This window comes from Chloroflexota bacterium, from assembly GCA_020161265.1.
Taxonomy (GTDB): Bacteria; Chloroflexota; Chloroflexia; order Chloroflexales; family Herpetosiphonaceae; genus Herpetosiphon.
The window spans coordinates 230,685-288,355 of record JAIUOC010000005.1 but is presented as its reverse complement, the minus strand read 5'-3'; the positions used below and the strand labels follow the sequence as shown (position 1 = coordinate 288,355).

Genomic DNA, 57,671 nt, shown 5'->3' with positions numbered 1-57,671 from the left:
CAGCATCATCGCTGCTCTTAACTTCATAGCCAGTTGGGGCTAGCGAGATGGCGGCATTCAGGCTTGTACCACCAGCATTGCCCACCACTAAGGTGCGATCTTGGCTGCCACTGGCCACATTGAAAGTCAATGGGCTGGGCGAGGTCGTCAAGACTGCCAACTGCGCCAAACTCAAATCTTGAGTTGTGAACGTATTACTGCTAACAGTCAGGTTGTAGCTAGCCGGAGTCAAGCCAACACCACTGGCCTTGAGTGTATAGCTACCAACTGGCAATTCCAAACGATAGCTGCCATCAGTGCCGCTGGTCGTCGTGCTGGTAAAGGTGCCAGTTGTGGCGACAATCGTCGCATTGGCAATTGGCTGATTGTTATCGCTTGCGCGGACAAAGCCAACCAAGCCTTGCGGTGCAACATCGAGCCATTGAGCGCTGACCGGACCCCAGTTGCCCGCAGCATCGCGCCCACGGAAATAGACTAAGTGGCGACCAGCATTCAAGTTTTGCGGAATGGTTGCATTGACCGCTTCTTGAGTGCTGTTGAAGCTGCCATCAGTTGCGCTCAGGCTAATTGCAGTTGCCCCAGCTCGCCATGGTGGCGTATCAACATAGGCTTCGGCAGCAGCAATTGTTTGGTTACCATTGGTTACATCATTAATCGTTGCCATCAATTTGTAACCATTGCTCATCGATTGAGCGGTTACATTCAACGCATCTGGGCCACGTTGTAACAAATATGGTGTCCGCGCAACTTTCGAGGCATACAAGAAGGCTGGCAAGTTGCGACCCCAGAAATTACCAGGTGCTTGGCCATCCAGACAGGTAAATGCTGGGAAGAAGCCGCTACATGTGCCCGATTCTGGCCCAATTTCAAAGGTATAGGCCGCTACCCCTAACTCACCATAAGCCCAATCATCGGTTGTACCACTAGTTGGATACAGCTCGTCGGATTTTTGCGGTGTGTAGCCGTTGTAGCTGGCGAATTTCGTGCCCAAACCACGCAAATCGGCATCGTTTGGCGCAAGTTGGGCTGAGTGACCATATGGCCACAAAACCAAATCGCTATATGAGTGAATTGAGATATAGACCCCGGTTGTGGTATCTGGCGCAGGATCAGTATCACTTGGCCCACGTTGATCAGCAAATACGCCACGAATCCATTGTTGTAAAGTGGCAACTTCTGGCTCTGAAGCAGCTGAAACGCCAGGCCATGTTGCACCACAACGATCACCATTCGGGCTATCGACTTCGCCCCAGTGGAACGATGAGTTGCGGTTGAGGTCGATCCCAATATTCACGCCGCTACAGCCTGAGGTATCAACCGTGTTGCGATTTTTGCGTTGCGATAAGCTTTGCTCGGCAATCTTGCGCCCATCGGGGTTGACAAAAGGCACAATCACAATTGTGTGCTCATCAAGCAACCAATGCACATCGGGGTCGGTTTCATAGCGCGAAAGCAAATACTCGGTATAGCGCAAAGTCAATTCAGCGGTTGACATTTCACGAGCGTGAATCGCCGACATTAAGAAGAAGGTTGGTTTTGGCCCAGGAATCAACGAATTGGTCAGCGTGATCCCGCGCAAATCGTAGCCTGCTGGCCCACCAGCGGTCACTTTATCCCATGAAGTCCCATACGTGAATAAATCCGTTAGGTTGGGATAGGTCGCATGCCATTGATCAAGTAAGGCGTAGCCTTCTTCAACCGTGCGAAATCCACCTTGGACTGGCATGATTGAAGGTTCTTGCAACAAACGAGTTTGCTCTTGATCAATTTCAGCGACAAAGCCTTCTTGTTGCAATTTGGCCAATTCGCTTGGCGTAATTAATGCAAACAAATCGTGCTTATCACGCATTTCCAACAAATCAAGGCCACGTGCACTAAGTGCCAGCGAATCAGTGCGATCTTTGGCCTCAATCCGCGCCACAATCCGTTGTTCTTCGACCACAGGCTGGGCTTGGGTACGTTGGGGCAGCGAAATCACCACCAAGCTACTCCACAAGCCAATTAACGCGAGGATTGTCCCAATTAACGACCAACGATGCCTCAGACGGTCCATACAAGCGACCTCCACACAGTGTGAGCCTAGCGCCGTGCCAGAATCTCCTTCGATTTTTACGCTAGGGAAGTTTTGGGGAATACCGACTCTTCATTGAGGCTCTATTTTATCATTATTAAGTATTCGTAATGCAGCTTTGGCGATATGCGATTAAATTGAAAGGATGAATTATGAGGGATGCACGTCAGAACATAGAGCAAAGAATATAGGAATTGGGGATCGGTTGTTGGGGGGCAGGGAAAGTATGAATGATGAATTATGAGGGATGAATGCAGAAGAAACAGAATCAAGCAAATTTGGGCCAATCTGTGGCAAAAACGGCCCTTCTCGATCTTCGCGTTCTTTGTGGTTTCAGCCTTCGTTCCCTTCGTGTCATTAGTGGATCAAAACCGATCCCCGATTGCCAAATACCGCTACAATAACCCAAGCACTCTGCTAGTGTAAGGACATTATTATGAAGAAGCTTTTGAGTGGCATGCTTTTAGCTGGGGTGATTGTGGGCTGTGGTGGCCAAGCAACTCCAACTGCTGTTCCGGCAACAGCGACCAACCAAACAACCCCAACTAGCCAAGCCTTGAATCCAACCGCCACTGCTGCAACTGTGGTTGATAACCCAATTACACCAACCCCATTGCCAACCAAACCAACAGCCCCAATCTTTACTGCTGACGATGAGCGTTGGGCTGGCCGTTCGATCTACTTTATTATGATCGATCGCTTTGCCAATGGCGACCCAAGCAACGACAACGCCGATGGTTTTGCAGCCGATCGTAGCGACCCACGGCGTTGGCATGGCGGCGATTTTCGCGGCATTATCGAGCGGCTCGATTACATCAAAGGCATGGGCTTTGGTGGCATTTGGATCACGCCAGTCAGTAAGCAAAATTCAACCAATGCCTACCATGGCTACTGGCAATACGACCCCTACCAAATTGACCCGCATTTTGGCACGCTGGAAGAATTGCGCGAATTGGTCAGCGAAGCTCACAAACGCGATATGTTGGTGATGCTCGATGTTGTGCCCAATCATATGGGCGATTTCTTGCCTGGCTCGAAAGCTGCTCCGCCATTCGATGACCCAGCCTGGTATCACAACAAGGGCAACATTCAAAATTATGGCAATCAACAAGAGGTTGAAGATGGCGATTTGCTAGGGCTTGATGATTTAGATCAGGATAATCCTGCTACCCGTGCTGAATTACTCAAATGGATTGCTTGGCTCAAAACCGAAACTGGGCTTGATGGCTTGCGAGTTGATACGGCCAAACATTTGCCCAAAGATTTTCTACGCGAATTTGATCAAGCGGCCAATACGTTTTCGCTGGCCGAGGTATTTAGCAGCGATGCTGGCTATGTTGCGCCCTACACCGAATTTAACGATGCAATTTTGGATTACCCCTTGCATAGCGCCTTCAAAGAAAGTTTAGTCGGTGGTCGCACCCTGTTGGTAATTCAGCGGGTGCTCGAAAATGCCGATCAACAGTATCGCAATGTCCATGTCAACGGCACATTTCTCGATAACCACGATAACGAGCGCTTTTTATGCTTGGCAACCGGCGGCCCCAACGCCGATAAAACTACGCAATTGCGGCATGCTTTGGCGGTGCTTTATAGCTTGCGTGGCATTCCGATTGTCTATTATGGCACCGAGCAAGAGCTAAAAGGCTGCAAAGATCCCTTCAACCGCGAAGATGCCTTTGAATTGAATGCGACGGATGTACCAGTTTATCAATGGATCAGTCAACTCAATCAGATTCGCCAAGCCCATCCAGCCTTGCAACGGGGCATGCTCGAAAGCCGCACAACTGCTGGCGATGCATGGGCCTTCCAACGCACGGCTGGCAACGATACGGTCGTGGTTTGTATCAATAACACGTGGAAACCACTCGATTTGGCAGTAACTGGTTTGACTGAAATTGCTGATGGTGAGGTTTTGACTGATGCGCTTGGTGGCGGTCAAATGAGCGTCAAAAGTGGCGAAATGAATTGTGCTTTGCAACCAAAGCAAGTGCTGATATACACCCGCTAATGCTGACAGCAAGCCCAGCGCCAAGCCTGAAGCTAGTTTGGCGCTGGAGTTTGTTGGCTACAGCGCCTCTATTTCGCCGCGCAAACGACCAAGGGCTTGCTCGACGCTGGCTAGTTCGTTGCGAGCGTGTTGCAGTTGCTCGTTTTGAAATTTGACGAAGCGGGTATAAGGCGCAACGGTTTCAGTCACGCGCTCGATCGATTGATCGATTTCAGCATAGACTTGTTTGCTCAACGAGCGCACAATTTTATCGCGCAGTTCGCTAACTTTTTTGTGAAACTCGCGCTTGGCCTGGGCACGTTTGGCCGGAATCAAATAGGCTCCGCCTGCGACTGCCAACACGCTCAAGCTGATGCCGGTAAAATCGAGTAACGCTCCGTGCGCCAAAATCACAAATAATGCGCCAAAGCCGACCGCGCCAACGCCAGTCAAGGCGGTTGTGGCAATTGTGCCTTGCAAATCCATGGCTAATTGTTTAGCTTCGGCATCGCGATTATAGCTTTGCACAATTTGGCTGGTGCTACGGCCAACCGAATCGATCAACGATTGACGGTTGTAGTTGAAATTTTGACCAACATTGCCAACCATCTCATCTTTATGGCGCGAAATTTGGCGACGATCGATATAAGCATTAACATCTTGCCACAGTTTGAGATTACGCTCGATCAACCAATCGATAATTTGCTGGGTGATGCGATCAGTTTCAGCATCGAGATCACCCACCACTTGATCGCGAAAACGTTGTTCAAGCAAATCTTTTTTGATTAAGTCACGTGCTCGGCCCAAACGAATTTGTTCATCGAAAAAGCTATGGCCACGCTGCTCAAATTCGTGAATCAAATTTTCGAGCTGGGCAATCCGCGGCGTGAAATCACGTTGCATATCAGCTTTGTAAACCTGAATTTGGCCCTCGATATTGTTGATCGCCTTGATATCTTCGCTTAGGGTATGCAAGCGCTCGTCGGAAGCAGTGCGATAGGTTGTGGCCAGTTTTTGACCAACGCCCAAGGGATTGAGCAATTTGAGCCGTACCCGTTCACCTTCATCAAGTGTGCGCAGCAAATATTCTTCCATGGCATTGAAGCCACTTTCGGCCCAGAGCTTGGGGTCGTCGTTTTCGCGGGCACGTAAGGCCGAGCGAGCCGAAACCGCAAAAATCATGGGGGTGCTGCCCAGCAAAGTTGTGGCATTACTCCGCACAAATTCAAGCACTTCACCCCGGCCTTTTTCATCGAGAATATCGATTTTATTGATCACCAAGATGATTTTTTTGCCCCATTCGCGAATATGCTCAAGGAAGGTGCGCTCGCTCTCGGTAAAAGGTCGATCGGCTGACGTGATAAATAAGACCAGATCCGAGCGGGGCACAAAGCGTTTGGTCAATTCCTCGTGGCGGCGAATAATTGCATTCGTGCCAGGCGTATCGACGATATTCAAATCGCCAAGCAAGGGCGCGGGATGGGTGCGCAACAACAGAAAATCTTCGAGCAATTGCGAATCTGGTTGCTCGCCAAAACGCAAAATATTAATGCGATCGGTGGTTGGCGTAACCCCTTCAGGCAACACACGATCGCCGAGCAAGGCATTGATAAAGCTCGATTTACCAGCGTTGAACTCGCCAGCAACCACAATTAAAAAGAGTTCGGCCAGTTGTTCAGTGGCTTCGCGCAAACGAGCAGCATCAGTGGCAGTCACATCAGCGCCAAATTGCTCCAACGCATGATGCAAACGATCAAATAAGCTTTGCTCGGCAGCGCGTAGCTCAGCTTCACGTTCACCAAGAATGGATTGAGCGCCAACATGGGCCATGGATTAGTCCTTATCTCTATGAGTAGGGTGCTACTCAATCTGACTGTGATTGCTCACCTAAAGTTGCAATCTATTGTTGATTAATCACAACTCGTGCCATAAACGTGCCCTCACCCCCAACCCTTCTCCCGCAGCGGCGAGCGAGGGGCATTTGGTTTCGTGGTTCCCCCTCGCTCGCTTGCGGGAGAGGGGGCTAGGGAGTGAGGGCATGAAAATCGAGTGATTAATTAATCTAAACTCAATTTATAGCCAAAGCCGCGCACAGTCAGCACAAAGCGTGGCGCAGATGGATCGATCTCGATGCGCTGGCGCAAACGATAGATCAAGGCATCAATGGCATTGTAATCGTAGACCTCATAATCCCACACGCCAATCGCAATTTGCTCTTTGCTCACGACCTCGCCACGGCGATTGTAGAGCAACTCTAGCAGCTGAAATTCCTTGGCAGTGAGTTGTGGGTCAAGCCGTTTACCCCGCACATAAACTTCCTTGGCTGCACTATCGACGTGCAATTCAGCTTGATCTTGGGTAGCGATCCGATGCATGACCACGGGTGGCGGTGTGCCCTTCATGGTTGCTTCGGGATCGCGAAAAATGATCACTGTATCGGCGACCCAAACTTCGTCGTTATTGCGTAAGGGTGCGAGGCCATTGACCTTAACCCCATTTAAATAGGTTCCGTTGGTGCTATCGAGATCGCGAATATAACAGCCGGCTTCATCGCGTTCCAAGCGGGCGTGACGGCGCGATGCTAAACGATGATCGATGACAATATCGTTGGCCACATCACGCCCGATGGTGAGAATGGTTTGTTCCCATGGCATAAGTCGCGGTGGCACATCTTGGTTCTTAATTGTTAGCGATGGCACAGGCTGATCGCTCATAAAAAATTCCTCCTCAAACACACGATGCATGGAGAGGCGTGGTATGGTATGCTAGAGTCTTAGTCAGAGACAAAGCAAAAGGGCTATGCTAGAATGTGACGCGATTCTAACATAGGGCTTCTGAATGCGCTAGAGGCGCAAGGAGCGGGCGTTTGACTTCTTGGAATGGTCGCCAATTTGGCAAGTATATTTTGCACAACGAAGTTGGGCGCGGTGGTATGGCCCGCGTTTTTCGTGCGACTGATACCACTTTGCAACGAACGGTTGCACTTAAAATTCTTGCACCTCAGCTGGCGAGTGACCCTGAATCGAGCCAGCGCTTTGAGCGCGAAGCGATTACCGCTGGCAATTTGCATCATCCTAATATTGTAACCATTTTTGATGTTGGTGAGGCCGAAGGCTTGCCCTACATCGCCATGGAATATATTGCTGGGCGTTCGCTCCAAGCAGCCATCGATGAACAAGGTGCGCTTGGGTTGGGCTATGCCGTGGCGTTGTTAATGCCCGTGGCTGAGGCCTTAGATTATGCCCATTCGCAGCAAGCAGTGCATCGTGATGTCAAACCCCACAATATCTTGCTCAATGCCGATGGTCGGGTGTTATTGACCGATTTCGGCATTGCTCAAGCACCAGTTGTTAATGATAAGCGTCTAACCCGCGCCGGGATGTTTATGGGCACGCCAGAATATATTGCCCCTGAACAAGCCTCAGCTCAGTTGGTTGATGGCCGCTCCGATTTATATGCTTTAGGAATTGTGGCTTTTGAAGTGATCACTGGCCAAGTTCCCTTTACTGGAACGGTTCCAGAGTTGCTGGTTGCTCACACCTACACGCCGCCGCCAGCGATCACCAGCCTTGTACCTGGCTTACCAGCGGCTTTCGATAAGGTCTTTGAGCGAGCATTGGCCAAGCAACCAAGCGACCGCCCGCCATCGGCAGTTGCCTTTATCGATGCCCTACGCACGCTCTCCGGTCGAGCTGGCATTACGATTCCTAGCAAAGACGATTTGCGCGGCTTGGCGGTTCCGGCTGGTTCTTCAGCTGGCAAAGCTACTGTGGCGATAAATGCGCTGCCATCCTTGCAACGCCAACATGATCCGAACGCTCAAACCGATGTTGGCTCGATTCAGCCGCAAGCCCGACCTGCCACACCTGTGCCGCAACCTGTGCCCCGCCCAAGCAATCCGAATCCAACGGCACGAGTTGCGCCGAGTGCTCAATCGCGGCCTCAAGCTGCTCCGGCTCAGCCCCGCCCGCGCCCAACGCCGCCAAGCAGTAGTAATGCTGCACGGCCTCGCATGCGCACTCGTCCGGTGATGCGCACGGCCACAACCAGCGATCCTTTAAAAATTATTTACCCTGTCGCGATCATTATAACCCTAGCTGTGTTGGGGATTGTATTCTGGCAACGGATTGGTCAGGGCAATCGCGGTTTGATTTCATTGCCAACTGCCACCCAAACCAGCAGCTTATCAGGGCCATTTGTGCCCGAATCGACGCGGATTCCCACGGCGATTCCGAGCAATACGCCTGAACCAACTCCAACCGATGCGCCAACCGAGCCGCCCAGCGCCACGCCTGAGCCAAGCGCAACTGTGCCATCGAATACACCGACGCGCACAATCCAACCAACGCGCACCGTGCCGCCGACCCGCACCACCCAACCAACGACGGTTGTGCCATCGAATACACCAGTTGAGCCAACGCCAATTCAAGCAACGCCAACTGATGTGCCACCGCCAACCCCAACCAATGGCCCAACCGCTGCGCCAACCCAAGATCTGCCAACCGTGACGAATCCTGGGGTTGAGCCAACTGTGGTTTATCCGTTGCCACGGCCTGCGCCGTCGCCGATCTCCTGAGGTTGGCTGGTGAGTTTGCGTAATTTGCCAGCGGTGCATGGGCTGATTGGCCTGCTAGCCGAGCGTTTTCCCGAATTGCCTGCCCAATGGTTAGTTGAGGCTGCCCGAACGAGCCTTGAGCAGGCTCGCCACGCGATTCGCAACCATGCTGCTGAATGTTCAATTGAGCAGATTTTGGCCCATGCTGAGCGCTTAATCCTCCAGCGCCAACAACCTCCACTGCGTCAAGTGATTAATGCTACCGGCGTGATTTTACACACCAATCTTGGGCGTGCGCCGCTCAGTGCTGCTGCCCATCAGGCCATGATTACGGCCAGTGCTGGCTATAGCAACCTCGAATACGATTTGGCGCAGGGCGAGCGTGGTTCACGCAATAGTTTGTTGGAGCCACAACTGCAACGCTTGACCGGAGCCGAAGCGGCGTTGGTGGTCAATAATGCGGCGGCGGCGATGCTGCTCTGTTTGAGTTGTTTCGCCCAAGGCCGCGAAGTAATTGTGAGTCGCGGCCATGCAGTTGAAATTGGCGGCGGCTTTCGAATTCCTGATATTTTGCGTCAAAGTGGTTGCACTTTAGTCGATGTTGGCACGACCAACCGCAGCTATTTGCCCGATTATACGGCAGCGATCACCAACCAAACCGCAGCGTTATTGCATGTCCATGCCTCGAATTTTCAGGTGCTGGGATTTACCCACGAGCCAAGTGTGGCCGAATTAGCACAAGCCGCCCATGAGCATCAAAAACTTTTGATTTGCGATCTTGGCAGCGGCGCGTTGTTGGATACCCAGAGCTTTGGCTTGGCAGCTGAGCCAACGGTTGCCATGATGGTTCAAGCCAAGGCTGATTTAGTAGTGTTCAGCGGCGATAAATTGCTTGGTGGCCCGCAAGCAGGGCTGATTGTCGGCAAACGCCAGCTGATCGATCAACTGCGCAAACATCCATTATTGCGGGCGCTACGGGTTGATAAATTGACGATTGCCGCCTTGAGTGCCACGCTTATGGCCTATGAAACCGAGCGAGCGAGCAGCGAAATTCCAATCTGGCGCATGGTGGCTAGTTCGCTTGATGAATTAGAACAACGCGCAATCCCGCTGCTGGCGCAATACCCCGCTGCCCAACTTGTGGCAACTCATGCTACCATTGGCGGTGGTTCGCTGCCTGGCTCAAGCTTGCCAAGCCGAGGGCTAGCCCTTGACGGCGCGGCTGAAGCTTTGAGCAAACAACTTCGTGCCAACGACCCACCCATTGTTGGCCGAATTCAAGCGCAGCGCCTAATCCTTGATCTGCGGACTGTGCTACCTGAGCAGGATGCAGTGCTTATGGCGGCGTTAGCAGCCCTCGATCCAGCCTAACCTGTCATAGAGAGGGACGCAACCTATGACTTCGAATCAAGTGGCGGCACTGCTTGAAACAGCGGTGGCGGCGTTATATGCTGGCGACCGTCGCAGCGCCCGGGTTTATTTAACCCAAGCTTTAGCCCTAGAACCCTATAACGAAATCGCTTTGCTTTGGCTGAGTGGCGCGGTTGAGTTGCCCGAACAGCAAATTGCCTGCTTGGAGCGGGTGCTAGCGATCAATCCCTATAACCATGCAGCGATTCGCGGTTTGGCCAGTTTGCGCGGCCCACTTGAGCCGATTGTCGCTGAGCCTGAGCCATTGCCGCCGTGGAGCCCGCCTGAGCCATTGAGTTTGAGCCAATTGGCTGAATTGCCAGTCTGTTGTTATGCCTGCGATGCCCAATTGTATGCTAGTGCGACCTTTTGTTGGCGCTGCCATGTCCATGTGCGCTGCTGTGCCAATTGTATTTTTAATCGCTATGTTGAATGTAAAACCGAGCAAGCAATTCAATCGGAGCAACTGCCCAACTGTTGCCCATGGTGGCGACCAATTTAAAAGGCTAGCTTTTGACTTCTCTGGCCCCTAATGCTAGCATGGCGGCTATCTGAATTGATTGTATATAGCAGCAATGAGGCAGAATGCGATTATCAACCAAAGGTGAATATGGCGTGCGAGCGTTATTTGATTTGGCTCAGCACTATGGCGAAGGTTTGGTGCAAAGCCACGAAATTGCCGAGCGTCAAGCTATCTCAGAAAATTATCTCAATCAATTGTTAATCGCATTACGCAAAGCTGGCCTGATTACCAGCGTGCGTGGCCCTCAAGGTGGTCATCAGTTGGCTCGCCCGCCCCAAGCAATTAGCTTGCTTGATGCCATTTTGGTGTTGGAAGGGCCATTGTTGCCAACACCCGAAGGCGCAAGCCTCGATACCTTCGATGCTGGTTTGTTGGGCGAAGTTTGGGGCGAATTACGTGCCGTGATCGAAGGCCATCTCAGCGAAATGACCATCGCCGATCTCTGTCAACGTAAACACCAGCAACTCGATTCGCCGATGTATTATATTTAGGTATCAGGGGCTAGGAATCAGGGGTCAGGAGTTGGCTTGATTTATGGTTGATCTTTTATTTTACATTCCTCGGACTAGTCCCTAGCATCTGACCCCTGACCCCCTCTTCTTATAGTTTTTATGGAGCGTTCATGGCTTCGCCAACATTTGAACAAGTGCAAGCATGGGCTGCGGCTGGCTACACCCAATGTGCAGTCTATCGTGAGTTAGTCGCCGATTTGGAAACGCCAGTGTCGGCGTACTTGAAGGTTGCTCAGGGCCACTATAGTTTCTTGCTTGAAAGTGTTGAGGGTGGCGAGCAAATTGGTCGCTATTCATTTATTGGCTGCGAACCACATTTGATTATTCGCGGTCTCGGCCAGCAAAGTATTATTGAAACTGCCAATGGCGAACGTACCAGCTTTGATGATCTGACGACGCTTGATCAATTAGAACGCTTGGTGGTTGGCACGCAACGCGCTAACCCTGCGCCTCAACCTGATTTGCCACGCTTTACGGGCGGGGCGGTCGGCTTTTTGGGCTATGAAACTGTGCGTACTTTTGAACGTTTGCCTGCGCCAACCCTGCGCCCCTTGCAAATTCCCGATGGCGTGTGGATGGTGGTCAAAACGGTTTTGGCTTTCGACCATGTGCGCCATACGATCAAAATTATGAGCACACTGGTGTTCGATTCGGCGGTGGATTTGGCGACTCAATTTGCCGAAGCCAACAAAGCCATCGAAGCCATGACCAAGAAACTTGTGCGGCCATTAGCGCCCGAAGTCTATAGCTCAAGCGCTGCCTCGCCCAGTTTGCCCGAACTCAACGAGCAATTGCAATCAAATCAATCATTTAGTGAATTTAGCGCCGCGATTGAAAAAGCCCGCGAATATATTCGGGCTGGCGATATTTTCCAAGTGGTCTTATCGCAGCGTTTTCAGCGTGAAACCGATGCCGAGCCATTTGCCGTCTATCGAGCACTGCGCACGGTCAATCCATCGCCCTATATGTTCTTTTTGAATGTGCCTGACGCGGCAATTATTGGGGCATCACCCGAAATGTTGGTGCGGGTTGAAGATGGCATTATCGAGACCCACCCAATTGCTGGCACACGCCGCCGTGGACGTGATGCCGATGACGAAGCACGCATGCAGGCTGAATTATTGGCCGACGAAAAAGAACGGGCTGAGCATTTGATGCTGGTTGATCTTGGACGCAACGATGTGGGGCGGGTTTCGCTGCCTGGCACCGTCCACGTGCCCAAATTTATGCAAATTGAAAAATATTCGCATGTGATGCACTTAGTTTCGGTGGTCAAAGGTACTTTGGATACTTCGCGCTACTCGCCATTGCATGCCTTACGCGCCTGCTTCCCTGCTGGCACGCTGACCGGTGCGCCCAAAGTGCGGGCCATGGAAATTATCGCTGAATTAGAGCCAACCCAACGCGGGCCATATGGTGGTTGCGTTGGCTATGTCTCGTTTGGCGGGTTGTCGCTTGACACAGCGATTACTATTCGCACAATGGTTATCAAAGATGGAGTGGCCTATATGCAAGCGGGCGCGGGGATTGTCGCCGATAGCGATGTTAAATTGGAAGATCTCGAAACCCGCAACAAAGCTGGTTCGCTGATTCGAGCCTTGCACGTCGCCGAGATGTTGGAGTTGTAAATGAGGGATTAGGGACTAGGAACTAGGGGTCAGCATGTATCCATTGTTTGGTTTGAATGATAAGTTAGCTAGGTATGAATTGCTATAAACTCAATAATCTAGCTACGTTCCTGATCCCTAGAGCCTGACCCCTGACCCCTCGCAAATTATGGACGCATACCTTGATATTGAAACAACCTGGCAGCGCACGATTAGCGTGATTGGGATTTACTTGCCCCGGCGTGGTACAGTTCAACTGGTTGGCGCTGGGGTTAGTGATGTTAACTTGTACGCGGCCTTGGCAGGAGTCGAAACGATCTATACCTTTAATGGAGCAAGTTTTGATCTGCCAATTATTTACAAAGCCTTGGGCGCAGATTTAAAGCGCGAGTTTGGGCATTGCGATCTCTTGCGCGAATGTCGGCGGCAAAATCTGCGCGGTGGCTTGAAAGTTGTTGAACAAAAGATCGGAATTGCGCGTTCTACCCATGGGATTGATGGTCGTGATGCCTTGCGTTTGTGGCAAGCCTACGAAAACTATAACGATCAAAACGCTTTAGATTTATTATTACGTTACAATCGCGACGATATTATTCATTTGCCACGTTTGCGTTGTTACTTACATAAACTAGCTGAGCCTGATTTGCACCCGCATGTTACGATTTGGCATGCGTCTGAGCAATCGTTGCTGTCGCCATTGAGCGACGAGGAGTATTAGTGGGGCGATGAGCGAACAACCACGAATTCTCAATAATCGCTATCAATTAGAGCGAAAACTAGGCCAAGGCGGCATGGCAACGGTCTATCTTGGGCGCGATTTGCGACTCAATCGACCAGTTGCAATTAAAGTGTTACATGGTCAATATGCCAGTGATGAACAATTTTTGCGCCGCTTTAAGCACGAAGCCGATGCCGCCGCCCAATTAGGGCATCCCAATATTGTGCGGGTATATGATATCGGGGCTGAGGGCGATCTGCACTATATTGTAATGGAATATGTCCAAGGTACCGATCTCAAAGAAATTATTTCGTTGCAAGCACCCTTGCCAGTGCCCCGCACCTTGGCGATTGTGCGTCAAGTGGCTGAGGCCTTGCAAGCAGCCCACGATAGCGGCTTGGTGCACCGCGATGTCAAGCCGCAAAATGTCTTGATTGATGCTAATGATTATGCGCGGCTCAGCGATTTTGGCATCGCCAAAAGCAAGCAATCTTCGGCATTAACCGACCCAGGTACAACCTTTGGGACTGCCGATTACCTTGCGCCAGAACAGGCTCAAGGTTTGGGCGCAACCCCACTTTCCGATGTCTATGCCTTAGGCGTACTGACCTATGAGATGCTGACCGGACGTTTGCCGTTTAGTGGCGATTCGCCTTTAGCCGTCGCCTTGCAGCATATCCAAGCAGCGCCGCCACCTTTGCGCAGCTATAATCCGTCGATTCCACCACAGCTTGAGGCGATTGTGCTCCAAGCGATGTCAAAAGATCCGGCTCAGCGCCCACAATCGGCGCGGGCATTTGCCGAGTTATTGCGGCTCTATCGTGAGCGCGGCAACCAAGCGACCATGGCTGTGCCTTCGTCGAATGCCGGGCGTTTGCCGCAAACCCCAGAGCCTGCCGAGGTGCGTCCGCCCCGTCAACAACCAGCGCCGCAAGCGCGCCCGCGCCAAAATTATGCTCCGCCCTTGGCAGCCCAACAGCCCGTGCCAATGAACCAACCCCAAGCACGTCAATCGTCTGGTTGCGGCTTATGGGTGATTGCCACCTTCTTATTGGTTGGGATTGGCGGTTTGGTTTATGTGTTGATGTTTACTGATGTGATGCAATCGATCAGCCAGGCTTTTGGTGGAAACAAGCCGACCCAAGTTACGCCAACTGGTGAGCCAACTCCAGCCCCAGAGATGGTTGAAGTCCCCGATTTGGTTGGCAGAACCGAAAGCGAAGCGCTTGATCTGCTCAAATCGCTTGAGCTTGGCGAACAACGTAAAGAGCCACGCAACGATCTTGCGCCAGCCGCAACCGTGATCGGCCAAGATGTTGCTGCAGGAACGAAGGTTGCCAAAGGCACGGTCATTCCATTTACCTTGAGTTTGGGGCCAGCCCAAGTTGAAATTCCCGATGTAACCCGCCAACAATTCGATGCGGCCTCGGATGCGTTGATTCGCGCTGGGTTTAAAGTTCGGCGCACTGACACGCCCGATCAAACCATTCCGGCAGGCTTTGTTTTGCGCCAAAATCCGCCAGCGGGCTTGAAATTGGCCCAAGGCAGCGAGATTGAATTGGTCGTGAGCGTCGGCGATCTGGTGATTTTCCCTGATCTGATTGGCCGCCAGCGGGCTGAGGCTGAGGCGATTTTGGCAACGCGCAGCGATTTACGCCTCGATATTGTTGATGAGCAAGGACCAGATTTGATTCCTAACTTTGATAGTATCGCGGCGAATACGGTGGTGAGTGCGACCGCCAATGGTCAGCCAATCGATAATGGAGCCTTGATTCCTCGTGGTAGCGTGATTGTGCTTGGGGTGCGTCGCCCATAAGACCAATGGTATCGGTTGAACTGATCACAAGATTGATCAACAGGAGGATTCCAATGAGCCTTGATCGCCAAGCGGCATTTGAACGCCTCGCCAACAATGAACGTTTGACCGACAATTTGACTGATGTGACGGCTAAAGCGCTGTTGCGTTGGGCTGAGCAACAACTTCAGGCTGGGGTGGCCGAGGCCGATGTACTCCAAGCGGCGCGTCAAGCCAATCGTGATGATATTGTTGAGGTAAGCGAGGTGCTGGCAGCAGCCAATTCAGCGCTGAATCAAGCGCATCAAGCGATTGTTACTGAAACACCGCAAACCGCCGAGCCAGCTGCCCAAGTTGGTCAGGCGGCAGCCAATGCCCTAAGCCAATTAATTCCAAGTGTGGTCGCACAAATGAGCAAGCTTGGCCAGAATGTGCTTGATGGGGCAGGTCAAGCCGCCAAACAAAGTGTGATCGCTGCCAAACTCGACCGTATGGGCCAAATGTTGGGCGCAAATGCTCGACCTCGCTCACACCGCATCAAGCGTCGTCGTGGTTGGCGAGGATAAGAACATAGAGCATAGAGCATAGAGCATATATGGGGTTAGAGGTTATAAGATTATTCGTGCAATTCGTGGCTAAAAAAATCTAATCCCTAGCCCCTGACCCCCTACCCACATATCGAAAGGCTGGAATATGGCGCGTAGCACATCAACCACGAAGCTCAAGCCTTGGCAAATTGTCGTGATTCTGGTGATTGCTGGGTTGGTTTATGCCTATCAGGCGGGCTATTTTAATCGTTGGCTTGGCCGTACTAGCCTTGAACCAACCAGCGTGGCTGGGCCAACGACACCCACGAACGCGCCAACAATGGCTGATCCCAATAATGTGATCGCGGCGCTTGATCCAGCTAAAGCCTATGTCGCCGAAGGGGCGTGGTATCAGGTATTTTTTACCCGCCCAAACTACCCTGAAAAAGCAGCTGGACGTAAAGGTGGGGTTGATGCGGCGATGATCGCCGATATTGATGCTGCCAAAAGCACGATTTATATTGCATCGTTCGATTTTGATTTAGAATTGATGACCGATGCCTTGATTCGCGCCAAAAAGCGTAAAGTCAAAGTTCAGCTCGTGGTTGATGATGAAAATTTGGCTTCGCCAGAAGTTGCCGAAACGACTGGACGCTTGGAAGCAGCTAAAATCCCAATTACGTGGGATGAACGCTCAGCGTTTATGCACAACAAAATCGTGGTCATTGACGATACAATTGTTTGGACTGGCTCGATGAATTTGGTTGTAAACGACGTTTATCGTAACAACAATAATATGATTCGTTCAACTGTGCCAGAGCTGGTCGCTAATTATCGTCAGCGTTTTCTCGATTTATATGCTGGCAAAATGGGTAGTAAAGCACCCAAAAATACGCCCAACCCAGTCATTAAATTGGCTGGTGGGGTGCAGATTGAAACTTATTTTTCGCCAGTCGATAAGCCGCGTTCCAAAATTGTCAATTATATTAAAAAAGCCAAACAATCGGTCAACGTGCTCGCATTTTCATTTACCGACGATGATACCGCCCAAGCCTTAATCGATCGCCATGAAGCTGGCTTAGAAGTTCAAGTTGTGATGGAAGCTCGCAACGCCGATGGCACTGGCTCGGAGTTTGGTATTTTAGAAGATGCTGGAATTCCGATTTTACGTGATGCTAATTGTTATATTTTGCATAATAAAACAATGGTAATCGACGAAAAGATTGTGATTACTGGCTCGTATAATTTTACTGCGGCAGCTGAAAATAATAACGATGAAAATTTATTGATTATTACTGATCCCGATTTGGCTCGCCATTATTTGGCTGAATTTGATCGGCTGTATGCCCAAGCCAAAAATCCTGCTGGTTGTGGCCGTTAGCGAGTATTCATGCGGATTTTACAAGTTATTCAGCGCTATTACCCGTATATCGGCGGTTCGGAGCAGGTTTGCCAAGTAATTGCTGAACGGTTGGCAGCCGAAGGGCATACGGTCGATGTTTGGACAAGCAATGCATGGGATCTTGACCATTTTTGGGCGAGCGGTCGGCGCACCATCGATCAGCCAACTGAGCAACACAATGGCGTAGCGATTCGGCGCTTTCCGGTCGTGCGTGCACCAGGCCCAGCCTTGGTCTACCCAATTTTGCGTCGGGCAATGCTCGAATTTGGGCGTTTGCCAGCCACCAGCAGCTTGTTGATGGCGCTCAGTCAAATTACGCCGCGCATGCCAACCTTCAATCGTGCCCTAAGCCAAGAAGTTGGTCAATTTGACCTGATCCATGCAGCCAACATTACCTTAGATTTTATGCTGATTCCGGCGCTAAAATATGCCAAGCAGGCTAAAATTCCGTTTGTACTTTCGCCATACGTCCATTTAGGCGTGCCTGGCGATCGCTCGTTAGTGCGCTATTACACGATGCCGCATCATATTAAGTTAATGCAGCAAGCTGATCGGGTAATCGTGCAAACGCCGCTTGAGGCCGATTATCTGGCTGATTGTGGAATTTCGCGATCAAGCCTGCGTTGCATTGGGGTGGGAGTTGAGCCGCATGAATTGGCGGGCGGCAATGCCGAGCGTTTTCGCCAAGAAACCGGCATTCAACAACCATTTGTGCTGTATATCGGCACCTTGGCCAAAGAAAAAGGTGCATTCGACCTGATTCGTGCGATGGAGCAGCTTTGGGCGAACGGGCGCAGCGAGCATCTGGTGATGGTTGGCACGCCGATGGCCCATTTTGAGCAGCTTTGGGAAACGCTTGATCCTGTCAGCAAACAGCGGATTCATGTGTTTGCGCGAGCGCCGCAAGCACGCAAACGCGATGCTTTGGCCGCTGCTACGCTGTTCGCCATGCCCTCACGCACCGATTCATTTGGAATTGTCTATCTTGAGGCTTGGTTGTATCGTTTGCCTGTGATTGGGGCCAGAGCTGGCGGCGTTCCAGCGGTGATTCGTGAGAACGAAACAGGCTTGTTGGTTGATTATGGCAATGTTGCCCAACTTACAGCAGCCTTGACCAAATTGCTGACCAACCCTGAATTAGCCCAACGACTTGGCCAGCAGGGCTACACCCAAACCTTGGCCGAGCTAACCTGGGAGCACAAATATGCCCAAATTCGGGCGGTGTACGCGGAACTTGTTGAGGCTAGGGGTCAGGGGTCAGAGATCAGGGGCTAGGAAGTCAGACTATTTAACGCAGAGGCGCAAAGTTATGAGGGTGGGGTTAGAGATCAGGGGCAGACTTTACTCTAGCGGAATTAGGAATAACATGCACGAATGCGGGAATGAGAATCCTTCGTGTGCTTCGCGCCCTTCGTGGTTTCAATCCTGATCCCTGACCCCTGACCCCTCGTTTAGAAAGGCTAGTGCATGGAACATACAACGGCAACGTTTACAGGTGGCAACAACACGACGATTTTTTATCAAACATGGCGGCCATCTGCACCCAAAGCCACGGTAGTGGTGGTGCATGGCTATGCCGAGCACAGCGGGCGATACCAGCATGTGGCCGAGGCTTTGGTGACGGCCAACTATAGCGTTTGGGCGCTTGATCATCGTGGCCATGGGCAATCGCAAGGCAATCGCGCAACGGTCAAACATTTTGATGAATTTGTCAACGATTTAGCCAGTTTTGTGCGATTGGTGCGCGATAAAGAGCCAAATGGCCCGTTATTTATGCTTGGCCATAGCATGGGTGGCTTGATCAGCACGCTCTACACCTTGGACTATGGACATAATTTGCATGGCTTGGTTTTGACTGGGCCAGCCTTCAAAGTTGATGCCACAACTCCTAAAGTCGTGGTAAAAGTTGGGGCATTTATTAGCAAATTTCTGCCAAACCTACCAGTTGCCCCATTCGATCCCCAGTGGAATAGCCGTGATCCCAAGGTGGTCGAGGCCTTCAAAGCTGATCCATTGAATTATAAAGGTGGCATTAAAGCCCAAATGGGCAATTCCATGATCAATGCAACACGAGTGATCGACCAACGTGCCAACGAAATTAGCTTGCCAGTGCTACTCTTGCAAGGCTTGGCCGATCGCTTGGTTAGCCCCGCTGGGGCGATGCACGCCTTTGGATTGTTCAAATCGCAAGATAAAACCCTGCATAGCTACCCTGGCTTGTATCATGAAGTGCTGAACGAGCCAGAACAAACCACATTAATCCCCTTAGTTATCGAATGGCTTGATGCCCATATGGCCTAAATTTGCCCATATTTCAAGCCATGCCAAAGCAATTTTGCGCTGTTACGCACCAAGCGCTCGGGATCGATTGTGCCTTGCGGTGTGATTTGATCTTGGAGCGCTAGGGTTGCCAAACCGTGAACAGCCGCCCACGCCGTAAATGCCAGTTGGCGTGGTTCACCTGAGCCAATCAGACCCGCCACTTGACCGCGCTCAATTGTGCCAACTAACACCCCAAAACTGGCTTGGGCAGCAGCATGAGTGGCGGGGTATTGCAAACGATCAACCCCCGAAACTCCAAACATCAAACGAAATAAGGTGGCATTGTTGATCGCAAATGTAACATAGGCGATGCCACATTGAAAAAACTGCTCAGTTGGATCTTCGCTGTACTGGGCCACTTCTTCGGCAACGAATATTTGTAATTGCTCAAATCCAGCGCAGGCTAAGGCCGCCACCAAGGCCTCTTTATTGGGAAAATGGCGGTAGGCTGCTGCATGGCTGACACCAGCCTCGCGACTGATCGCCCGTAAACTCAGTGATTCGATCCCTTGGCTGGTCAGCTGCTGCTTGGCAAGCGTCAAAAGGGCTTGGCGCAAATCGCCGTGATGATACCGTTCTTCCATCATGTAGCTACCTCAATGTTGACAGTGGTAACATTGCTCATTACAATAATTACCATGCGTTTGGCGATTTGCAAATTGGCAATTTCTAAGGGGAACATATGGCAACTCAATCAATTAAACTTCCATGGCAAGCACGGCTGCTGCGCAATGGCATCGGCGGCTTGAGCTATCTTGCGCCGCAACTTGCTGGGCGCATGGTGCTTCAGCTTTTTTTACAACCACGGCGGGCAACCAGCCCCAAACCCTCAAAATTTCTCCAATCGGCCCAACGTTTGAATGTTGAGCATGCAGGGCGGCGTTTGCAAGCCTATCGTTGGGGCGCTGGCTCGCGCAAAGTATTGTTGGTGCATGGCTGGGAACACGATGCTCGTCGCTGGCATGCGCTGGCTCCACGCTTAGCAAGTTTGAGCTACGAAGTAACGGCGATCGATGGACCAGCCCATGGCGCTTCCGAAGGCAAAACCACCAGCATCCCCGATTTTAGCGCAGCTTTGGCAGCAACGGTACAGCAACTTGGCCCGTTCGAGGTGATTATTGCGCACTCGTTTGGGGCGGCTTGCAGCGCTTGGATGCTCGGCACGCTTGGGGTCAGCTTGCCGCAGCGAGTTGTATTAATGGGTGCACCCACCAGCGGCGAATATATGACTGGGGCGTTTGCTGATGGTTTTGGTTTATCGCAACGGCTCAAGCGTTTATTTGAGCAAGCCTTGCAGCGACAATTTGGCCAACCAGCCAGCCATTATGCCATGAAATCAATGCCGACCCAGCACCTACCACCTGCCTTGATTGTCCACGATCGCAATGATTTGCGGGTTGATTTTCGCTATGGTCAAGAATTGCAGCAACACTGGCCCAACTCTGAACTATTGGCCACTAACAAATTGGGCCATAGTGGCATCCTCCATTCGCCAGAAGTACTAGATAAGATCGTGACCTTTGTGGGAGGCGCAGGGTAGCCCACATGGGGGACACTAAAGTAATTACAAAAAAATAAATCGAGGAGGCACGTAATGGGGACTGATGTGTATGTGGAACGGGATGAAACGACGATTAACCAGCAACAAACCATCATCAACTTGCGTGCCCAGATCGCGATCTACGAACAGATTTTAGATAGTATCCCCGATTTGATTTTATACAAAGGCCCAAGTTCGCATATTCGCTACGCCAATCGCGCTTTTCGCGAATACTATGGCATGGATAGCCAGCAGCTGCAAGATTTGATCGACGCAGATTTTAACCAACCGAGCTATACCGAGCAATATATTCGCGATGATGCTCAAGTGTTTCAAACTGGTCAAGCCTTGGTGATCAATTCAGAGCCAGTCACGCGCTATACCGGCGAAGTGCATCTATTTGCCACCACCAAACACCCAATTCGCAATCACGATGGTTCGATCATCGGTACAGTTGGCATTTCCCGCGATCTGAGCAACGAAGTAGCGGCCTCGGCAGCCCTAACCGATAACGAGGCTCGCCTGCAACGGATCATCGAAAATGTACCTGGGATGGTCTATCAATTTTTGCTTGAGCCAGATCATACGATGCGTTTTCCATTTGTCAGCACTGGCAGCCGCGATATTTATGGCCTAGAACCAGAAGCAATTATGCAAAATGCCAGCATTGTGACCGAGGCCGTCAATCCAGCCGACCGACTGCGTTTTCAAGAGGCAATTATGGCTTCGGCGCAAACGCTTGAACCATGGCGCTGGGAAGGGCGAGTTTATATCAATGGCCAAGAAAATTGGCTGCAAGGTGCTTCGCGGCCTACCAAATTGGCCAATGGGGCAATTTTATGGGATGGTTTGCTGTTAAATATTACCCAACAAAAGCAAGCTGAAGCCTTGTTGGGTCGTTTCGATACCATTCTAAGTTCGACCCCGGACTTGGTAGCGATTGCTGATTTGTCAGGCCAGATGCAATATTTGAATCCAGCGGCGCGGCGCGTGTTGCAACTTGAGCCAACCGATCAGGTCAGTCAATTAACCTGGCACGATTTACACCCCGACCAAGCCGAGCAAACATGGCTAGCCAAAACCTTACACCATGCCCAAATTCATGGCTCGTGGATGGGCGAGCATCAACTGAAAACGGCTCAAGGCCAAAAGCTACCAGTGATGTATCAAATGTTATGTCATTATGATATCGACCACCAGCCCAGTTTCTTCTCGATGATTGCCCATGATATTAGCGACCAAAAACAGGCTGAGGCTGAACGCCAACGCTTGCATGAAGAAGTTATTCGCACCCAACAACAAGCCTTGATCGAGCTTTCAACCCCGCTGATTCCAATTGCCGACACGGTGGTGCTCTTGCCGTTAGTTGGCAGCGTCGATACCGCACGGGCACAGCAATTTATGGAAACCTTGCTCGAAGGCGTGCATACCAACAAAGCTCAAATTGCAATTGTCGATGTGACGGGCGTTCCGGTAATGGATACTCAAGTGGCAGGCCTGTTGATTCGCGCTGCAACTAGCGTGCAGCTACTAGGAGCACGCGTAATCATCACAGGCATTCGGCCAGAATTGGCGCAAACCTTGGTTACGTTGGGGGTTGATTTCCGCTCGATCATGACGCATAGTAGCCTGCAACAAGGAATTACCTATGCGATCAATGCGACCCATGGGCAGCAAATGAATGTTAGGTATCGCGGAAATTGATCGATAGGCGGCAAAGGGAGCGATCATGACCATCCTGCATTCGCTGGGCGATATTTCGTTGGCTTGGATGACCGAACACTTACAGCCTTGGTTAGGTTCAGGCATGATCAAGCATATGCAGCTGATCGAAGACCATACGCCCAATTCGCAGCTTGGTCATATTCAATTACAATTGTTTCGCACGCCGATCAAAGCGCCACGTCAATTGCTGCTTAAAATCAATCATGAACAGCATGGCGCTCATGAAGTGGCAATTTATCAGTATGCGCAGGCCAACGATCTTAATCATTTGCCGTTTGTGCCGTGTTTTGGTGCTAGCTACGATCCAGTTTCAGGTGTTTCTAACCTTTTATTGGCCGATTTAAGCGAAACCTACGAACCAGCAATTGATAGCCAATTATTAATTACTGGCGACCATGTTCCCAATGAGCAGCGTCGTTTTATGTGCATCGATGGTTTAGCGCAGTTGCATAGTTCGTGGTGGCAAGCGCCCGTAATTGGTACGGCTAATTCGCCGTTTGCAGTAGATGGGCGGTATAACGATTCAGCAGCGCATGCCCAGCATGTGCAACGTCGCCAAGCTGAATGGCAGCAATTTCTGGCTCAGCATGGCACAATTCTCACTGATGCAATTCATGATCGTTTGGCTTCAACCCTAGCAGCCTTACCGACGCTTTGGCAACGCTGGCTTGAGCCACGCAGCAGTAGCCATCGCCAATTAACCCTCGTGCATGGCGCTTGCACTTTCAATCAATTTTTCTGCCCCAAAAATCCCCAAGAAGATCATGCCTATCTGCTAGATTTCGGCGCTGCTTCGGCTAATTTGCCAACCTACGATTTGGTCACTATGCTGGCAACGTTTTGGAATCCAACCCAACGCGCATTCTACGAGGAGCAACTGTTGCGGCGCTATTTGGCAGGCTTAATCGGCGCAGGCATCGATTGCTCGTGGCAACAGCTTTGCAGCGATTATCGTTTGATGTTGGCTTACATGCTGTTTGAACCGATCGAGCATGCAATCAATGGCGCGGATCAGGTCTATTGGTGGCCCAAACTTCAATGCCTCGCCGCTGCCAACGATGAATGGCAATCCGAACAGTTATGGCGTTAAAGAGCATAGAACATAGGGGTTGGGAATTGGGGGTCGGTTTTTGACGCAGAGTTGAAGCTAGGGGTCAGGATTCAGGGGTCAGACGTTAATCCGATAGCATAAGGACCGAGGATTATACGTAGCTAAAAACCTACACTTCATGCGCTTCACTGTTACAAAACCTGATCCCTAAACTCTGGCCCCTGACCCCTTCGTGACCTTCGTGCGCTTCGTGGATCAACATAGAGATCGATAACAACCATAGTTATTACCGATCCCCAACAACCAACCCCCTGATCCCCAGTTAATCTAGCTTTGGCAAATCAAATGTGCCATCGGGATTAACCGGAAACTCCACAATTTTATACACGGCATCAAGGTTGAGCGGCCCATAGATATGCGGAAATTGTACACCCGACGCTATAAGATCTTCATATACTAATTCGGATTGAAGCAGCGCAGGATCGATACACAACAACTGCAAGCCAGCTTGGCCACGATAAAACGAATTGGCGGGAGTTAACACTTGCTCAGGAGTTGAACAATGGATAAAGCCTTCGTCGGCCAACGAGGCTGGGCGATATTCACCAGCAGCTAGGGCTTGATGCCACTCGGTGGGGGAAATAATGTGCAATAACATGGACATTCCTTTGGCAAACAATGAATCAATGCGGCGCATACAGGCTTTGTATGCGCCGCATTGATTGTACTCGGATTAGCCGATTTTGCTAATGCCGAGGCTTAGTTTGCCTTGTTCCAATTCCATGCTGCTGGTGTGATGGTCGGCACTAGCATCACCAACGCTCAATACCTCACACAAGGTTTCGGCTTTGATGTACTCGGCGTATTCAGCCACAACTGCCGCTAAATCAACCTCGGTTCCCAAGGTTGCGTTGATGCGGTCGGTGATCGCCAGATCGGCGGCCTTACGTGCATCGTTGAGGTTGCGCACGATTTCGCGGGCGATGCCTTCGCGCAGCAATTCATCAGTCAGCGTCGTAACTAAGGCTACCAACAAGCCCTCGCCTTCGGCCACAGCGTAGCCTTCGGGCGATGAAGCTTCCATCAATACATCGTCGGCGGCCAAGGTTAATGTTTCGCCTTCGACTACAACCTCGAAGCTGGCCCCGGTTTCAACTTTATGCGCTGCATCGGCGGCTTGCTCGCTGCTAAGATTCGCCAACACTTCGCGCAATGCTGGAACCAGTTTGCCAAACTTTTTGCCAACCGAGCGCAAATTAGGCTTGAAGCGATAGCTGACCAAGCCATCGCCCACACCGAGCCAGCGCACCGACTTGATATTGAGTTCGTCACTCAGTTCAGCACTCAGTTCGTCAAGTTGCTCACCGCGAGGCAAGCGCACCAAAACTTCGCTGAGTGGTTGACGCACGCGCATTCCAGCGTTCTTGCGAGCGGCGCGGCCCAAGCTCACAGCCTTGAGCAATAAGTCGGTCTTGCGAATCAATTCTTCATCGATTAGCGCCAAATTGGCTTCAGGGTACAGCGCCATATGCACGCTTTCGGCGGCAGTTTGGTCGTAGCTGCGCACCAAATTTTGATACAGCGATTCGGCCACAAATGGCGTGAATGGAGCCATCAGTTTGGAAATCGTGACCAAACAGGTGTACAAGGTTGAATAGGCAGCTTGCTTATCGCCGTTCATGTCGCTGCCCCAGAAACGCCGCCGATTACGCCGCACATACCAGTTTGAAAGCTCGTCAACGAATTGTTCGAGCCGCTTGGCTGGCGTATTCATATCGTAATTGCTCAGATCGTTGCGCACATCGCGCACCAAGGCGTTGAGCCGTGCCAGCGCCCAGCGATCGATCGCTGCCAAATCGCCTTGTGCCAATTCAGGTGTCCAACCATCAACATTGGCGTAAGTTGTGAAAAAGCTATAGGTATTCCACAAGGTCAACAAGAACTGACGCAACGATTCGCTGACCAAATCGGCTGAGAAACGGCGTGGATTGTAGGGCTGACCAGCAGCAAACATATACCAGCGCACCGCATCAGCGCCATACTTCTCGACCATTTCCCATGGCGAAACGATGTTGCCCTTGGATTTGGACATTTTCTCGCCTTTGCCATCCAACAAGTGACCCAAACAGATCACATTCTTGTAGGCTGGGCGATCGAAGAGCAAGGTTGAAACTGCATGCAAGGTGTAGAACCAACCACGAGTTTGGTCGATTGCTTCCGAGATAAAATCGGCTTGGCCGGCAACTTCAAACAGTTCTTGATTTTCAAATGGGTAATGCCACTGTGCCACTGGCATCGCACCTGAATCAAACCAACAATCAGCCACATCGGGAATGCGCTGCATCGTGCCAGCTTCGCACTCAGGACACAACCAGCTAGGTGCATCCACAAATGGGCGGTGCATATCAAGATTGGCAGTATCTTGGCCCCAACGTTCGCCAAGCTCCGCCAACGAACCAAGTACATCGATATGCTGACAGTTATCGCAGGTCCAAACTGGCAGCGGCGTGCCCCAATAACGCTCACGGCTGATCGCCCAGTCGATGTTATTTTCGAGCCAATTGCCAAAACGCCCAGCTTGGATATGCTCAGGCACCCAATTGATCTTTTTATTATTGGCGATCAACTGTTGCTTCAAGGCGGTTGTGCGGATATACCACGATTGCTTGGCATAGAACAGCAACGGCGTTTTACAGCGCCAACAGAATGGATAGGTGTGCAGCACTCGCCCTGATTTGAACAACAAGCCTTGTTCTTTCAAATAGCGCGTGATTTTCGGATCAGCTTCTTTGAAAAACATGCCTGCAAAGCCAAAGCTTTCAAAGCTGCCCAGCACTTTGCCCGCTAAATCGACCGAGAACAAGGTTGGCAAGCCATACTTGCGGCCAATTTCCAAGTCGCCATAGGCTGGCGCGATGTGCACGATCCCGGTACCGTCTTCCAACGAGACGAACTCATCGGCAACGACGCGATGAGCACTGCTTAAATCGATCGCTGCCCCATTATCGCCAACCCCAGGAAACAGCGGCGTATAGCGCAAGCCACGCAAATCAGCACCAACAAAGCTAGCAAGTGTGGTGGCAGATTCGCCCAACACCGCCCCAACCAAAGCTTCAGCCAAGATATAGCGCTGGCCTTCGTGCTCGGCCAGCACATACGTCGCCTCAGGATTGACCGCCAAACCAGCGTTGGCTGGCAGAGTCCAAGGTGTGGTTGTCCAAGCCAAGAAGGCGGCATCGGCAACTTGAGCATCTAAAGCATGGTCGCTCGGTGTATGCCGAAAGCGTACCCACACCGACGGATCGTCGGTGTTATCTTGGTAGCCTTGAGCGACCTCGTGGTCTGAGAGCGATGTGCCACAGCGTGGGCAGTGCATCGTCACTTTATAATCACGATACAGCAATTCACGCTCGTGCAATTGCTTGAAGATCCACCACAATGATTCAATATATTTGTTATCGTAGGTGATGTAGGGATCTTCGAGATCGATCCAGAAGGCGATCCGCTGGGTCAGCTTTTCCCATTCTTGGATGTAATCCCAGACTGATTGACGGCAGGCAGCGTTAAATTCGGTGATGCCATATTTTTCAATGTCAGGTTTGCCCGCGAAGCCTAATTTCTTTTCAACTTCCAGTTCAACTGGCAAGCCGTGGGTATCCCAGCCACCGCGAGCGCCGATGACCTTTTTACCAAGCATGCGGTTGAAACGCACCATAATATCTTTAGACGAACGAGCCTCGACGTGGTGAATCCCTGGGCGACCATTGGCCGTGGGTGGCCCTTCAAAAAAGACAAACGGACGCGAAGCATCACCATGGTCAAGCGTCTTTTTGACGATGCCATGGGCTTCCCACCAAGCGGCGATCTCATCCTCAAGCGTCGGAAACGACACCTTGGGATCAACTGCTGCAAACGCCATTGTTGACTCCTCGTTGACTAAAAACACAAAGCCCCGCCCCACACTGCTGGGACGAGGTTATCGAAAAGACCTCGCGGTACCACCCTGCTTGATAGTCGTTTGCACGAACTACCCACTTTAAGCCGTTGCCATCACAACGTCATCCCGATAACGGGGGATATCCGGTTCGCTTACTGCCAAAGGGTTCAGCGTTCGGCTCAGGAGAGATTTTGGTTGGGGTTGCTGATACGTGCCTCACACCATTTGCACGCTCGCTGATTCAGGTTTTAGCCCAACTACTCGGCTCCGTCAACGCCTGTGACCCGATTGTACCATACTTAAAAGTCAGCCGTCAAAGACTAAAGTATGAATTATGAATTATGAGGGATGAAGCACAAAAAACCAAGAATATAGGAGTGAGTTTAATGCAGAGGATAGTAGAGCACAGGATTCAGGCGCTAGGGATCAGGGATCAGTAGTAAAAATTTAACTGATCCCTGATCCCCAAGCCCTGATCCCTGGCGATTACAACCCTGCGACGTGTTCGTGGGCGTGATACGACGAGCGTACCATCGGGCCAGATTCGACGTGGCGGAAACCACGGGCTAAGCCTTGTTCACGGAACCAAGTAAAGGTTTCGGGTGGCACATAACGGTCGATCGGCCAATGGTCGCCCGATGGCGAGAGATATTGGCCAATCGTCATTACGTCAACATCGGAGCGGCGCAGCGCATCCATCACGGTCAGCACTTCTTCATCGGTTTCGCCAGCCCCAACCATCAAGCCACTTTTGGTCACGATGCTAGGCTGAAGGTCACGAGCCAAGCGCAATAATTCAAGGCTTTGATAGAAGTTGGCCCGCGGGCGGAACTTGCGAAATAAACGCGGCACGGTTTCGATATTGTGATTCAACACGTCAGGCCGCGCATCCATCACGATCCGCAAGGCATCCCAATTGCCATCAAAATCAGGAATCAGCACCTCGATTTTGCATTCGGGCAACTGTTGACGAATTAAATTGATCGATTCGGCAAAAATATGTGCTCCGCCATCAGCTTGATCATCACGGTTAACCGAGGTCAGCACCACATGTTTAAGTTTGAGATGCGCGACCGCAGCCGCAATCCGCTGTGGCTCCTGTTCGTCGATTGCTTTGGGTTTACCTTTGCCAATCGCGCAGTAGCGACAACCGCGGGTACAGGTATCGCCAAGTAATAAAAAAGTTGCTGTGCGATGATTCCAACATTCGCCGATATTGGGGCAATGGGCTTCTTCGCAGACCGTATGCAAATCGAGTTCGCGCATGAGGCCATGCACATCCTCGTAGTTTTCCCCTATCGGAGCGCGAGCTTTCAGCCATGCTGGGCGGCGCGGGGCCACCGGCGCAGCTTTGGGCGCTTCAAAGAGTGTAATTGTATCCATGAAAACCCCTTGGATAACGCAACGAGCAGCATTTGCTCTTGCTCATATTGTAACGTGCTTTTGCTGCTTGTCATGCATCCAAGGGTTAGCCAGCGATAGGCTTGAACTCTAAGAGTAATTTGAACGCTTACGATTGAGCAATTAAATCCATTTCGGCAGCCATTGGGTTATCGCTGGCCTCTTCATGCAGCGAATTATCCTTGGTTTCTTTGAGCAAGACCATACCAACGACGAAGGTCAATAAAGCGATGGCAATCGGAAACCACAGGCCAGCATAGATATTGCCGGTACTACTGACCACCGCTGTGGCGATAAAGGGCAACCAACCGCCAAAGTAGCCGTTGCCAACGTGATAGGGCAGTGAAACCGAGGTATAGCGAATTTTGGCAGGAAACGATTCCACCAAAAAGGCGGCAATCGGGCCATACACCATACAAACACATAACACCAACCCAAAGATGATCAAGGTGAGTAAAACGGTGTTAGGATTGCTGGCAACCGCAGGCGTGATAACCTTTCCAGCTTCATCAAGAACCGCTGGAGTAATTGGGCCAGCCGCTGCTTTCAGGGCCATAAAGGCCGGATAGATCGCAATTGCCCCAATTAAGTTGCCTGCCATCATCACCGTTTTGCGTCCCCATTTATCTGAAAGCGCTCCCATGACGACGAAAAACGGCATCCCTAAGAACAAAGCAATCGCCACGATTGTATCAACGGTGTTAGCTGGCACTTTGGCTTGAGTTTTGAGCCACGAGTTTACGTAAAATTGAGCGGTATACCAGATAACTGCTTGACCCGCAGCGGCTCCAAACAGCACCGTCAAAATCACCTTCCAATTACGCCGATTGCCAAAGCTATCTTTGAGCGGAGCTTTCGAGGTTTTGCCTGCATGTTTGAGTTTGGTAAACAACGGCGATTCACTCATCTTCGAGCGAATGTAAACGGAAACGCCCACCAAGACGATTGAAAGCAAGAAGGGAATTCGCCAGCCCCAGCTATCAAAGGCTGCCTTGCTCATCGAGGTGCGCACAATCAAAATTACCAACAACGAGACAAATAAGCCAAGCGTCGCAGTAATTTGAATAAAACTAGTGTAAAAGCCGCGCTTGTTATCGGGAACATGTTCGGCGACATAGACCGCCGCACCGCCATATTCACCACCAAGCGCCAAGCCTTGGATGATCCGAATAATCACCAAAATTATCGGGGCGAGGATGCCAATTGAGGCATAGGTGGGCAAAATCCCAATGACCGTGGTTGCGCCGCCCATGATCAGCAACGTGACCAAAAAGGCATATTTGCGCCCGACAATATCGCCAATGCGCCCAAACACCAGTGCCCCGAACGGTCGCGCCGCAAAGCCCGCTCCAAAGGTGGCAAAGGTTTCCAGTAAGGCCGCCGTTTCGTTGCCCGACTGATAGAAATTTGTCGCAATGACCGCAGCAAGACTGCCAAAAATGTAGAAATCGTACCATTCAATCATGGTACCCAAAGCCGATGCAATGATGACCTTCCAAATTGTGGATTGCGAGACAACAGTGGAATGCTGTGATGGCATGGGTGTGTTTGACATCGTGTTGCTCCTTCATTGCAACAACAAATTCAACCCAAATTGTGTGTGCCCTAGACAGCGAACATTCGATGGGGAAATTAACGAGGATATCCTTCCAAGCGAAAATCCATACACCTCCTCGATTAACGTAAGCCAGATTGGGGATGTTTGGCATAACAGCTTGGTTTTTGAATGCTCTGCGTGGAGCAATTCAGCAGGGTTGGGCATCAGGTATGAAGTATGAAGGATGAGTGGTTGATGCAGAAGTTAAATTTTACTTAAAGCCGTTATGTCGGCGCTACAATAGCACTAGAGTATTGATATGTCAAGTTGCTAGTGCTGGCGGGGCAACCTTAATCTCTCATCTCTCAGCGTGGGTTTATGGCTCGATCATGCCACGGCGAATCGCATACTTAACCAGATCGGTGCGATCATGCAAATCAAGCTTTTCCATAATATTGGTGCGATGGCTTTGCACAGTTTTTACGCTGATTACCAATTGGGCGGCAATTTGACGATTGGTCAAGCCTTCGGCGACCAATTTCAAAACCTCTAATTCGCGATCAGTTAAATCGGCCAGCTTCACGGTATCGCTATCGCCCAATTGGTTGAGTTTGGCAATCAAAGCGGGGTCGAGGTATGAATCACCACGTTGCACCGCCCGAATCGCTGAAACTAACTCAGTCGCAGCGGCCCGTTTGAGCACATAGCCCGTCGCACCTGCCCGCAAAGCTTCCTTGAGATATTCCTCGCCTTCGTGCATGCTCAAAAAAATCACTTTGGTTTCGGGCGAGCGGCTGCGAATCTCGCGAGCGGCGGCCAAGCCATTCATGCCAGGCATGGCAATATCCAACACTGCTAAATCGGGATGCAGCGCATCAGCCAGATCAACCGCCTCTGTTCCATCGTTGGCAGTGCCAATCACCCGAAAATCGGGCTGAGCTTCCAAAACCATGCGCACACCATCACGCATCACGGCGTGGTCATCGGCCAATAAAATTGTTATTTCGGCAATTGCCATAGCACAATCCTTTAGGCGGCGCTGGCTTGGGTAGCTGGCTCCAAGGGAACTGTGATCGTTAGTTCAGTGCCAATGCTGGGGGCACTATCGATCGCCATCGTTCCACCGAGAAGGTTGACCCGCTCATACATCCCAAACATGCCAACTCCACGGCCATCACGTTCAGGGTTAATTGTATTGGGGTCAAAGCCAACGCCATTATCTTCAACCCGAGCTCGTACAATTTGGGGATTCGTCAGGTCGATATCGACCTCAACATACGAGGCTTGGGCATGTTTCACAATATTGCTAAATGCTTCTTGCAGCATCCGATAGAGCGCGGTTTCGACGGCTGATGGTAGGCGACGCTCCTCGCCACGAACTTGCACATCAACCCGAATTCCGCGATGGGCTAAACGTTCGGCAGCTTGAGCACGCACAGCGGCGGCCAAACCAAGGTCATCAAGCTGCGATGGACGTAAATCGGCGATGATCGTGCGCACGCCTTCGAGGGTCGTGCCAGCCAAATCGCGCAAGCCAATCAGGCGTTCGCGCACTGCTTGGGCTTGGGGATTTTGCGCGGCAGTTTCAGCATAAATTACCAAGGTTGCCAAGGCTTGGGCCGTATCGTCATGCAATTCACGGGCGATCCGCCGCCGTTCTTCTTCTTGAGCGTTGATCACTTGCTGGGTTAGGCGCTCGGTCAAGGCGCGTGAACGCTCGATGGCGCGAGTGTCATCCTCAACTTGGTCAAGCATCGCATTGAAAGCTTGCGAAAGTTGGGCAATTTGGGTATCGCCAGCACTAGGCTGGGGCACACGTACACTCAAATCGCCGTCGGTCACGCGCTCGGCGGCAATTTGTAGATTGGTGAGTGGGCGCAGAGCTACGCGCAAAACTGCATAATTGACTGCAACACTCAGCACAACCCCGATCAACGAAAAAACAACCGTTAAGGTCAAACCTTCGGTCGTTGCTAAGCGGCGTGTGATCGCCGTGCCAGCGATTGCGCCCAAACAAACTATTGCACTATTGCCGATTAAAATCTGGTAAATCAGTGGTATCCGTCGCATAGCAGTATTGTATCATCAACCATCAATCTTATGAACCAAGATTGAGCCATAGTTTTTAGCCGATTAGAACCAGTAGAACGACCCCAAGCCCCGCCATACAGCCAACCAAAACTAAGCCATAGGCCAAACGTGCAAAATGCCAAGGCATCCAACTAAAGCGCAAGCCTAGCAAATCGCCAAGGCTACGGCGATAACGATGATGATGGTTTGGGGTTGCTTGAACTGCCAAGCCATAGGTTGTGATTAACCCGACAACGCAGCTATGAACGATGGTTTGCAACAACAAGGCCCATGAAAATGGCTGCCACAGCAGATTAATAAGTGCAGCAATGCCAATTAGCCCAGCCATAAGCCACAAACTTGCAATAAAACGGATTTTTGTGCGCAGCACAGCATCCTCGCAATGCTAAAACAAAATACGGACGTAGAGTGTTCTACGTCCGTATCGTCTGGCGGGCCCGAGGGGATTCGAACCCCCGATCTCCACTGTGACAGAGTGGCATGTTAGGCCGCTACACCACGAGCCCCGATCAGGTTGTTGTTGCGCTGGCAGTTCAATTGGCGGGCCCGAGGGGATTCGAACCCCCGATCTCCACTGTGACAGAGTGGCATGTTAGGCCGCTACACCACGAGCCCGCGTTTTGCTTGCCTCGCGACAACGGGTATATACTACCACAGACTCGTTTTTTTTGCAAATAGAGCGAAGCGCATGGTTCCCTTCATCCTCAACTCTTCTCCTATGAGCTAACTGATTGGCTCGTGATTGACCCGATCAAGGCCTTCGTCGTCCCAGGCGGCGGGATCTTCGAGTGGCTCAAGGTGGGTGATTGCATGGCTATCGGGTAGGGCGGCGGCAATTGCCAACTCAATTGTTTCGCAGACATCATGGCCTTTTTGGACACTCCACGAGCCAGGTACTAGCACATGCAGCGAGATAAAACGGCGTGGCCCGGCAACTCGCGTGCGCAAGGCATGAAACTGCAAGCCACGTTGGCGATAGCGCGACAGAATATCTTCAATTACTGCTTGATCTTCGTCGGGCAAGGCACTATCAAGCAAGCCATAGCCCGATTCACGCAAAATCCGAAAGCCAATCCAGATAATGTGGAGAGCCACCGCGATCGCAATTAATGGATCAAGCACCAGCCAGCCCGATAATTTAGTTAATAAGATCCCGCCAATTACGCCAATCGTCGTCCAAACATCAGTAAATAGATGATGGGCATCGGCTTGCAAGGTGATCGAGCGTAAACGTTTGCCTGCTCGCATGATGATCCACGCCACACCGCCGTTGATCGCGGTGGCAAAGATCGAAAGCCCTAAACCAAGGTCAAGCCGAGTGATTGGCGTTGGATTGAGCACGCGTGGCCAAGCCGTCCAGATGATGCTGCCAGCCGCCAACATAATTAACATGCCCTCTAAGCCACTGGCAAAATATTCAGCTTTGGAGTGCCCAAAGGCATGGTCATGATCGGGGGGACGCATAGCAATCGTCAGCATCCACAAGGCCATAATCGCTGCAATCAGGTTGACAACCGACTCCGCCGCATCCGAAAAAAGCCCGATTGATCCGGTCAAAAGATAAGCGCCAAACTTCAAGCCAATCGTCACACATGCCGCAACAATTGACAATAAAGCATAGCGCTGTTTCCCATTAAACATAGTTATAAGGCGCTTTCTAAGGCTCGCAATTCGCGCTCATAGACCACCAAACCAACCCGAAGGCTGTCGTTTGGCACGATGGCATTAAGTTGATGAATGATTGTATTCAAATCACGCACCCAAACTTGTAACTCTTGGCGCAACCGCGCTTGTTCGTTAACGCTGGTAACGGCCCATGTCTCACGATTATTACGCAACCAAATCTGATAGCGATTGATGTGGTTATTATAATCGTGTTGCAAGGCTCCCCATGGCGAGCCTTGCTGGCTGCCTTTCATCACCCGAAAGGCCATACGCATCTCGGCAGGAATATACATATCATCATTTAAATCGATTGGTTGGCCTTCGCCTGGCAAATTATCAAACATGCCATCTTCCATGGCTGCCTGAATCCGCTGCTCGGCAATCGAGCCTGCGCGTTGAGCCGTGAGGGCAGGACCTTTTTTTGGTTTGTCGCTGTCGGTGTTCGGGTCAGAAGCGGGCGTTGGTGGCTTCATTTTGCCTGAAGTGCGGCTTTGCTCACGAAATCGGTCAAGAAATGGATTATCGCTCATGCTAAAACCCCCTTGTGTTGCTGCAACCTTGCCAGATCAAGCGCCCCATGCAATTGCTCAAACGTCGTTGCAGGCTTATGTGCAGAATATCACAAAGATTGGCTGGCGACAAGGTTATCAACAACATCAAAATTTTGAGAAATTTGTTACAATATGCCTATATCTGTGTGTACTTTGGATGGTTGGAGGACATCGATGTCGTTTCAGTATCCACTAGAAGTCCGTTTTCGTGACTTGGATGGGCTTGGGCATGTCAATAATGCGGTCTATTTGACCTATTTCGAGACCTTGCGCTTACATTTTGCGCTCGAATTGTTGGGCGTAGCCCATTTGGCTGAAGTACCGTTTATTTTGGGCGAAATTTCAGTGCGCTTTCTCAAGCCAGTATTTTTTGGCGATCAGCTCCAAGGCAGCGTCGATGTCTCGCGGATCGGGCACAAAAGCTTTACCATGATTTATACGATCAAGCGGGGCAACGAAATTGTGACTCAAGGCTCGACCGAATTAATTTGGTTTGATTATAAAACTCAACGTTCTGTACTCATCCCCGATTCATTTCGCCAGCAAGTTGCCAGCTATCAACGAGCCTAAATCTCGGCCATAAGCAGGATGCAACACGCATCAAGCTAGCCTAAACTGGCATAATTCCTAAAATAGTTGAAGAGAGAACCGATGCAACAACAATGCCCCCAATGCCAGCGTCGGCTTGCGCTCAACCCTGCGTATTTGCCATGGTGCGAATGTGGCTGGAATATCAAGCCACGTTCGCTGCCTGAAACCTATGGCATGTTCGACAAGCTCTATACCAATGTCAGTCGGCGTTTGGGCAACCAGATGTTACGTCAGATGCAATCGCTGAATGATCTTAAACCACGTTGGACGCTGGGTAAAGTCATTGTCGGGTTGATGGCTGGACTGATTCATGGGTTTACCCTGCTTTTGTTCGTTTTAGCCTTGCTCTTAATTATCGACGGCTGGCCGAATGCTTTTGCTGTGGTTTTTGGCGTAGTGTTGTTGGGCATGGTTTGGCTTTTGCGGCCAACATTGGCTACATTTCCCAAAGATGGATTAATTCTAACGCCCAAAGAAGCGCCAACCTTGTTTAACTTGCTCAACCAAATGATCACTCAGCTTGGCGCAAAACCAATTGAAGTCGTGGTGGTTGATGAACGGTTTAATGCCTCGTTCAGCCGTTTAGGTTGGCATCGAACTCCAACACTGGGCCTTGGGCTGCCCTTATGGCTGGCCTTGAGTAATCAAGAACGAATCGCCCTGATTGCCCATGAAATTGGGCATAGTATCAACAATGATATCAATCGTTCGTTCTTAATTCATTCGGCAATTAACGCATTAGCGACATGGATTGCAACGATCTATCCAGTTGAGCTGGTACAGCCTGAGCTAGGATTGAAAGGCTTTTTGTTGTTGCCATTTAATTTATTGCTGCGGGGCGTTTGTTGGGTATTGCTGGGTTGGATGAAGCTCATGATCCTGTTAGCTGGCCGCGAAAGCCAACGAGCTGAATATTTGGCCGATTACAAATCAGCCGAGTTGGCTGGCAGTGCCGCCGCAATCGATTTGCTGGATCGGATTCACCTTGACGATTCATGTCATTTGGCGATTCAGCGGGCCGTACTTAGCCCCGCCAAACCACATATTTTGCAGCAGATGGCCGAGCATGTTGCAACTATTCCAGACCATGAGCGCGAACGCTTGCGGCGGGTAGCTCGTTTAGAAGGCTCATTGCTTGATGCTTCGCATCCGCCAACCGCCCAGCGAATCGAGTTTCTGAGCACGATTGCTCCCCAACAGGCCACAATTCAGCCTGAAACGAACACCATGACTGCAATTACCAATGAGTTACTTGGCTATGAAAGCCAAATTATCCAACGTTTGCGCAGCCAATGGATTAGCAATGGCTGAATCTTAATTAGCAATTAATCCAAAACTGACCAATCCAAGCCTCGTTGGGCAAGCTATGTGCTAGGATAGGCACGGATGTGATTTGTTCAACGAAGATTGGATTGATTGTGCAGCGTAGAATTATTCAAATAAGCAGTTTTCTGGCTATTTTAGGCCTTTGTTTAGCTATAATCTTAATCTGGATACTCCAACGAAGCCCGGCCCAAGTCACAATTGGTGGCAAATACGATTCACCATGGCTGGTCGAGGGCTTTCAGACCAAAGAACATTCAGCATTGGGAGCCTACCGTTGGACGAATGGCCATGGAATTATTGGCTCACCAGCAACTCATACCAGCTATCTGCTGAGCTTGGGTTTGGTTTCCCCACTAACAACCACAATTGTGCAATTGAATGAGGCTGAGCATCGCATGCTTGATCTGCCGATTAGCAATGCGCCACGCTCCTATCATATTTTCTGGCAACCAAAGGCTTCGCTGAATTGGCTACGTTGGGCTAGCGATCAGCAGCTCACACTCAATAGTGAGCTGCAAGTGCTTGAAGGCAGCGATCAGCGCCAATTAGGCGTCGTTTTGCAAAGCCTCGGTTGGTCACCTACTGGCGGCATTTCATTGTTGCCATTTGCCTGGATTACAGCATTGGTACTGAGTTTAGCGGCATTAATCAGGCCACAACAACGGCGTAATTGGCTATGGTTGGCGGCAATTGCCATTGGTTTAAGTTTAATGCTCGGTGGCTTAACGTGGCTGGCCAGCGAGCACAGTGTGTGGTGGCCGTTGCGCTTTGCCCCAAGCTTGTTGATTTTGCCCTTGTTTGGCTTAGCACTGTTGCGCTGGCCATGGCAGGCGTGGTGGCAAGCACTGCCATTACTTGGGTTAATTGGCATCGCGGCGATTGTGATGTTGCTTTCGCGCCAGTGGTGGGCGGTTGAGGGGCCAGATTTTGGCTGGCATGCCAACCATGGCAGTTCCGCCGAATCGGTATTTCGGGCGCATCCCTTTTATCCGTTGGGATTTCCACTGATTTTATGGCTTGGTTTGTTGTGGAATGGCGATCAACTAGCAATTGGCCAAACCGCAGGATTTATCAGCATGCTCTTGAGCTTGCTGCTCACGGGCTTATTGGCTTATCGGATCTTGGCCTTGCGCGGGGCAATTGTCGCCTTGATTTTGGCCTTAGCAACCCCGTTATTGTTGGCTTTTGGCGTAGTTGCTAGCAGCGATAGTGTCCAATTGCCAGCCTATTTAGCAGCGTTATTGATCCTAGTTTGGCAACCAGAACTGACCCGTCGTCGCGTGGCGCTGGCTGGGTTGTGCTTGGGGTTGGCCTATTTATTCCGGTTTCAATCGATAGTGATTGTGGTGCTGATTTTGCCATGGTTATGGTTGCAACGCCTGCCTACCCCGCCGCGTTGGCCGCAATGGTTGGCCCGTTGGTTTGCCCCAAGTTTGCTTTTGGCTGGATTTTTGCTTGGCTCTGCGCCGCAGTGGGTGCTTGATATTCGCGATACCGGGCGGCCATTCTTCTCACAACAATATGAGAATATCTGGCAAGCTGCCTACAATCGGGTTGATGCGGTGGTAGCTGCCGATAGCCCCGAAGCGATTGCCACCGCGCCCAGCGATACAGGCCTATACGATATTGTGGCGTTTGACCCGTATGGCCTATTTCGTCATTGGCAAGCTAATTTAAGCCAATTTTTCAGCTTTACCTTGCATACAATCTTTATTTGGCCATTTGGCTTATTGATGCTTTTGGGATTGGGCTTAGCGGTGTTGAAACGGGCTGACCCACGTTTGAGCTTATTAGCATGGCTGAGTTTAAGCTATATTCCAATTATTGCCCTAACATGGAACAAAGATCGTTTTTATCTGCCGATTGTGCCATTGTTGTTGGTACTTGGAGCCTATTGGTTGGAGTGGTTGCGCGGGCAGGCGTGGCGTTGGCCACGAGGCAGTCGTTGGTTGGCTGAGGCAGTTCAGGCTAGCAGTTTGGCTTGGGCCTTGAGCCACCTCAGCGCAATCGATCCAATTTTACGGATGTATGGAAGCTTAAAATAGGATTATTACAACAAACCCCAAATCGTGAAGATGATGCCAGCCACGGCTGAGCCAGCAGCACCATAATAGAGATTGCGTGACCAACCAGCAGCGCTATTGGCCAATTCGCGTTCAGTTTTGCGGCTAACCATCATACGATCAAGCTTCTTTTCGTGGTAGGCGATGGTTGGCTCACCCTCGTCATCGGTCACACAACCAAGAATGTAGGCTCGCCCATCATCGGTAAAAAGCTCTTCTTGAGCACGATAGCCAGTGGTGCGGCGAGCACCATTGTTTGAGGCTGGCGCGGCAAATTCAAAATCGCCAAAATGCAGAATCGAGGCTTTATCCGGCGAAGGCAGCAGAATATTTTGGCCCGCTTCATACTCAATCTCTGCATCAGTTGGGTCAACCCAGACCTTGCCAAGATTATCGTTGATCCAAAAATAGGCGCACTCTTCCTCAGATTTAATCGTTTCGCTGCCAGTTTGGGTACGGGTACGTTTGCGACCTTCGTTATCGGTGTCATGCACAACTTCGCTATATTCGCGAGTTAACGAAAAACGGTAGGCAATACAGGTTTGACCTGAAATCGGGGCGACCAATGGATTATCGCAGCTCACTTGGCCTTCTATTTCGCAGGGTTCGGCCAGCGCCTCGGCCCCGAGCGTTGCTACAACTTTTTTATGCAAATCATGCAACATTTGGGTTGTATACGTGTCGGTAGCATTCAGATCGGCCAATTTATTGGATTGACTGCGGGCGAAAAAGAAGCAGATAACAGCCGCGATCAGCAAGACGATCCCAAAGAACACCATATCAGCGATCCTCCCAAAGGCTAGACGGGGATAAACTGAGTATAAAGGTCATCAGCCCGCTTGGCAATGACACTCGGCTAGCACGTTTGTGGAGATCGCTGATATGCGGTTAAGCGCAGGAAATTAACTGCTTGATTTAATTAATTTGCACCGTTTGCAGGGTTGTCCATTCGCTGAAATTATGGGCGTTATCTTCGCTGCGGATGCGGAAGTAGTAGAAGCCTGGTTCGCGCAAGCCAACATCAACTTGTTGCTCAGCCACAAACCATTCGCTTGTCCCCAACGGATCAGTGCCAAAATAGACTTGATAGCCCTTGATCCCTGAATCGGCATCGCTAGCTGCTTGCCAATTGAGCACCAAACTGGCTTGGCTGCCGTTGAGCTTGAGGCTTTCGGTCACGGTCGTAGTTGGCAAACTGGGCGCAGTTGGATCAAACCAGATTTCCCGTTGGAAGCTTGCTTGATTGCCAGCGGCATCCCACGCCGTCACATAGGCGGTATGTTGACCTGTGATCAACTCAAGGAAGCCTGTGTTGGCGGCAAACTGCGGTTTTTCAGTCGCGGCGGGGGCATCCCAATTTTGGCTAAAGCCAAGGATGCTTTGATTATCGGCTAATTGCCAATCGAGCCGCCCACTGTTGACCCAGGTGCGTTCGGCTGGGCCAGCCCATTCGAGGGTTGGCGCAACATTATCGGCTTCGCCATTAGCAACTAATTGCGTGCCAGCATATTGATTACATTTGCCAGTATCCGGAAAGTCGTGGCCTTCGGCAAAGGCTAAAGCCACTGGTTGGCGATTGTAGGCATATGCGCCATCGCCGCGGAAAAAGGTAAAGTGTAAGTGGGGAACTGTGGGTGAGGGATTAGTCGCGCCTGCGTTGCCGATATATTGACCACGCTTGACCGAAGTGCCAACTGGTGCTTCGATCCACGATGATAAGTGTGAATACATCGTGTAGTAGCCATCACCGTGAGAGAGAATCAGCGAACCAGAGCGGCCTGTCCAGAAAAAGATTGTACCATCGGCTGCGGCATAGATTGGTGCACCATACGTATCGCCTTCGGTATTGACCAAATCGAACGAGAGTCGGCCCCAACCGTCGTGTGTCCCGCAGTTATAGCCTTGAATCACTTCCCACGTTTGGCCTGGCGGCGTTGGTAGATACAACGTTGGCTTGCCTTCGGCCTGTGCCGATTGAGCAAACCCCAGCAACACCGCGACCCCGATAACCCCAAACAACACCGAGCGCAGTGTCCGTTTCACCATGGAACCTCCAGAAAACCAGGCTCAACATGGAGCCACCATCGAAACTAGGATGCAATACACAATGCATGGTGTATCGGCGGGGGAGGATACCAAGGCTTGCAGATTTCGTCAACATAATTCACCAGCAGAAAGATTAAAAAATAGCTACGATTGGTGCTCGTTGGCAACAATTTTTCTCATAATCGCTGCTGAAACCGCTCCTAGAGTATTTTGGCATTCTCATCAAATATTTAGCTTTAAGGCCTAACCATAACCTAAATTTAACCAGCCATTAAATAATTCTAATAGTTGCTCGGTTATTAAGATCGAGTACAATAGATTGTGTCAAATCAGCCAACACTCTTAATAAATCATTGTCGTTCCACGAAAGGAGGAACGATGGCAAAGGTGCCAAACCTCTGTCATCACCTGGTTATGACGAAGCGAAAACTACTTGTCCTTGTTGCCCTCTGCGCCATTTTGAGTGCGCTTGTTCCGCTCAGCTCAACCTTGACCAGTGCCGCGCCGGTTGCTATTGTCGATATTCAATTGTTGAATGTTTCCGACTGGCACGGGCAACTCGACCCAAGTGGTACACCAGCAGCTGGGGGAGCCTCGACGATTGCAACCTATTGGAATGCTGATCGCGCTGCTAACCCCAACACCATTACCTTAACTGCTGGCGATGACTTTGGGGCTACTCCTCCGCTTTCGGGGATGTTCGATGAAGTGCCCGCTGTGTTGGCCCAACGCATGATGGGTATTCAGGTGAATACCTTTGGCAACCACAACTTCGACCGTGGTGTTGCTCACTTGCAACAAATGATCGAATTGGCTGGCTCGCCAACCAGTCCATTAACCCCTAGCTCAATCTACAACAATGGAATTCCTTTTCAGTATGTAGCAGCCAACTTGATCAACACCACTGGCGTGTTGACTGGTGTAGCGCCCTACAAAATTTTTGAATTCCAAGGCGTACAAGTTGCGGTCATTGGTTTGGTCAACGAAGAAGCTCCAAGCTTGGTCAAGCCAGGCAACTTTGGGCCAATTCAAATTACCGATTCAGTTGCTGGAGCTATGGCAGCCAAAGCCCAAGCCGAAACTGAAGGCGCTGATGTATTTGTGGCAATTACCCACAAAGGGATCACTGCCCCAAATCAAGGCCCATTGATCGATTTTGCCAACGGCGTGACTGGCTTCGATTTGATCTTAGGCGATCACACCGACTTGAACTTCCAAAATACGATCAACGGGGCGTTGGTTACCGAAAACAAGAGCAAAGGTTTGCAGTATCTTAAGGTTAATTTGACCTACGATACCACGACCGAAACCGTAACCAACAAGAGTGCTACCTTTGTTACGCCAACCGCCAACGTGCCTAAAGTTGCTGCGATTGAAGCCATGTTGGCTCCTTATCGTGCTCAATTGGCGCAACAATTTGACACTCCGATTGGTACGACTAGTGGCTTCTTCACTCGTGGCAACAACGTCGAACGGGTTGCTGAAGTGCCATTGGGCAACTTGGTAACCGATGCCATGCGGGTCAAATATGGCACCCAAATTGCCTTTACCAATGGTGGTGGCTTGCGCGATACCTTGCCATCGTCCTACACGCCAATCAATCGCAACTTACGGCGTGCGAGCGTCGGCTACCCAACTGGCCCAGGCTATGATTTGGTGTTAGGCGATATCTATGCGGTCTTACCATTCGGCAATACAGTGGTAACCCGAACCGTTACTGGTGGCCAATTGTGGCAAGCAATGGAATTTGGTTTGGGCGCGTTGCCTGGGGCAAATGGTCGCTTCCCGCAAATTTCGGGCTTCAAAGTGACCTTCGATTCATCAAAGGCCATCGGCCAACAAATTCAATCGATCACCTTGGATAACGGCACGCAGGTGCTTTCAAATACCACTTCAATCTATACCCTCGCGACCAACGACTTTACTAACGCTGGTGGCGATGGCTATACCATGCTCAACGATGGCAAAGGCACAACCTTGGCGGTTATGGCCGATGTGGTGTTGGAGTATATCAGCCAAACGACACCAATTATCCCCAGCATCCAAGATCGCTTGCTTGATGTAACCCAGATCCAGGATATTCACGATCGGAATATTCCCAAGGATGGCACGACTGGGGCCATGAACTTCATGATTACTGATCCACGGTTGGTGACCGACCCCAATACCACCACCGTAACCTTGACCGGAACTTCATCAAACACTACTTTGGTGCCAAATGCCAATATTGTTTTGACTGGCAGTGGTATCAATCGAACGGTAACGGTCACGCCAGTGGCTGGACGTACAGGCACAGTTACCATTCAAATTCGAGTTAATGGTCAAGGCTCAGCCAGCGATACCTTTGTGGTGGTGGTGAACGATAAGCCAACTGCCAACAGCGTTGCCAGCCTGACCACCGATGAAGATGCTTCGGTCACGCTTAATATTGGCATAATCGATAGCGACACTAGAGCCAGCGATATTACGATTACAGCCTTCTCGGATGACCAAGATTTGGTTGCCAATGCTGATATTGTGGAAACTGGCGCAACCAACGTTTATACCCGTACCTTTACAATTGCTCCAGTCTTGAATGCTTCGGGCACAACCAACCTGAACTTCTTTATTCAGGATGGCGTTTCAGCCTATACCCAGACCGTTGCCCTGACCGTCAATGCGGTTAACGATGCACCTGAGCTTTCGGCCTTTATGGATGAAACGATCAACGTCAATTCAACCCTTGGGCCAATTCTGTTTACCGTGGCCGATATTGATGATGCAGCCGTCAACTTAACCGTTACCGCTGAATCATCAAACACGACCTTGGTACCAAATGCCAATATTTCAATTGTTGGCACTGGTTCAGAACGCACCTTGAGCTTGACTCCAGCCGTCGGCCAAACTGGTACAACTACCATCACGGTTACCGTTGATGATGGCGAAGACACCTTCGAACGTACCTTTGTGGTCACGGTGGTCAACAACAAGCTTTATCTGCCATTAGTTGGCAAATAACGAACTTAGTAAAACGCGTTACAATACCGCTGAGTGCAAAACACTCAGCGGTTTGTTTTAATCAAATGGCACAATCATAATGAAAAAACAGCTTTTAATTGTTGGTTTAATTGTTGGTTTAGCTGGCTGTGGCGCGGCCTCAAACAGCGTTACGACTGCTCCTCAAGTTCCAACAGCACCCGATGCTGCTAACTTGGCTGGCTATTGTGTTGATACTGCGCCGATCATCAAACCAGTGATCGTCGGCCTCGAAGGCAATATGTGGTCGATCAATGGCGATGGCACAGAGGCTAGTCAATTGACCACTGTCAAGGAACGCACCTTAATTCGTGATGCTGCATGGTCGCATGATCGTAAAACCTTAGCCTATTCGTTGATGTTGCCACCAATTGATTTGGCGATTCCGTGGTTGCAATCGAGTATTGTCTGTGGAATCGATGCAGCCACTGGCAAAGGCAGCCTTTTGGCCTATGGCAACATCGATGTTTCATTAAGTGAGCCAAGCTGGGCTAGCGATAATCAATCGTTATATTTGACTCGCCGTCGCACGCTGCTCGATGCGAAAAACCAATTCGTTGGCGAAGAAATTGCCGTCGCACGCTATGCCTTGGGTAGCAATCAAGAAACAGTCGTGGTTGAAGGTGCAACTACGCCTGCACTTTCGCCCGATGGTCAACAGATGGTCTATGTTCAGCCGAATGTTGAAATTGGCTTTCCCTCGTTGATGCTAGCCAAACTTGATGGTAGCAATGCCCAGCCGTTGGGCCAGCCAGATCCGCCCTTCAAATCAATTGTCGCCCCGCGCTGGGCGCCTGATGGCAGCAGCATTGTGATGACGGTTGGCGGTGGGCCTGGCGCAATTGGTGGCGGCGCAGAACCAAGCTTGGCTTGGTGGGAAGTGTTGTTAGGGGTCAAGATTGCCAGCGCTCACGGCGAACCAGTTTCATTATGGCAAGTCACTGCCAGCGATGGAGCCTTGAAGCCCTTAGCGCAAAATATTGACGATGGTCGCACAGCCTGGAATCCTGATGGCGAGCATTTTCTCTTTATCCATGGCTATGATGGCTTGATGGAATATACCCTGGCAACTGGCGAAGATCGTGCTTTGACTCCCGTCCAACCCTATTGGTTTTTAGAATGGGCTAGTCACTAAGCATATAGCTAAATATCGTGTACAATAGCGCCACGATCCATCCACACAAGCAGCAAAAGCGTTAGATCTCTACAAGATTCGAGCAAAATCGCAGTTCATGGCTAGAGTCTTGCCCATGGGCGTGCTATAATCCTGGCTTAAAATTTGTGTGGGAGTACCCGATGACTTTATCAAAAGCACAATTAGGTTATTTCAAAGAGCGCTTGCACGATATGCATAACCATCTGAATGAAGAAGTTCAGCGTTTGGAAGAGGCCACCAACCAGCTCAATCAAGATGCTGAGTTTGGGGTTAGTAATCATATTGCCGATGATGCCTCGGATATTTTTGAGCGTGAAAAGAATTTTGCCTTAATTGAAGATCGCCAACGCTTGATTGGCGAGGTTGAAGCTGCGCTTGATCGAATCGATCATGGCACTTATGGCATTTGCCTTAAAACTGGCAAGCCAATTCCAATCGAGCGGCTAGAGGTGTTGCCGTATGCAGCGCTTTCAATTGAGGCCGCCAATAGTTAACCCAGCACAGCAGAGGATTGAGCGATGGAGCCAACGGCCAATTTAACCACGATTCAGGTGGGCGAAGCAGAAGCAGGCCAACGTTTAGATCGGCTTGTTTCTGCCAATATGCCAGATTTATCGCGGACGTATGTTCAACAATTAATTACCGATTTACACATTCGAGTCAATGGGCGTGGCGCAAAAGCGAGCTTGCCAGTACAAATTGGCGATCAGATTGAGATCTTTTTGCCGCTGGCAAAGCCGACCGATATCGTGGCCGAAGATTTGCCGCTTGATGTGATCTACGAAGATGATGATGTGCTGTTGGTCAACAAGGCAGCAGGCATGGTCGTGCATCCTGCGCCTGGCCATACAAATGGCACATTAGTCAATGCCTTGCTCTATCGCTATCCGCATTTGACCACGAGCGGCGATTTGCGGCCTGGCATCGTGCATCGCTTGGATAAAGAAACCTCAGGGTTATTGGTGATTGCCAAGCATGATCAAGCACGCATGATGCTAACTGAGCAACAGATGGCACGGCGCATGCATAAAAAATATCTGGCACTAGTCGAAGGCCATTGGCGTGAACCAACTGGCACAATCGATGCGCCAATTGGCCGCAACCCCAATAACCGTTTGCGTATGATGGTGATGCCTGAAGGGCGCTATGCGGTTACTCATTATCAAGTGCTAGAGGTGCTTGGCCCCTATTCGTTGGTGCGTGCAACCCTCGAAACAGGCCGCACCCATCAAATTCGGGTGCATTTTTCCTATCGCAATCGGCCTATTTTAAATGATGCGCTGTATGGTCATCGCAAGCCCAAAGAAACCTTTGGCATCGAACGCCACTTTTTGCATGCCTACCATTTGGGCTTTCGCCTGCCAAGCACTGGCGAATGGCGCTCGTGGGAAGTGCCGCTGCCAGTCGAATTAGAGAAAATTTTGACGACCTTGCGCACCCGCTACGAAACAATTGTCTATCCCGACCCATTGATTGAAGCTGTTTCATGAACCGAGCCACACCATTTGCTAGTCGTGTGTTAGTTGGGGTAACCAGTCTGATCGGGCTGGTTGCCTTTTTTTATCCATTTTTTCTAAGCGAAGTTCAGGCGGGCGATAATCATGCTGCCGATGCGCCTTTGATTATGTTGTTGCTCGGGCCATTATTGCTTGGGATTATTCTGGCGGATCTGAATACGCATGCGATGAACTCACGGGTGGTGGCAGCCTTGGGCATGTTGGTGGCGATCAATGCAGTGCTACGATTGCCTGCTGGCCCGGGTGATAGCCCAACCTTTTTCTTTTTGGTCATTTTGACGGGTTTTGTGTATGGTGGGCGCTTTGGATTTTTACTAGGCAGCCTGAGTTTAGCAGTTTCGGCCTTGTTGGTGGCAGGCATTGGCCCATGGATGCCGTTTCAGATGTTGGCAATGGGCTGGTTGGGATTAAGCACCGCCTTGTTGCTGCCGCTCAAACGCTGGTTGAAATTGGCCGATGCTGGTTGGGGTGAAGTCGTCATGCTAGCAATATTTGGCTGGGTTTGGGGCTTGCTCTTCGGCGGCTTGATGAACCTGACATTTTGGCCATTTAGCGCTGGTGAAAGCGCAATTTCCTGGCAACCAGGTTTGGGGCTTGGCCCAACCTTAGAACGCTATTGGGCCTTTTATCTGCTAACTTCGCTTGGTTGGGATGCCACACGAGCCTTATTCAATGTTTTGCTGATTATGGCCTTTGGCAAGCCAATTCTGGCAGTCTTGCGGCGGTTTCAGTTACGGCTCAATTGGCAAACTGATCAGAGCATAGAGCAAAGAACATAGAGCATAGGGATCAGGTTTCAGGGGCTAGGGGTCAGATTTTGGGCAATGAAGGGCACGAAGGTTAAAACCGCCAAGCATGCGAAGATCGCAAAGGCTGATTAACCTAAATTTGTTTAATTCCTGTTCCCATAGCCAAAAGTCTATAGCCATTCGTGCTCTATGTTCTTAGGCTTAAGTTCCCAGTAATTTTGCTAATAAATTCGGCTCCAAACAAGCTTCTACATGGTCGGCGAGCCGCTCGAAAGGATCGATTGGTTGAATTGAAGGCTGAACCTGCCAACCAAGGCTACTCAGCCAAGCTTGGCGAAACTCGGTATTAGCAAAAATACCATGAATATAACAGCCCCAAACCTTGCCATCAGCCCGCATACAGCCATCAGCATGGGTTGATTCAGCTTGTTCAATGCTAAATGCTGGTTGATCAGCCAACAGCTCAGTTCGCCCCATATGAATTTCATAGCCAGTTAGTGGGTAAGTTTTGGCCCATGGCAAATGGCTGAGCGCCTGAACTTGGCGCGTTTGCTTGTGGCGCTGAAAGATCGTGGTGGTTGGTAATAAACCTAAGCCTGCCATGCTACCGCCAGTGCCTTCAACCGCCTCTGGATCATCAATTTGCTGGCCGAGCAACTGATAGCCGCCACAAATGCCGACAATTGGCCCTTGAAATTGTTGAATTGCCCGATCGAAGCCATGCTCAGTTAACCACTGCCGCGCAGCCAACGTGTGCTTTGTGCCTGGCAAAATCAGCGCTTGGCAATGCTGTAATTCATGCGGCTGGTTGATATAGCGCACTGCCACTCCCTGCTCTTGGGCCAAGGGATCAAAATCGTCGAAGTTGGCGATCGCTGGTAGTTGAATCACCCCAATCGTCAGGGATGCATTGTTGGTTGTTTGATCAGGTCGTTCCAAAGCAACCGCATCTTCTTCGGGCAAGCCAAGTTGCGGCAGCCATGGCACAACCCCTAAGACTGGTTTGTTGCTGCGTTGTTCGAGAATTTGAATCCCATCAGTAAATAAGTCGGGGTCGCCACGAAACCGATTGACAATTAAGCCAGCGATTAATTGACGTTCCTCTGGCTCTAATAGCATCAATGTGCCCAACATCGCCGCGAAAATCCCGCCAACGTCAATATCGCCGACCAACAACGTTTGGGCTTGAGCATAGGTTGCCACGCGCATATTGGTAATATCGTGAGCTTTAAGATTCAATTCAACTGGGCTGCCAGCGCCCTCAGCTATCACCAAATCATATGTTTGGCGTAACTGATCGAGGCTGTTGGCAACAATTTCCCAGAGCATCTGTTTACGTTGCCAATAATCGATTGCCTCAAGCGTGCGCCACGGTCGGCCTTGCACAATAATTTGGCTCCGGCGTTGGCCTTCAGGCTTGATCAAAATTGGGTTCATCTGCACGCTGGGTGTGAGTTTAGCTGCCGCTGCTTGGACTGCAATACTACGGGCAATTTCTTCGCCGTTGGCAGTAACAGCGGCGTTATTGCTCATATTTTGGGCTTTGAAGGGTGCAACGCGAATGCCACGGCGGGCGGCGATTCGGCAAAGCGCACTAACCAAGGTGCTTTTACCAACCGACGAGGCGGTTCCAACGACCATCAAAACTGGGGCTAGCATAAACTTCTCCAAGCATTCAGCAAGTGTTGATTTGCGGCTGGTTGACGCGGGGCGATCCGTACAAACTGCGGCAAGCCAAACGAGCTACAATCGCGCACCAAACAAGCATGAGCCAGCAAAGCACTGCGAGTTTGCTGAGCGTTGGTCACTTCAACTAAGAAAAATGGCAAGCAACTTGGCAAGACCTTCAAGCCGAGTTGGCGCAAGCCTTGGCGTAATTGTTCGCTCCAAATCCACCATTGCTCAAGCTGTTGGGCTAGCCAATGCGGATTTTGGCAAATCGCTAGGCCGGCGGCCTGAGCCAAACTATTGACGCTCCATTGCGGCTGCCAACGCTGCAAACTAGCGATAACCGCTTGCTCAGCCACCACATAGCCCAAGCGCAACCCCGCCAAGGCATAGCTTTTGGTCAGCGAGTAGAGGTAAATCGTGTAGGGGTCAGGGGCTAGGGTCAAGAGGTCAGAGGGTTGATACTCATAATATTTCGCCCCTTGTTCTCTAACACCTAGACCCCTAAATTGATCTTCTTCAGTTAAGATTCGGATATACTTAGACTCCTGATTCCTAACTCCTAACCCCTGTCCCCTGACCCCTAAATCAGCATATGCCAAATCGAGCACCAAATAGGCTTGAACTGCGGTACACGCTGCTTGAAGTTGGGCAATCGCTTCAGCATCCAAATAGCTGCCAGTGGGATTATTGGGATTGCACAGCCAAACCAAGCGTGGGCGATGTTGCTTGATCAAATGACAACAAGCCCCAAGATCAATTGCAAAACCAGTTTCGGCAGTTGCTTGATAGCGCAACAATCGAGCGCCAGCCAAACTACTAGCATAGGCATATTCGCCAAAAGTTGGCTCAATCAGCAAAACCGGATCATTCGGTTGCAACAAGGCCCGCGCAATCAGATGAATTAACTCATTGCTGCCATTACCAATCAATAGCTGTTCAGGTTCACAACCATGGCGTTTGGCCAGCGCCGCCCGCAAGGCCAACGATTGACGATCGGGGTAATGCGCCAAATCAACAGTTGCCAGCGCTTCGCGAATAAAACTCGGCGTGCCAAGCGGATTGACGTTGCTACTGAAATCGTCGATTTGGCTGGCTACAAGCCCACGTTGCTGCAATTCAGCATAATCAATTGCCCCATGAATTGGCTGCTGCATTACTTGACCCACGCTGCTTGCAGTTGGCGGATTTCGATCGGAATGCCCGCCACAACGAGATAAACCGCGTTGGCTGCGGCGGCGATTTGCTGGTTGGCCCGCCCAATCAGGTCGCGATAGACTCGACCCAGGGCATAGGCTGGTACAATGCCCATCCCAACCTCATTGGTCACGATAATCAAATGTAAATCGCGGGCTTGCTGAGCCGCCAAAATTGCCTGAATTTCAGCTTGCACGATCGGTTCGGGCTGAATTTCGTTGGCAAGCAAGAGGTTGCTCACCAGCAAGGTTAGACAATCGAGCAACACCACACTGCCGCTTGGCAGTTGTGCTAGAGTTTGGCTGACTGCCAGCGGCGCTTCGAGCGTTTGCCAATGGCTGGGGCGTTGGACTTGATGCAAACTAATCCGTTGTTGCATTTCAGCATCGCCAGCTTGAGCGGTGGCGATATAAACGATATGCTCGGCTTGTTGGCTGGTATATTGTTCGGCTCGCCAGCTTTTGCCGCTGCGAGCGCCGCCAGTGAATAGAACTAATTGGGCCATACTGCTTCCTTGCGCTGTGGTTGGAGCATCACCAGCGGTAAATTATGGTTAGGATGCTCAATCATTTGAATTGGCACTTCATAGGCTGCTTCGATCAATTCGCTGCGCAAAACGGTGCTTGGTGCACCAACTGCCTGCAAGCGGCCATGAGCGAGTAAGGCGATGCGGTCGGCGCACAGGCTGGCTTGATTCAGATCGTGCAAGGTCAAAATGACACACACCCCGTCGTTATGCGCCAAATCGCTGACCAATTGCATAATTTCTAGCTGATACTTCAAATCAAGATGGGCGGTTGGCTCATCGAGCAATAACATTTTGGGCTGCTGGGCCAAGGCTCGGGCAATAATCACCCGCCGTTGTTCACCACCCGAAAGCTCGGCCAGACTTTGCCGCCGATACTTGGTTAAATTAAAACGCTCAAGTAATGTTTCGACAATTGTTCGATCAGTCTTAGTCATCGGGAGCAGCCAACCACGATGCGGCGTGCGACCAAGCAACAGCATTTGCTCAACAGTTAATTCGGGGTTTAATCCAGCTTGCTGCGGGGCAAAGGCAACTTGCTGGGCTACCAAACGCGGTTTTATCTGCCACAATGGCTGCCCATCAAGCCAGATTTGGCCCTGTTGCGGACGTTGTAAGCGTGCCAAACAACGCAATAATGTGCTTTTGCCAGCGCCATTCGGCCCAAGCAGCGCCAAAACTTCGCCCTTGGTAGCCTGTAAATCGACCTGGGCAAATACATCGCGCGAGCCATAACGACAACCAAGCTGCTCGATTGTAAGAATTGGGTTTGACATAGATTATGGCTTTCTAGGAATTAAATTATCCACGAAGGAAACGAATTTACGCGAAGGCTGTTTTTCGCCACGAATTACACGAATGATTATTTTTTAGCCACAGATTGCACAGATTTATTTGATGATGTTCTTGCTGTCCTATTGCCTCATAACCACAAAAACTGTCCAATAGCCTATAGCCAAAAGCCCATAGCCCTCATCCTTCATCCCTCACTTCCTCCTTCTCCCTAACCCCTGACCCCTCGCGACCGCTTGAGCAGATACAAAAAGAATGGGCCGCCGAGCATGGCGGTTAAAATGCCAACAGGCAACTCCAATGGTGCCGCGATGGTACGAGCCGTTGTATCAGCGAGCACCAGCAACATCGCCCCAACCAAGCCGCTGGCAGGAATCAAACGGGCATGGTTGGCTCCAAACAGCAAGCGGGCAATATGTGGCGCAATCAAGCCAACAAAGCCGATAATGCCGCCATTAGCTACAGTTGCAGCAGTCGTGATGCTGGCGGCGGCAATCACAGCACTTCGAGTACGCCACAGCGATAAGCCCAAACTTTGGGCCACTTCATCGCCACAACTCAGGGCATCGATCCGCCGTGCTAACAGCCAAAGCCAAGCAATACCCAGCACCACAAATGGCAGGCTGCTGCGCAAATTATCCCAGCTACGGCCCGATAAACCGCCCAGCAGCCAGGCAAATACTTCATACAACGGTTGCTCGTTCATCAATAACAATAACGAAACTGTGGCCGAAAGCATGGTGCTGAGCGCTGCTCCTGCCAAGAGCAAGGCGGTGCGCGGTGCGTGCCCACCAACTTCGGCAATCGTATACACCACGCCAACCGCCAGCAAAGCACCAATAAAGGCACACAGCGCAACTGCACTAAAACCCAGCCATTGCCACTGAATTTGCAGCACAATCGCCAAAGTTGCTCCCAAGGCCGCCCCGCCCGATGCACCGATCGCAAATGGATCAGCCAAGGGATTTTGAAATAAGCCCTGAAATGCCGCACCCGCACTAGCCAACCCAGCGCCAATCAAAGCCGCCAAGAGCATGCGAGCCATCCGCAAATCCCAAACGATCGTCACGGCAGTACTGTTGGTGCTCGGATGTTGAGGCTGAATGATCGCTTGCAGCACTTCGCTGGGGCTAAATTGCACCGCACCAATGCCAAGGCTCAGCACCATCGTTAAGAGCAACAAGCCAAGTAGCCCGCCAAATGCAAGCAAATCGCGCCAATAGGGCTTGGATATTAATCGTGCCAAAACCAACCCTTCAAAACTGGAGCAAGCAGCACCATTGCTGACGCTGCTTGGCACACGCTGATTAAGCTCAATCAGGCTTAGTTAAACAATTCTGGGTACAAGGCTTGGCTCAGTGCTTCTAAGGCATCGGCCAACCGTGGGCCTGGCCGCGAAAGCATATCACCATTCAAAACGATGATCTTGCCATCCTTGACTGCCTTGATTTGGCTCCAGCCTGGACGTTGGGCGATCAGATCAATCGTCAGTTTATCGCCATGTGATTCAGGCCCGATGATCACCGCTGGTTGGCGGTTAACCACTTCTTCGGCACTGATTTCAGGATACTCTTCGCTGACATCGGCAAAAATATTAGTTGCGCCAGCGAGTTCAACCATTTGACCAATAAAGGTTTGCGGGCCAGCAGTCATCAATGGCTCGTCATAAACTTCATAGAACACGCTTAATTTATCGGCAGCTGCCAGTGTCTTGGTTTTGGTGGTTACTGCATCAATCCGCGTTTGCATCTCGGCTACAACTTGAGCCGCCTCAGTTGGATGATTAGTCGCTTGACCAATCAAATTAATATTTTCATAGACGGCTGCGAAGTTTTCAGCTTTGATTGCGATTACCGGAATATTGGCTTGCGCTAGAGCATCAATCACCGTTTGTTGGCTTTCATCGCCCGAAAACACAACATCAGGCTTGAGCGCCACAATGGTTTCGATGCTAATCGTTTTGGCCGAGAAGCCACCAATTTGATCGATGCTCTTGGCTGCTTCGGGATAATTGCAATATTTAGTCACGCCAACCAACGCATCGCCCGCACCAACTGCAAACAGAATTTCAGTATTCGATGGTGCTAACGAGACGATCCGACTTGGTTGTGCGGTTAAAGTCACTTCGCGTCCAAGGCTATCCTTGATCGTTAAGGGATAGCTGCTGCTGGTATTGCTGACCACAACGGTTGGGGTCAATTCGGCAGTTACACTCACTGCTGTGGTGGCGGTTGGCGCTACGGCAACACTATCAGTTGTGGCGGTTGGCGGCACGGTTGTCGCTGGTAATTGGGTCACGCCATTTTCGGCAGCGCCACAAGCTACAAGGCTGCCCAACAACAAGAAAACGCTCAAAAATCGGCTAAATCGAACCTTGGTCATGTGAATTGAACCCCATTTTATAGAAGGATGAATTATGAGGGATGAAGGATGAAAATTTGGCTATTGGCTGTTGGCTGTTGAAGCCATTGCAATCCCAAAAAATGTTCCGATAGCCGATAGCCTAAAGCCATTCACCCTCTGCGTTAACATGTTCTGCTCCCCAAGCGCCAATCGCCAAGCCTGCCACAACTAGAAACATCACGCGGCGGGTTAGCTGGCGAGCAGTTTGTATCAGGGCTGGGTCGGGCTGGGTTAAGCCATCGCCAAGTGCATAATGCCCAATTTTGATCAACTGAGTATCCAGCGCCCCAGCCATGGCCGCCATTGGCCAACCAGCATTGGGCGAGGCTGTTTTACCATGATCACGCCAAACTACCTGCCATGTTCGTTGGCGTTGGCCATGGGCAACCAGCCAAAGCAGGCCAGCGGTCAAACGTGCGGGAACTAAATTGAGTGCATCATCGCAACGGGCGGCAACTTTGCCAAGATATTCAAACTGTTGATTGCGATAGCCCCACATCGCATCGAAGGTATTGCTCATGCGATAGGCCGCCAAGCCTGGCAAGCCTGCTACCAAATACCAAAACAACGGGGCAATCACGCTATCCGAGAGATTTTCGGCCAGCGATTCAATTGCGGCGGCGGCAACGTCGCTTGGGCTTAGCTCCGCCGTATCGCGGCTGACCAAATGCCAGCTTAACAACCGTCGTGCTTCAGCCAAATCATCGGCTACCAATGCGGTTTGCACCTCGCCAACCGCTCGATCGAGCGCTCGATAGGCCAGCAAACTTTGGGCAACCAAGGCTTGAGCCAATGGATGTTTGGGAATTCGGGCAGCCAAATCTGCACTCAAGCCCATGCCCATGCCGAGCCAAATTGCGCCCCAAACCAAACGGCCAGCCTCGTTGCTTGGCGCGAACTGCTCGCCTCGCTTGATCCACTTGCCCATCCAAACAACTGGATGCACTTGGTTGGGCAATTCAGGCAAGAGCGCATCGCAGGCCAAGGCCAATAAACCACTCAGTGCTCGTTTAGCCATTGCTCGCTCGCTGAGCCACGATAAATAAACCATTGCTGCCATCGCCATACGGTCGCGTTATATCCAAGCGATGCCATGCGCTGACTAACTGTAAGCCTGCATTACCCAGCAAGCGCTGCAATTCGGGCAAATAGTAATGGCGGCGCGTCAATTCATAGCTGGTGCGTTGACCTGCCTTGAGCACTGTCAAGCGATCGGTGCAGGTCATGGCGCTGCGATCCGGAATCACCTCGTACAACTCCAAGCCTTGTTCAGTTTCAGCCCAGCGTTGGCTAGCTTCAGGCAGCGCAAACGGCCAATCGTTGATGCCAAAAATCAGCCAGCCATTGGGTTGCAGCAAATTGGCTAAATGCTGCAAACTCTGGGCATCAGCCGCTTCGCTAGGGTAGCCGCAACAACTGCGGTCGTACAACGAGAAGATCGCATCAAACGGCTGATCGCTAATTTCGATAAAATCTTGTTGGCGAAATTGGCAGGTTTGGCCGCGTTGCTGGGCAAAAGCTTGGGCCGCTTGCAGCAATTCGGGTGCAATGTCGATGCTCAAAACATGAGCAAAGCCACGTTCGGCCAGCGCCACGCTATGCCGACCCCAACCACAACCAATTTCCAAAATACTCGCGTTTGAGCCAAGGCCAATCTGAGCCAACACAAAATCAAGGTCGTACTGGGCGGCAGCATAATCGCCCTGTTGGCGTTCGGCGCTTAATGTGGCAACTTGGCGCGGCGCAAAATAGCGATACCAATCGTTGTTGTTCATAGCTGGCCTCGTTGTTGTAAATTGCTCAAACCCAAGGATTGGGCAGCTTTGAGCAGATCGATATCGTGTTGTTCAGGGTCGTGCCATAAATCGCGATCAATCGCTTCGAGTAGGCGTTCAGCAATCGCTTGCCAAGCCCATGGGTTGCTATCGGCAAAAAATTGTTGCATCTCCTCGTCGCGCAAATAGTGCTCAGCAATCGAGTGATACATCCAATCATCAACAACTTGGGCCGTGGCATCGTAGCCAAAGAGATAATCGACGGTGGCGGCTAGCTCCAACGCGCCTTTGTAGCCATGACGGCGCATGCTTTCGATCCACTTTGGATTAACCACGCGGCTGCGAAATACCCGCCGCGCTTCTTCGCGCAGATCGCGGGTTTGCGGGCGCTGGGGGTTGCTCGAATCGCCAAAGTAGCGGCGTGGGTTGCGGCCAGTCAAGGCGCGAATCGTGGCGATCATGCCGCCGTGATACTGCATATAGTCGTCGCTATCAAAAATATCGTGTTCGCGATTATCTTGGTTTTTGGTGGCAACTTGAACTTCACTCAAGGCTGTGCCAAAGGCATCGGCAGCCTCAACCCCATATTCGTCGCTGGTGTAGGCATAACCACCCCAAGCGATGTAGGCTCGGGCAAAATCTGCGTCATCTTGCCAATTTTGGCTATCAATCAAGGGCAAAATGCCTGCGCCATAACTGCCTGGCTTGCAGCCCCAAACCCGATAACGCGCTTGTTGTTGGGCAATTTCGGGCGCTAAGCCGTTTTTAATTAGCTGCTCAGTGGCCGCAAAGGCCTGCTGACGAGCAAAATTCTGATCAAGTGGCTCATCAAGCTCAATCACGGTTTGGGCGGCTTGATCCAGCAAACTGACCAAGTGGGGGAAGGCATCGCGGAAGAAGCCGCTAATTCGACAAACCACATTAATTCGTGGGCGGCCAAGTTCGGCCAAGGGAATCACTTCAACGCCCGTGATGCGGCGGTTTTCGGCTTGCCAAACTGGCCGCACGCCCAGCAAGGCCAGCACTTGGGCAATATCATCGCCATAGGTGCGCATGGCACTAGTGCCCCAAATGCTGATGCCAACGCTGCGCGGGTAGCTGCCTTCTTCGCGTTGATAGCGCCGAATCAAATCATCAGCCAAGTGTTGGCCAACTTGCCAAGCCGCTGCGCTGGGCAACGAACGCGGATCGACTGCATAGAAATTGCGGCCTGTTGGCAACACATGGGCCATACCACGAGTTGGCGCTCCACTTGGCCCCGCTGGAATATAGCCACCATTCAAGCTATGCAGCAGGCTGGCAATTTCGGCTCGCGCACTTTCATGCAAATTGGGAATGAGCTGAGTGCAGATAAATTCCAATGGTGCAACGACGGTTTGATCCCAAGCTGCTGCGCTAGGCAATAAACTCGCTTGCAACACTGTCGGAATCGCAGTAACCTGCCAAGTCTGTTGTTCCAAGTTATGTAACATTGTTTTGCAATGTTGTTCGAGCCATGCCGCCACATCGCCATTGCTGTAAAGCGTTTGGTCGGCCAATTGCAACGGCTGAGCTAAGCGCTCGCCCAAATTGGCTTGCAAATTATTCCAATCCAAGCCGTAGAGCTTGCCCACCGCCACTGGCAAACTGGGCACATCAAGGTTGGGTAGTTTGGTCAGGTGAAACAGCAATTCTGGCAGTTGGTCGCCTTCGGCCAGAGTGCCTAAAATGTGCAAGCCATCGCGAATTTGCGCTCCGGTTAGTTCGCACAAATAGCCTTCAATATCTTCGAGCAAGTGGGCGACTTGGCGACCTTCCATCTCGGCAAAGGCGGTGGGCGTGCCATCTTCAAGGAACGAGCCATCCCAATCGTGGGTGTGGTCGCCGTGGTTGGCCTTGAGAATAAATTGCAAATCATCGCTGAGATTGCTGGTTTGC

General features: G+C 50.9%; 47 protein-coding genes and 2 tRNA genes (2 of these 49 cut by a window edge). 23 read left to right on the top strand and 26 right to left on the bottom strand.

Going from position 1 to position 57,671, the window contains the following annotated elements:
- On the bottom strand, window positions 1-2,053 hold the 5' portion of the coding sequence (locus LCH85_13320; GenBank protein ID MCA0352970.1) for a carboxypeptidase-like regulatory domain-containing protein. It extends 1,133 nt beyond the left edge of the window; only the first 2,053 of its 3,186 coding nucleotides appear in the window; its start codon is at window positions 2,051-2,053; its stop codon lies off the left edge, out of view.
- A 454-nt stretch (window positions 2,054-2,507) separates the two neighbouring features.
- Between LCH85_13320 and LCH85_13315 the strand changes: the two genes are divergently transcribed.
- The gene (locus LCH85_13315) at window positions 2,508-4,082 is read left to right on the top strand and encodes an alpha amylase (GenBank protein ID MCA0352969.1); all 1,575 of its coding nucleotides are present in this window, start codon (window positions 2,508-2,510) and stop codon (window positions 4,080-4,082) included.
- A gap of 57 nt (window positions 4,083-4,139) precedes the next feature.
- Here the strand turns inward: LCH85_13315 and LCH85_13310 are convergent, their stop codons facing one another.
- Both LCH85_13310 and LCH85_13305 read right to left on the bottom strand, forming a co-directional pair.
- Window positions 4,140-5,891 (bottom strand): dynamin family protein, encoded by a 1,752-nt coding sequence (locus LCH85_13310; GenBank protein MCA0352968.1) that lies wholly within the window; start codon window positions 5,889-5,891, stop codon window positions 4,140-4,142.
- Between the two features lie 227 nt (window positions 5,892-6,118).
- Window positions 6,119-6,775: a winged helix-turn-helix domain-containing protein gene (locus LCH85_13305; GenBank protein MCA0352967.1), complete on the bottom strand. Its 657-nt coding sequence runs from the start codon at window positions 6,773-6,775 to the stop codon at window positions 6,119-6,121.
- Window positions 6,776-6,927: 152 nt separating this feature from the next.
- Here LCH85_13305 and LCH85_13300 point away from each other — a divergent pair, with 152 nt between their 5' ends.
- The 11 genes from LCH85_13300 to LCH85_13250 all read left to right on the top strand — a co-directional run bounded on the left by LCH85_13300 (window position 6,928) and on the right by LCH85_13250 (window position 19,411).
- Window positions 6,928-8,637 (top strand): protein kinase, encoded by a 1,710-nt coding sequence (locus LCH85_13300; GenBank protein ID MCA0352966.1) that lies wholly within the window; start codon window positions 6,928-6,930, stop codon window positions 8,635-8,637.
- A 9-nt stretch (window positions 8,638-8,646) separates the two neighbouring features.
- Window positions 8,647-9,987: an L-seryl-tRNA(Sec) selenium transferase gene (gene selA, locus LCH85_13295; GenBank protein ID MCA0352965.1), complete on the top strand. Its 1,341-nt coding sequence runs from the start codon at window positions 8,647-8,649 to the stop codon at window positions 9,985-9,987.
- A 25-nt stretch (window positions 9,988-10,012) separates the two neighbouring features.
- Window positions 10,013-10,528, top strand: coding sequence for a tetratricopeptide repeat protein (locus LCH85_13290; GenBank protein ID MCA0352964.1), 516 nt, complete (start codon window positions 10,013-10,015; stop codon window positions 10,526-10,528).
- Window positions 10,529-10,611: 83 nt separating this feature from the next.
- Window positions 10,612-11,040 (top strand): Rrf2 family transcriptional regulator, encoded by a 429-nt coding sequence (locus LCH85_13285; protein ID MCA0352963.1) that lies wholly within the window; start codon window positions 10,612-10,614, stop codon window positions 11,038-11,040.
- A 131-nt stretch (window positions 11,041-11,171) separates the two neighbouring features.
- The gene (gene trpE / locus LCH85_13280; GenBank protein MCA0352962.1) at window positions 11,172-12,689 is read left to right on the top strand and encodes an anthranilate synthase component I; all 1,518 of its coding nucleotides are present in this window, start codon (window positions 11,172-11,174) and stop codon (window positions 12,687-12,689) included.
- A gap of 148 nt (window positions 12,690-12,837) precedes the next feature.
- A complete protein-coding gene (locus tag LCH85_13275; protein ID MCA0352961.1) occupies window positions 12,838-13,386 on the top strand; it encodes a ribonuclease H-like domain-containing protein in 549 nt (182 codons plus the stop codon).
- A gap of 7 nt (window positions 13,387-13,393) precedes the next feature.
- The gene (gene pknB, locus LCH85_13270) at window positions 13,394-15,202 is read left to right on the top strand and encodes a Stk1 family PASTA domain-containing Ser/Thr kinase (GenBank protein MCA0352960.1); all 1,809 of its coding nucleotides are present in this window, start codon (window positions 13,394-13,396) and stop codon (window positions 15,200-15,202) included.
- A gap of 53 nt (window positions 15,203-15,255) precedes the next feature.
- Complete coding sequence (locus LCH85_13265; protein MCA0352959.1) at window positions 15,256-15,747, top strand: hypothetical protein; 492 nt, start codon at window positions 15,256-15,258, stop codon at window positions 15,745-15,747.
- A gap of 127 nt (window positions 15,748-15,874) precedes the next feature.
- Window positions 15,875-17,089 carry a phospholipase D-like domain-containing protein gene (locus LCH85_13260; GenBank protein ID MCA0352958.1) on the top strand — a complete coding sequence of 405 codons (1,215 nt, stop codon included), beginning with the start codon at window positions 15,875-15,877 and terminating at the stop codon, window positions 17,087-17,089.
- 9 nt (window positions 17,090-17,098) lie between these two features.
- A complete protein-coding gene (locus LCH85_13255; GenBank protein MCA0352957.1) occupies window positions 17,099-18,385 on the top strand; it encodes a glycosyltransferase family 4 protein in 1,287 nt (428 codons plus the stop codon).
- Window positions 18,386-18,577: 192 nt separating this feature from the next.
- Complete coding sequence (locus LCH85_13250; GenBank protein MCA0352956.1) at window positions 18,578-19,411, top strand: alpha/beta hydrolase; 834 nt, start codon at window positions 18,578-18,580, stop codon at window positions 19,409-19,411.
- On the opposite strand, the gene LCH85_13245 is transcribed toward LCH85_13250, so the two are convergent.
- Window positions 19,408-20,019 (bottom strand): TetR/AcrR family transcriptional regulator, encoded by a 612-nt coding sequence (locus tag LCH85_13245; GenBank protein MCA0352955.1) that lies wholly within the window; start codon window positions 20,017-20,019, stop codon window positions 19,408-19,410. The two genes, LCH85_13250 and LCH85_13245, sit on opposite strands and share 4 nt — an antisense overlap.
- 95 nt (window positions 20,020-20,114) lie before the next feature.
- Here LCH85_13245 and LCH85_13240 point away from each other — a divergent pair, with 95 nt between their 5' ends.
- The 3 genes from LCH85_13240 to LCH85_13230 are packed head-to-tail and all read left to right on the top strand — an operon-like array spanning window position 20,115 to window position 23,787.
- A complete protein-coding gene (locus tag LCH85_13240) occupies window positions 20,115-20,972 on the top strand; it encodes an alpha/beta hydrolase (protein MCA0352954.1) in 858 nt (285 codons plus the stop codon).
- A 54-nt stretch (window positions 20,973-21,026) separates the two neighbouring features.
- Window positions 21,027-22,676, top strand: a complete 1,650-nt coding sequence (locus LCH85_13235; GenBank protein ID MCA0352953.1) for a PAS domain-containing protein — start codon at window positions 21,027-21,029, stop codon at window positions 22,674-22,676.
- A gap of 25 nt (window positions 22,677-22,701) precedes the next feature.
- On the top strand, window positions 22,702-23,787 hold the full coding sequence (locus LCH85_13230) for an aminoglycoside phosphotransferase family protein (GenBank protein MCA0352952.1): 1,086 nt from the start codon (window positions 22,702-22,704) through the stop codon (window positions 23,785-23,787).
- Between the two features lie 283 nt (window positions 23,788-24,070).
- Here LCH85_13230 and LCH85_13225 read toward each other — a convergent pair whose 3' ends face one another.
- The 11 genes from LCH85_13225 to LCH85_13175 form a co-directional block, all read right to left on the bottom strand.
- A complete protein-coding gene (locus LCH85_13225) occupies window positions 24,071-24,406 on the bottom strand; it encodes a DUF952 domain-containing protein (GenBank protein MCA0352951.1) in 336 nt (111 codons plus the stop codon).
- Window positions 24,407-24,481: 75 nt separating this feature from the next.
- Window positions 24,482-27,667: an isoleucine--tRNA ligase gene (gene ileS, locus LCH85_13220; protein ID MCA0352950.1), complete on the bottom strand. Its 3,186-nt coding sequence runs from the start codon at window positions 27,665-27,667 to the stop codon at window positions 24,482-24,484.
- A gap of 504 nt (window positions 27,668-28,171) precedes the next feature.
- Window positions 28,172-29,068, bottom strand: coding sequence for a lipoyl synthase (lipA, locus tag LCH85_13215; protein ID MCA0352949.1), 897 nt, complete (start codon window positions 29,066-29,068; stop codon window positions 28,172-28,174).
- A 127-nt stretch (window positions 29,069-29,195) separates the two neighbouring features.
- The gene (locus tag LCH85_13210) at window positions 29,196-30,641 is read right to left on the bottom strand and encodes an MHS family MFS transporter (protein ID MCA0352948.1); all 1,446 of its coding nucleotides are present in this window, start codon (window positions 30,639-30,641) and stop codon (window positions 29,196-29,198) included.
- Between the two features lie 358 nt (window positions 30,642-30,999).
- Window positions 31,000-31,641, bottom strand: coding sequence for a response regulator transcription factor (locus LCH85_13205; GenBank protein ID MCA0352947.1), 642 nt, complete (start codon window positions 31,639-31,641; stop codon window positions 31,000-31,002).
- 11 nt (window positions 31,642-31,652) lie between these two features.
- Complete coding sequence (locus LCH85_13200) at window positions 31,653-32,693, bottom strand: histidine kinase (protein ID MCA0352946.1); 1,041 nt, start codon at window positions 32,691-32,693, stop codon at window positions 31,653-31,655.
- A gap of 55 nt (window positions 32,694-32,748) precedes the next feature.
- Window positions 32,749-33,084 (bottom strand): hypothetical protein, encoded by a 336-nt coding sequence (locus LCH85_13195; GenBank protein MCA0352945.1) that lies wholly within the window; start codon window positions 33,082-33,084, stop codon window positions 32,749-32,751.
- A 59-nt stretch (window positions 33,085-33,143) separates the two neighbouring features.
- Window positions 33,144-33,220, bottom strand: a tRNA-Asp gene (locus LCH85_13190).
- A 32-nt stretch (window positions 33,221-33,252) separates the two neighbouring features.
- A tRNA-Asp gene (locus tag LCH85_13185) sits at window positions 33,253-33,329 on the bottom strand.
- A gap of 108 nt (window positions 33,330-33,437) precedes the next feature.
- On the bottom strand, window positions 33,438-34,355 hold the full coding sequence (locus LCH85_13180) for a cation diffusion facilitator family transporter (protein MCA0352944.1): 918 nt from the start codon (window positions 34,353-34,355) through the stop codon (window positions 33,438-33,440).
- A 2-nt stretch (window positions 34,356-34,357) separates the two neighbouring features.
- Complete coding sequence (locus LCH85_13175) at window positions 34,358-34,909, bottom strand: DUF1992 domain-containing protein (GenBank protein ID MCA0352943.1); 552 nt, start codon at window positions 34,907-34,909, stop codon at window positions 34,358-34,360.
- Window positions 34,910-35,062: 153 nt separating this feature from the next.
- Here LCH85_13175 and LCH85_13170 point away from each other — a divergent pair, with 153 nt between their 5' ends.
- From LCH85_13170 to LCH85_13160, 3 genes are all read left to right on the top strand, one after another.
- Window positions 35,063-35,500, top strand: coding sequence for an acyl-CoA thioesterase (locus LCH85_13170; GenBank protein MCA0352942.1), 438 nt, complete (start codon window positions 35,063-35,065; stop codon window positions 35,498-35,500).
- Window positions 35,501-35,581: 81 nt separating this feature from the next.
- The gene (locus tag LCH85_13165; GenBank protein ID MCA0352941.1) at window positions 35,582-36,832 is read left to right on the top strand and encodes a M48 family metallopeptidase; all 1,251 of its coding nucleotides are present in this window, start codon (window positions 35,582-35,584) and stop codon (window positions 36,830-36,832) included.
- Window positions 36,833-36,939: 107 nt separating this feature from the next.
- A complete protein-coding gene (locus LCH85_13160; protein ID MCA0352940.1) occupies window positions 36,940-38,892 on the top strand; it encodes a hypothetical protein in 1,953 nt (650 codons plus the stop codon).
- A gap of 5 nt (window positions 38,893-38,897) precedes the next feature.
- Here LCH85_13160 and LCH85_13155 read toward each other — a convergent pair whose 3' ends face one another.
- Window positions 38,898-39,689 carry an E3 ubiquitin ligase family protein gene (locus tag LCH85_13155; protein ID MCA0352939.1) on the bottom strand — a complete coding sequence of 264 codons (792 nt, stop codon included), beginning with the start codon at window positions 39,687-39,689 and terminating at the stop codon, window positions 38,898-38,900.
- A 136-nt stretch (window positions 39,690-39,825) separates the two neighbouring features.
- Window positions 39,826-40,956, bottom strand: a complete 1,131-nt coding sequence (locus LCH85_13150) for a peptidoglycan DD-metalloendopeptidase family protein (protein ID MCA0352938.1) — start codon at window positions 40,954-40,956, stop codon at window positions 39,826-39,828.
- A 378-nt stretch (window positions 40,957-41,334) separates the two neighbouring features.
- Here LCH85_13150 and LCH85_13145 point away from each other — a divergent pair, with 378 nt between their 5' ends.
- The 5 genes from LCH85_13145 (at window position 41,335) to LCH85_13125 (ending at window position 47,423) form a co-directional block, all read left to right on the top strand.
- Window positions 41,335-43,953 (top strand): 5'-nucleotidase C-terminal domain-containing protein, encoded by a 2,619-nt coding sequence (locus tag LCH85_13145; protein MCA0352937.1) that lies wholly within the window; start codon window positions 41,335-41,337, stop codon window positions 43,951-43,953.
- A 79-nt stretch (window positions 43,954-44,032) separates the two neighbouring features.
- Window positions 44,033-45,106, top strand: a complete 1,074-nt coding sequence (locus LCH85_13140; protein MCA0352936.1) for a hypothetical protein — start codon at window positions 44,033-44,035, stop codon at window positions 45,104-45,106.
- 161 nt (window positions 45,107-45,267) lie between these two features.
- Window positions 45,268-45,621, top strand: coding sequence for a TraR/DksA C4-type zinc finger protein (locus LCH85_13135; GenBank protein ID MCA0352935.1), 354 nt, complete (start codon window positions 45,268-45,270; stop codon window positions 45,619-45,621).
- A gap of 24 nt (window positions 45,622-45,645) precedes the next feature.
- Window positions 45,646-46,617, top strand: coding sequence for an RluA family pseudouridine synthase (locus tag LCH85_13130; GenBank protein MCA0352934.1), 972 nt, complete (start codon window positions 45,646-45,648; stop codon window positions 46,615-46,617).
- A complete protein-coding gene (locus LCH85_13125; GenBank protein ID MCA0352933.1) occupies window positions 46,614-47,423 on the top strand; it encodes an ECF transporter S component in 810 nt (269 codons plus the stop codon). Before LCH85_13130 ends, LCH85_13125 begins: the two co-directional genes overlap by 4 nt.
- Window positions 47,424-47,594: 171 nt before the next feature.
- Here LCH85_13125 and LCH85_13120 read toward each other — a convergent pair whose 3' ends face one another.
- The 9 genes from LCH85_13120 to cobN form a co-directional block, all read right to left on the bottom strand.
- A complete protein-coding gene (locus LCH85_13120; protein ID MCA0352932.1) occupies window positions 47,595-49,052 on the bottom strand; it encodes a cobyric acid synthase in 1,458 nt (485 codons plus the stop codon).
- Complete coding sequence (locus LCH85_13115) at window positions 49,046-50,218, bottom strand: histidinol-phosphate aminotransferase family protein (GenBank protein MCA0352931.1); 1,173 nt, start codon at window positions 50,216-50,218, stop codon at window positions 49,046-49,048. Before LCH85_13115 ends, LCH85_13120 begins: the two co-directional genes overlap by 7 nt.
- Window positions 50,218-50,763 (bottom strand): bifunctional adenosylcobinamide kinase/adenosylcobinamide-phosphate guanylyltransferase, encoded by a 546-nt coding sequence (cobU, locus tag LCH85_13110; protein MCA0352930.1) that lies wholly within the window; start codon window positions 50,761-50,763, stop codon window positions 50,218-50,220. The genes LCH85_13115 and cobU overlap by 1 nt, the downstream gene beginning before the upstream one ends.
- Window positions 50,751-51,560 carry an ABC transporter ATP-binding protein gene (locus LCH85_13105; GenBank protein MCA0352929.1) on the bottom strand — a complete coding sequence of 270 codons (810 nt, stop codon included), beginning with the start codon at window positions 51,558-51,560 and terminating at the stop codon, window positions 50,751-50,753. Before LCH85_13105 ends, cobU begins: the two co-directional genes overlap by 13 nt.
- 227 nt (window positions 51,561-51,787) lie before the next feature.
- Window positions 51,788-52,822: an iron ABC transporter permease gene (locus LCH85_13100; protein MCA0352928.1), complete on the bottom strand. Its 1,035-nt coding sequence runs from the start codon at window positions 52,820-52,822 to the stop codon at window positions 51,788-51,790.
- 77 nt (window positions 52,823-52,899) lie between these two features.
- A complete protein-coding gene (locus LCH85_13095) occupies window positions 52,900-53,958 on the bottom strand; it encodes a cobalamin-binding protein (GenBank protein ID MCA0352927.1) in 1,059 nt (352 codons plus the stop codon).
- A 121-nt stretch (window positions 53,959-54,079) separates the two neighbouring features.
- Window positions 54,080-54,997 carry an adenosylcobinamide-phosphate synthase CbiB gene (gene cbiB, locus LCH85_13090; protein MCA0352926.1) on the bottom strand — a complete coding sequence of 306 codons (918 nt, stop codon included), beginning with the start codon at window positions 54,995-54,997 and terminating at the stop codon, window positions 54,080-54,082.
- On the bottom strand, window positions 54,990-55,754 hold the full coding sequence (locus LCH85_13085) for a class I SAM-dependent methyltransferase (protein ID MCA0352925.1): 765 nt from the start codon (window positions 55,752-55,754) through the stop codon (window positions 54,990-54,992). Before LCH85_13085 ends, cbiB begins: the two co-directional genes overlap by 8 nt.
- Window positions 55,751-57,671, bottom strand: the end of a protein-coding gene (gene cobN / locus LCH85_13080; GenBank protein MCA0352924.1) for a cobaltochelatase subunit CobN. The gene runs 2,387 nt beyond the window's last position; only the last 1,921 of its 4,308 coding nucleotides appear in the window; its start codon lies off the right edge, out of view; it ends in the stop codon at window positions 55,751-55,753. The genes LCH85_13085 and cobN overlap by 4 nt, the downstream gene beginning before the upstream one ends.

What these genes read in the sequence shown, in the direction of transcription:
- LCH85_13265 (MCA0352959.1), top strand. Translation starts at nt 15,256, where the DNA reads ATGAGCCTTGATCGCCAAGCGGCATTTGAACGCCTCGCCAACAATGAA.
- LCH85_13135 (MCA0352935.1), top strand. Translation starts at nt 45,268, where the DNA reads ATGACTTTATCAAAAGCACAATTAGGTTATTTCAAAGAGCGCTTGCAC.
- LCH85_13105 (MCA0352929.1), bottom strand. Translation starts at nt 51,560, where the DNA reads ATGTCAAACCCAATTCTTACAATCGAGCAGCTTGGTTGTCGTTATGGC.
- LCH85_13205 (MCA0352947.1), bottom strand. Translation starts at nt 31,641, where the DNA reads ATGGCAATTGCCGAAATAACAATTTTATTGGCCGATGACCACGCCGTG.
- LCH85_13180 (MCA0352944.1), bottom strand. Translation starts at nt 34,355, where the DNA reads ATGTTTAATGGGAAACAGCGCTATGCTTTATTGTCAATTGTTGCGGCA.
- LCH85_13285 (MCA0352963.1), top strand. Translation starts at nt 10,612, where the DNA reads ATGCGATTATCAACCAAAGGTGAATATGGCGTGCGAGCGTTATTTGAT.
- LCH85_13235 (MCA0352953.1), top strand. Translation starts at nt 21,027, where the DNA reads ATGGGGACTGATGTGTATGTGGAACGGGATGAAACGACGATTAACCAG.
- LCH85_13125 (MCA0352933.1), top strand. Translation starts at nt 46,614, where the DNA reads ATGAACCGAGCCACACCATTTGCTAGTCGTGTGTTAGTTGGGGTAACC.
- LCH85_13130 (MCA0352934.1), top strand. Translation starts at nt 45,646, where the DNA reads ATGGAGCCAACGGCCAATTTAACCACGATTCAGGTGGGCGAAGCAGAA.
- LCH85_13225 (MCA0352951.1), bottom strand. Translation starts at nt 24,406, where the DNA reads ATGTTATTGCACATTATTTCCCCCACCGAGTGGCATCAAGCCCTAGCT.
- LCH85_13140 (MCA0352936.1), top strand. Translation starts at nt 44,033, where the DNA reads ATGAAAAAACAGCTTTTAATTGTTGGTTTAATTGTTGGTTTAGCTGGC.
- LCH85_13250 (MCA0352956.1), top strand. Translation starts at nt 18,578, where the DNA reads ATGGAACATACAACGGCAACGTTTACAGGTGGCAACAACACGACGATT.
- LCH85_13275 (MCA0352961.1), top strand. Translation starts at nt 12,838, where the DNA reads ATGGACGCATACCTTGATATTGAAACAACCTGGCAGCGCACGATTAGC.
- LCH85_13095 (MCA0352927.1), bottom strand. Translation starts at nt 53,958, where the DNA reads ATGACCAAGGTTCGATTTAGCCGATTTTTGAGCGTTTTCTTGTTGTTG.
- pknB (MCA0352960.1), top strand. Translation starts at nt 13,394, where the DNA reads ATGAGCGAACAACCACGAATTCTCAATAATCGCTATCAATTAGAGCGA.
- LCH85_13170 (MCA0352942.1), top strand. Translation starts at nt 35,063, where the DNA reads ATGCCTATATCTGTGTGTACTTTGGATGGTTGGAGGACATCGATGTCG.
- LCH85_13165 (MCA0352941.1), top strand. Translation starts at nt 35,582, where the DNA reads ATGCAACAACAATGCCCCCAATGCCAGCGTCGGCTTGCGCTCAACCCT.
- ileS (MCA0352950.1), bottom strand. Translation starts at nt 27,667, where the DNA reads ATGGCGTTTGCAGCAGTTGATCCCAAGGTGTCGTTTCCGACGCTTGAG.
- LCH85_13155 (MCA0352939.1), bottom strand. Translation starts at nt 39,689, where the DNA reads ATGGTGTTCTTTGGGATCGTCTTGCTGATCGCGGCTGTTATCTGCTTC.
- LCH85_13085 (MCA0352925.1), bottom strand. Translation starts at nt 55,754, where the DNA reads ATGAACAACAACGATTGGTATCGCTATTTTGCGCCGCGCCAAGTTGCC.
- LCH85_13145 (MCA0352937.1), top strand. Translation starts at nt 41,335, where the DNA reads ATGGCAAAGGTGCCAAACCTCTGTCATCACCTGGTTATGACGAAGCGA.
- LCH85_13200 (MCA0352946.1), bottom strand. Translation starts at nt 32,693, where the DNA reads ATGCGACGGATACCACTGATTTACCAGATTTTAATCGGCAATAGTGCA.
- LCH85_13230 (MCA0352952.1), top strand. Translation starts at nt 22,702, where the DNA reads ATGACCATCCTGCATTCGCTGGGCGATATTTCGTTGGCTTGGATGACC.
- LCH85_13210 (MCA0352948.1), bottom strand. Translation starts at nt 30,641, where the DNA reads ATGTCAAACACACCCATGCCATCACAGCATTCCACTGTTGTCTCGCAA.
- LCH85_13315 (MCA0352969.1), top strand. Translation starts at nt 2,508, where the DNA reads ATGAAGAAGCTTTTGAGTGGCATGCTTTTAGCTGGGGTGATTGTGGGC.
- LCH85_13255 (MCA0352957.1), top strand. Translation starts at nt 17,099, where the DNA reads ATGCGGATTTTACAAGTTATTCAGCGCTATTACCCGTATATCGGCGGT.
- trpE (MCA0352962.1), top strand. Translation starts at nt 11,172, where the DNA reads ATGGCTTCGCCAACATTTGAACAAGTGCAAGCATGGGCTGCGGCTGGC.
- LCH85_13120 (MCA0352932.1), bottom strand. Translation starts at nt 49,052, where the DNA reads ATGCTAGCCCCAGTTTTGATGGTCGTTGGAACCGCCTCGTCGGTTGGT.
- LCH85_13240 (MCA0352954.1), top strand. Translation starts at nt 20,115, where the DNA reads ATGGCAACTCAATCAATTAAACTTCCATGGCAAGCACGGCTGCTGCGC.
- LCH85_13150 (MCA0352938.1), bottom strand. Translation starts at nt 40,956, where the DNA reads ATGGTGAAACGGACACTGCGCTCGGTGTTGTTTGGGGTTATCGGGGTC.
- cbiB (MCA0352926.1), bottom strand. Translation starts at nt 54,997, where the DNA reads ATGGCTAAACGAGCACTGAGTGGTTTATTGGCCTTGGCCTGCGATGCG.
- LCH85_13175 (MCA0352943.1), bottom strand. Translation starts at nt 34,909, where the DNA reads ATGAGCGATAATCCATTTCTTGACCGATTTCGTGAGCAAAGCCGCACT.
- cobU (MCA0352930.1), bottom strand. Translation starts at nt 50,763, where the DNA reads ATGGCCCAATTAGTTCTATTCACTGGCGGCGCTCGCAGCGGCAAAAGC.
- LCH85_13310 (MCA0352968.1), bottom strand. Translation starts at nt 5,891, where the DNA reads ATGGCCCATGTTGGCGCTCAATCCATTCTTGGTGAACGTGAAGCTGAG.
- LCH85_13305 (MCA0352967.1), bottom strand. Translation starts at nt 6,775, where the DNA reads ATGAGCGATCAGCCTGTGCCATCGCTAACAATTAAGAACCAAGATGTG.
- LCH85_13115 (MCA0352931.1), bottom strand. Translation starts at nt 50,218, where the DNA reads ATGCAGCAGCCAATTCATGGGGCAATTGATTATGCTGAATTGCAGCAA.
- LCH85_13290 (MCA0352964.1), top strand. Translation starts at nt 10,013, where the DNA reads ATGACTTCGAATCAAGTGGCGGCACTGCTTGAAACAGCGGTGGCGGCG.
- LCH85_13245 (MCA0352955.1), bottom strand. Translation starts at nt 20,019, where the DNA reads ATGATGGAAGAACGGTATCATCACGGCGATTTGCGCCAAGCCCTTTTG.
- lipA (MCA0352949.1), bottom strand. Translation starts at nt 29,068, where the DNA reads ATGGATACAATTACACTCTTTGAAGCGCCCAAAGCTGCGCCGGTGGCC.
- LCH85_13260 (MCA0352958.1), top strand. Translation starts at nt 15,875, where the DNA reads ATGGCGCGTAGCACATCAACCACGAAGCTCAAGCCTTGGCAAATTGTC.